37 protein-coding genes (2 of these 37 cut by a window edge) are annotated in these 57,671 nt (G+C 45.1%); 21 read left to right on the top strand and 16 right to left on the bottom strand.

The window, feature by feature from the left end; translation table 11 throughout:
• The 3 genes from B7P33_RS00160 to rsgA all read left to right on the top strand — a co-directional run.
• Positions 1-134: the final stretch of a metallophosphoesterase family protein gene (locus B7P33_RS00160; RefSeq protein ID WP_097439951.1), read on the top strand. 769 nt of this gene lie to the left of the window's left edge; only the last 134 of its 903 coding nucleotides appear in the window; its start codon lies off the left edge, out of view; it ends in the stop codon at positions 132-134.
• Positions 135-226: 92 nt separating this feature from the next.
• Entirely contained in the window at positions 227-844 is a 618-nt protein-coding gene (locus B7P33_RS00165) for an FMN-binding negative transcriptional regulator (protein WP_097439952.1), read from the top strand.
• A gap of 262 nt (positions 845-1,106) precedes the next feature.
• Positions 1,107-2,174 carry a ribosome small subunit-dependent GTPase A gene (rsgA, locus tag B7P33_RS00170; protein WP_097439953.1) on the top strand — a complete coding sequence of 356 codons (1,068 nt, stop codon included), beginning with the start codon at positions 1,107-1,109 and terminating at the stop codon, positions 2,172-2,174.
• Between the two features lie 202 nt (positions 2,175-2,376).
• Here the strand turns inward: rsgA and B7P33_RS00175 are convergent, their stop codons facing one another.
• The 3 genes from B7P33_RS00175 to B7P33_RS00185 all read right to left on the bottom strand — a co-directional run bounded on the left by B7P33_RS00175 (position 2,377) and on the right by B7P33_RS00185 (position 5,692).
• On the bottom strand, positions 2,377-2,838 hold the full coding sequence (locus B7P33_RS00175; protein WP_097439954.1) for an RES family NAD+ phosphorylase: 462 nt from the start codon (positions 2,836-2,838) through the stop codon (positions 2,377-2,379).
• A complete protein-coding gene (locus tag B7P33_RS00180; protein ID WP_097439955.1) occupies positions 2,838-3,296 on the bottom strand; it encodes an antitoxin Xre/MbcA/ParS toxin-binding domain-containing protein in 459 nt (152 codons plus the stop codon). Before B7P33_RS00180 ends, B7P33_RS00175 begins: the two co-directional genes overlap by 1 nt.
• Positions 3,297-3,538: 242 nt before the next feature.
• Positions 3,539-5,692: a TonB-dependent receptor gene (locus B7P33_RS00185; protein ID WP_097440726.1), complete on the bottom strand. Its 2,154-nt coding sequence runs from the start codon at positions 5,690-5,692 to the stop codon at positions 3,539-3,541.
• 265 nt (positions 5,693-5,957) lie between these two features.
• Between B7P33_RS00185 and B7P33_RS00190 the strand changes: the two genes are divergently transcribed.
• The 5 genes from B7P33_RS00190 to B7P33_RS00210 all read left to right on the top strand — a co-directional run bounded on the left by B7P33_RS00190 (position 5,958) and on the right by B7P33_RS00210 (position 12,161).
• Positions 5,958-7,895, top strand: coding sequence for a hypothetical protein (locus B7P33_RS00190; protein ID WP_141402354.1), 1,938 nt, complete (start codon positions 5,958-5,960; stop codon positions 7,893-7,895).
• An 8-nt stretch (positions 7,896-7,903) separates the two neighbouring features.
• Positions 7,904-8,731 (top strand): DUF2490 domain-containing protein, encoded by an 828-nt coding sequence (locus tag B7P33_RS00195; RefSeq protein ID WP_097439957.1) that lies wholly within the window; start codon positions 7,904-7,906, stop codon positions 8,729-8,731.
• Between the two features lie 31 nt (positions 8,732-8,762).
• On the top strand, positions 8,763-9,662 hold the full coding sequence (locus B7P33_RS00200) for an MORN repeat-containing protein (RefSeq protein ID WP_097439958.1): 900 nt from the start codon (positions 8,763-8,765) through the stop codon (positions 9,660-9,662).
• A 159-nt stretch (positions 9,663-9,821) separates the two neighbouring features.
• Positions 9,822-10,241, top strand: a complete 420-nt coding sequence (locus tag B7P33_RS00205; RefSeq protein WP_097439959.1) for a DUF2141 domain-containing protein — start codon at positions 9,822-9,824, stop codon at positions 10,239-10,241.
• 309 nt (positions 10,242-10,550) lie between these two features.
• Positions 10,551-12,161: a sulfatase gene (locus B7P33_RS00210; RefSeq protein ID WP_097439960.1), complete on the top strand. Its 1,611-nt coding sequence runs from the start codon at positions 10,551-10,553 to the stop codon at positions 12,159-12,161.
• A 260-nt stretch (positions 12,162-12,421) separates the two neighbouring features.
• Here the strand turns inward: B7P33_RS00210 and B7P33_RS00215 are convergent, their stop codons facing one another.
• Positions 12,422-12,901 carry a Dps family protein gene (locus B7P33_RS00215; RefSeq protein ID WP_097439961.1) on the bottom strand — a complete coding sequence of 160 codons (480 nt, stop codon included), beginning with the start codon at positions 12,899-12,901 and terminating at the stop codon, positions 12,422-12,424.
• Positions 12,902-13,063: 162 nt separating this feature from the next.
• Between B7P33_RS00215 and B7P33_RS00220 the strand changes: the two genes are divergently transcribed.
• Together B7P33_RS00220 and B7P33_RS00225 are read left to right on the top strand one after the other, a co-directional pair.
• Complete coding sequence (locus B7P33_RS00220) at positions 13,064-14,008, top strand: LysR substrate-binding domain-containing protein (protein ID WP_097439962.1); 945 nt, start codon at positions 13,064-13,066, stop codon at positions 14,006-14,008.
• Positions 14,009-14,143: 135 nt separating this feature from the next.
• The gene (locus B7P33_RS00225) at positions 14,144-14,827 is read left to right on the top strand and encodes an Abi family protein (protein WP_097439963.1); all 684 of its coding nucleotides are present in this window, start codon (positions 14,144-14,146) and stop codon (positions 14,825-14,827) included.
• Between the two features lie 79 nt (positions 14,828-14,906).
• Here the strand turns inward: B7P33_RS00225 and B7P33_RS00230 are convergent, their stop codons facing one another.
• Positions 14,907-15,104, bottom strand: a complete 198-nt coding sequence (locus tag B7P33_RS00230) for a hypothetical protein (RefSeq protein ID WP_097439964.1) — start codon at positions 15,102-15,104, stop codon at positions 14,907-14,909.
• Positions 15,105-15,200: 96 nt separating this feature from the next.
• On the opposite strand from B7P33_RS00230, the gene B7P33_RS00235 reads away from it, so the two are divergent.
• Entirely contained in the window at positions 15,201-16,508 is a 1,308-nt protein-coding gene (locus B7P33_RS00235) for a D-alanyl-D-alanine carboxypeptidase/D-alanyl-D-alanine-endopeptidase (RefSeq protein ID WP_097439965.1), read from the top strand.
• 77 nt (positions 16,509-16,585) lie between these two features.
• Here the strand turns inward: B7P33_RS00235 and B7P33_RS00240 are convergent, their stop codons facing one another.
• From B7P33_RS00240 to B7P33_RS00265, 5 genes are all read right to left on the bottom strand, one after another.
• Positions 16,586-17,260, bottom strand: coding sequence for a head GIN domain-containing protein (locus B7P33_RS00240; protein ID WP_097439966.1), 675 nt, complete (start codon positions 17,258-17,260; stop codon positions 16,586-16,588).
• 732 nt (positions 17,261-17,992) lie between these two features.
• Entirely contained in the window at positions 17,993-18,451 is a 459-nt protein-coding gene (locus tag B7P33_RS00250) for a GNAT family N-acetyltransferase (protein ID WP_097439968.1), read from the bottom strand.
• A gap of 398 nt (positions 18,452-18,849) precedes the next feature.
• Positions 18,850-19,431 carry an NUDIX domain-containing protein gene (locus B7P33_RS00255; protein ID WP_097439969.1) on the bottom strand — a complete coding sequence of 194 codons (582 nt, stop codon included), beginning with the start codon at positions 19,429-19,431 and terminating at the stop codon, positions 18,850-18,852.
• Positions 19,432-20,085: a DUF2461 domain-containing protein gene (locus B7P33_RS00260; RefSeq protein WP_097440727.1), complete on the bottom strand. Its 654-nt coding sequence runs from the start codon at positions 20,083-20,085 to the stop codon at positions 19,432-19,434.
• A gap of 1,155 nt (positions 20,086-21,240) precedes the next feature.
• Complete coding sequence (locus B7P33_RS00265; protein ID WP_097439970.1) at positions 21,241-22,047, bottom strand: TIGR00266 family protein; 807 nt, start codon at positions 22,045-22,047, stop codon at positions 21,241-21,243.
• A 1,484-nt stretch (positions 22,048-23,531) separates the two neighbouring features.
• Between B7P33_RS00265 and B7P33_RS00270 the strand changes: the two genes are divergently transcribed.
• A complete protein-coding gene (locus B7P33_RS00270; protein WP_172435810.1) occupies positions 23,532-42,932 on the top strand; it encodes an Ig-like domain-containing protein in 19,401 nt (6,466 codons plus the stop codon).
• A gap of 481 nt (positions 42,933-43,413) precedes the next feature.
• Here the strand turns inward: B7P33_RS00270 and B7P33_RS00275 are convergent, their stop codons facing one another.
• Positions 43,414-43,860 carry a DUF4442 domain-containing protein gene (locus tag B7P33_RS00275; protein ID WP_097439972.1) on the bottom strand — a complete coding sequence of 149 codons (447 nt, stop codon included), beginning with the start codon at positions 43,858-43,860 and terminating at the stop codon, positions 43,414-43,416.
• A 133-nt stretch (positions 43,861-43,993) separates the two neighbouring features.
• Between B7P33_RS00275 and B7P33_RS00280 the strand changes: the two genes are divergently transcribed.
• From B7P33_RS00280 to B7P33_RS00320, 9 genes are all read left to right on the top strand, one after another.
• Positions 43,994-44,464, top strand: a complete 471-nt coding sequence (locus B7P33_RS00280; protein WP_097439973.1) for a DUF4870 domain-containing protein — start codon at positions 43,994-43,996, stop codon at positions 44,462-44,464.
• Between the two features lie 266 nt (positions 44,465-44,730).
• Entirely contained in the window at positions 44,731-45,063 is a 333-nt protein-coding gene (locus B7P33_RS00285) for a PadR family transcriptional regulator (protein ID WP_097439974.1), read from the top strand.
• A gap of 2 nt (positions 45,064-45,065) precedes the next feature.
• Positions 45,066-46,793 (top strand): PspC domain-containing protein, encoded by a 1,728-nt coding sequence (locus B7P33_RS00290; RefSeq protein WP_097439975.1) that lies wholly within the window; start codon positions 45,066-45,068, stop codon positions 46,791-46,793.
• Positions 46,794-46,824: 31 nt separating this feature from the next.
• Positions 46,825-47,547, top strand: a complete 723-nt coding sequence (locus B7P33_RS00295; RefSeq protein ID WP_097439976.1) for a head GIN domain-containing protein — start codon at positions 46,825-46,827, stop codon at positions 47,545-47,547.
• Positions 47,548-47,786: 239 nt separating this feature from the next.
• On the top strand, positions 47,787-48,392 hold the full coding sequence (locus B7P33_RS00300) for a transcriptional regulator (RefSeq protein WP_097439977.1): 606 nt from the start codon (positions 47,787-47,789) through the stop codon (positions 48,390-48,392).
• Positions 48,389-49,105: a DUF3307 domain-containing protein gene (locus tag B7P33_RS00305; protein ID WP_097439978.1), complete on the top strand. Its 717-nt coding sequence runs from the start codon at positions 48,389-48,391 to the stop codon at positions 49,103-49,105. Before B7P33_RS00300 ends, B7P33_RS00305 begins: the two co-directional genes overlap by 4 nt.
• A gap of 98 nt (positions 49,106-49,203) precedes the next feature.
• Positions 49,204-50,214, top strand: coding sequence for a dipeptide epimerase (locus tag B7P33_RS00310; protein WP_097439979.1), 1,011 nt, complete (start codon positions 49,204-49,206; stop codon positions 50,212-50,214).
• A gap of 1 nt (position 50,215) precedes the next feature.
• Positions 50,216-51,265, top strand: a complete 1,050-nt coding sequence (locus B7P33_RS00315) for a PLP-dependent aminotransferase family protein (protein ID WP_097439980.1) — start codon at positions 50,216-50,218, stop codon at positions 51,263-51,265.
• Between the two features lie 101 nt (positions 51,266-51,366).
• On the top strand, positions 51,367-51,813 hold the full coding sequence (locus B7P33_RS00320; protein WP_097439981.1) for a hypothetical protein: 447 nt from the start codon (positions 51,367-51,369) through the stop codon (positions 51,811-51,813).
• A 57-nt stretch (positions 51,814-51,870) separates the two neighbouring features.
• Here B7P33_RS00320 and trxB read toward each other — a convergent pair whose 3' ends face one another.
• From trxB to B7P33_RS00345, 5 genes are all read right to left on the bottom strand, one after another.
• Entirely contained in the window at positions 51,871-52,833 is a 963-nt protein-coding gene (trxB, locus tag B7P33_RS00325) for a thioredoxin-disulfide reductase (protein WP_097439982.1), read from the bottom strand.
• Positions 52,834-52,927: 94 nt separating this feature from the next.
• A complete protein-coding gene (gene galK / locus B7P33_RS00330) occupies positions 52,928-54,076 on the bottom strand; it encodes a galactokinase (protein WP_097439983.1) in 1,149 nt (382 codons plus the stop codon).
• An 85-nt stretch (positions 54,077-54,161) separates the two neighbouring features.
• Positions 54,162-54,374 (bottom strand): YgaP family membrane protein, encoded by a 213-nt coding sequence (locus B7P33_RS00335; protein WP_097440728.1) that lies wholly within the window; start codon positions 54,372-54,374, stop codon positions 54,162-54,164.
• 60 nt (positions 54,375-54,434) lie between these two features.
• Entirely contained in the window at positions 54,435-54,743 is a 309-nt protein-coding gene (locus B7P33_RS00340) for a hypothetical protein (protein ID WP_097439984.1), read from the bottom strand.
• A protein-coding gene (locus B7P33_RS00345; RefSeq protein WP_097439985.1) for an efflux RND transporter permease subunit crosses the window boundary here: on the bottom strand, positions 54,743-57,671 show its 3' portion. It continues 266 nt past the right edge of the window; 2,929 of the gene's 3,195 nt are visible here — the last part of the coding sequence; its start codon lies beyond the right edge, outside the window; the stop codon is at positions 54,743-54,745. The genes B7P33_RS00340 and B7P33_RS00345 overlap by 1 nt, the downstream gene beginning before the upstream one ends.

Below are 57,671 nucleotides of genomic sequence, written 5' to 3' on the forward strand. Positions count from 1 at the left end.
GTATCCATTACCTTACGCAATTGGCCATGGTCGATTATTCGGGAATGGAGAACAACAGTTTCTCTATCGTTACGGCCCATGACCATAAAATTGAAGTCTTGGGTTACAAACGGGTAGGAACCGTAAAATTATAGTCGATTCCTAAGCTGTAATCAGATCATTTGTTAAGGTACTTTTGAAACGATGACCTAACGAACCATCTCACTAACCCACTAACCCACTATCAATGTACATTCCACCTGCCTATCAAGAAACCGACCCCGCACGAATTCGGGCTTTCGTACAGGGCCATAGTTTTGGCATTTTGGTCAGTAAGGGCAATCGTTTTCCTATGGCCACACACATACCGCTGGAATGGTACACCGAAAACGGGATCGATTATTTGGTAGGGCATATCGCCAAAGCCAATGCCCAATGGCAAGATTTTAAAAAGCAACCCGAGGTCTTGGCTATTTTCCAAGGACCGCACAGCTATGTTTCCTCTTCGTGGTACGAAAGCGAAGAAGTGCCCACCTGGAACTATATCGCCGCCCATATACAAGGGCAGCTTATACTTATGGACGAAACGGAACTCATGGAACATATGGTGACCATGGTAAACAAATACGAAGCCATAGCCCAGCATCCGGTCGATCTTGAGAAAATGTCGCCCAAAACCTTAAAACAAATTCGAGGTGTAGTGGGTTTTAAGATTAAAATTGAAAAATGTTACGGGGCCACCAAGCTCTCCCAAACCCGTTCTACATCGGAACAAGAAACCATTGTTGATGAACTAAGAAAACTTGATGATTCCGGTAGCCAAGGCATAGCGGATGCGATGGATTCTCGGGTAAAAATTGATTAATTAACCAAAGGTCATTATGTTGGCTTATGCCCTGCTAAGAATTGGCACCATTACGAATAACACGGGAATTACCAATTAATTAGCTACCTTTGTTTCTTATGCAACAAAACGCTATTTACTGCAACAGCTTAGCGCTGGTATAAAGGGTAAATCCAATATTCCGATTTACCGCCTTCCCGTTTGCCCCCTTTTGGGGTTCCCTTCATATTTTCTATTATCTGATCAAAAATAGGGTCGGATATCATTCATTTATACCAGAAAAATGCATACTTCCATCCATTATAAAACACTAGGATTACCGCATAACCATAATTATAATCATCCGTTACTTGAACAAGTTGGTTTTAAGTTGGCCCGTATTAGCATTCAACACCGCGAACGCTACCAATGTTTATCTCCCCAAGGGGAAGAAAGCGCTGAACTATTAGGTAATTTGAGGTTTAGCGCCACCTCAAAATTGGCATTACCACAAGTGGGCGATTGGGTAATCGTTCAAGAATTTGAGCCTGGCCAAGTACTCATTCATTTTGTTTTACCGAGAAAGCAACTTTTAAAACGGAAAGCATCCGGAAGCCTGAACGAACAACAACCCATTGCCGCCAATGTTGATAACGGTATTATCGTTCAGTCATGTAACCGTGACTTGAATCATAATCGAATCGAGCGTTATTTGGCGCTTTGCCATAATGCCCAGGTTAGCCCTATGATACTTTTGAACAAAACCGACCTTTGGGAAACGGAACACTTACATGTCCAGTTAGACCTTTTAAAGCATAGATTCCCAAAAACCCCAATTTTTGCCTTAAGCTGTAAAACCAATGCGGGTCTAAGGGATTTTAAACAACATTTGGAAAAAGGAAAAACTTATTGTCTGTTAGGTTCTTCAGGGGTAGGTAAGTCTAGTTTGACCAATCTGTTATTGGGTAGTAAGAAAATGGAAACCCAAGAAATTGGCTCTGCCAGTGATCGTGGGAAACATAAGACTACCCATAGGCAATTACATATTTTGGACCAAGGGGCCATACTAATCGACAACCCCGGTAAACGCGAGTTAGGCATGAGTAATGAAATCGCAGGATTGGATAACACTTTTGATGACATCCAAGATTTTGCCAAACAGTGTCGGTTTTCCAATTGTACCCATATTCATGAAGTGGATTGTGGGGTTCTAACGGCCTTAGCCAATGGGAATCTTTCCCAAGAGCGTTATTCGAATTATCTGAAACTATTTAAAGAAGTAGATTTCTATGCCGCGACAACCTTAGAACGAAAGCGTAAGGAAAAAGATTTATCGCGATTAATTCGTGTTAACAAAAGGAAAAAACAGTAGCTTTTCCTATGAATACTAAAGGGAGAAACCCGCACACATCCGCGGGTTTCCTTCTTTAGTATAGTTAAATATCACTTTTATCAAAACTATTTTTAATAGATGAAAGAGCATGGGAATTTTGGCCAACATATAATTACCGACCCCATAGATTTGACAATGGAACAATCAATTGGGTTATGTTTGTCAACTTTTTAGTTTACACTTATTTTTCCCGTGGCCTTGGATCAATGGGCAGGTTGTGAAATGCTTTGACCGAGACTTTTCCAAAGTCTTTATGCAATGGATTCAATATGATATTGGATTCAAGCCCAACTATGGCCGAGGGCACCTGCAGCCCCAAAATAGCATCATGGACTACCATTTCCGTAAAAACCCTTGCACTGTTCGGGGAATACGGATAAGTGTTCCATTGTTTGGGCAATACTTGCAGCTTGTGAATGTTCAAATTATCAGGAATAACAATTTCGGCTACCAATATCTCTTTCGGAAGAAGTGCGATATTCTCCGCATGGATATAATACTCCAACAAGGCCAGGGAAACATGTTGGGAACAATACACCGCTCGTGTACCGGTCATATTCCACCGGCCACCATATAACTCCGCACCAACTCCTGAAAGAATGGCTTCCTTATATTTTGCATTCGTAATCCGGTAAACGACCATTATCCGTACACATTGTACTTTATCCTACCAATTTCGTTTTGCACCATTTCAAACCCTAGACTGCTATCGAGTAGATCAAAGGGCGGGTTACCACCAAGTGTACGTAGCGGTGTTTTAAGCCAATTCTTAAAATCGGCTTTGCTGTCAAAAACTTCATATCCCATACCAAAAAGTCGTGCTAATTCATAAATACGCTCAGAGGTCTCCTTACCATACACCTCCTTTTTATGCATACTACTGATCGAGGCTGGTAATATGTGTTCAAATTCTTTTTCGGTAGATTCGGTATATTGGATAAGTGCTTTCCATTCAGACTTACGAACACCTGATCTTATGCGACCAAGCAACTCCATGGTAGCGCCTGAAGCATTCGCATGGTTACTCACTACCCAAGAAGGCGAATATTTACCATACTGCTTACGAGACCTACTTCTTTTTTGTTCTTCAGCAATATCCATAAACGTAAAATTACAATTATCTTATTGTAAATATACAATTTAACTATGAATTAAACGGTCTTACCTTCTTTTAACCAAATACTTACAAAACCGTCTATATGAACAAACATATCAATTTAGCTGCCCTCACCCCTAGCCCCTCTCCCCGAGGGAGAGGGGAAATCTGAAAGAAGCCTAAGTATTTAACAGCTAATTTTATCAATACACATGCTACAGGGATACGCTATCGGATAAGCTGTTTTCTACAAATTATCCAACTGATTCGAGCTTTTGTCCTTACTAATCGTCCAGAAGAAGCCTACGAAAAAGAAGGTATCGGCCGCAGGGCGAATAGCCAAACGGTCGAAAGTTCCCATCATATTGGGTTCATTGGCATATTGGTAGCCATTAACGTTGTTAAACCCAGCCACATTACTGATAGAGAAATACAAGATTTTCTGCTGCGATAACAGATAGGCCCAATTCACACTCAGATTGTTATAGGCCTTGGTCTTATCTACCATAAATCCATCCGAATTCGGATTGTCATAGGTACGGCCGGAAGCAAAGGAATACGATAGTCCGATCTGCGAACGCCATTTGCTAACAAAGTACTTACCCACCAAAGAGAGGTTATGTTTCGGCGCGAAAGAAGGTACGGCCTCGCTCTCAAAATTTCGGTAATCGCGTTTGGTATCCAAGTAGGAATAGGAGGCCCAATAATCTAGGTTTTTAATGCCGTTATTATCGCGCCAGAATAGATCCAGTCCGGTGGCATAGCCATCCCCGGAATTCGAAAAATCCGAATTAAACATGGGTAGGTCGGTATCGTATTTTACCAAATCCCTATAGGCTTTATAATAGGTTTCGGCCCGAAAAGTCTTGCCTTTGTTCAGGTATTGGTAGTTCAAGATAAAATGTCGCGTTTTTTCGGTCGTCAACCCGGAATCATACTTCAGATAATCGCGCAAAGGAGCTTGCCAGTAGCCACCATAGGCCAGGGATACCTGCCCGTGTCCGCCAATAGTGTGTGCTAACGATAGTCGTGGTGAGAACTGTGTTTCTTTGAGCAAAGAGGAATACCCTACCCTTGCCCCTGCCTTTAGGGCAAAATCGTTGTTAAAAAAGATATCGGTTTCCGCAAAAAAAGCGCCGATATTATCGGTATATCCCGATTCGAAACGATTGTTTTCGGTGTCTGTAAATCGATCTTGGTAGTCCGTGATAAAATATTCTACACCAGAACTAATACTGAAGCGGTTCGAAAATGACTTCTTTATACGAGATTTTACATGTAACCCCTTTTCTTCGGCATTGACTTTGCCGGTATCCAAACCAATTCGGTTACGGTCATAAGAGATACTCCCCCCCGTAAATAAAGACCAATCGTTTTCAAAAAAATGCCGGTAATTGGTATTGAGATACATATTATTGTTCTTCAAGGCAAAGTTTACGTATTCGTCAAAATTGATGTCTTCTTGGGCAATATCAAGATCCGAAAAACTATAGCCTCCATAGACTTTCAACATGCCTTTATCAGTTTTATTACGGTATACGGCTTCACCCGAAAGCGCTTGTACGGGATCGTTCCAACGTACCCCTTGATCCGAGGGTATCAAAGATTCATAAGGAGCCAAATTAATGTAAGAGGCATTTACACTCAGTGAATTTTCGCCCCAGATTTCGGTATGCCCGATACCACCACCCACGGACATGATCGAAATATCGGTTTTTTCCTGTTCCGGAAAATCGGTGGTATTCAAGAGTAATACCGAAGAAAGGGCTTGGCCGTATTCAGCCGCATACCCCCCCGTACTAAAAGTAATCCCCTTGAATAGAAAGGGTGAGAACCTACCTCGGGTAGGTATGTTGTTCGGTGTTGCCCCAAAGGGTTGGAAAACCCGGAGGCCATCTATAAATACTTGGGTTTCCCCAGCCTCTCCACCACGTACGAACAAACGTCCGTCTTCGTTTACGGTCGATGTGCCCGGTAGTGTTTGTAAAGCCCCCACAAAGTCTCCAGCTGCCCCAGCCGTAGTTACGATATCCAAGGGTTTTAGAACAGACACCTTAGAATTATCACCCGCTTCAAAAGTACCGGCCGTTAGGGTCACTCCCGTTAATGTGTTTAGTGCTTCTACCAGTTTTACATCAACTTCTTTAAAATAACCAACATCGCCAGCCATCACATACTCGTCAAAAGAAAGCATGGAAACTACTAGGGTTTGGGTGCCGGTTTCCTCGGTTTCAAAATGGAATTTCCCATTTTCATCGGTAGAAGCACCATCATAGGTGCCCTGTAGGTACACATTGGCCCCAAGAACAGGTACCCCTTTGGTATCGGTAACAGTGCCGGATATTTCGGATTGGGCTTGGGTAAAAAAGGGAAGTAGTAATAAGAAATACAGAAATCTCATGATCGGTTCGTTTTTTGTTGGTACAAAGGTGATACGGAGCCTTTCTTTTTTATAAAGTTGCTTACCGAACCGTAGCATTTGGCGACTGAATCGTATCTCCATTAAGAACGATCTAAAATGGAGTTACCTCGCTTCATTAATCCAGTTTCCAATCCGTCTAGATTTTATGAGTCCAAAAAATTACCCTTACAACATCTTTTTCAGGATTTGTAACGTATAAGAGGGTAAAGCTTGAATGCATTTATTCAGGTGCAAGTAGAACACTATGATCAAAAACTACAGTTTCCGCTTTTGGAGCTTTATCCCATGGGTGCTCTGTATGGGCATACCCATTCTTAGCTTCGGTCAGCTGAAATCCCAACAGGATGCGGCGTACACTCTGGGCGAATATACCGGCAAAGCCCAATACCAATATATTATCACCGGAATCGACACCTTAAAGCAGGGAGCCTTCAAACTAGAAAGCACCGATTTAGAGGCGCTATTGGAAAAGGGTGATACTTCCTTTAGTATACAAGGGCAATTTGAGAACGATCAGCCCCAAGGGGCGTGGCATTTTCAGTTGGGAGAATACCAAACCGATAACATGACCAGTTTTTCCGGGGCCCAATACCAAATCAATGTAAGTGGTGTGCTACAAGAGGCTAAAGGGGGTATACAAAATGGAAAAGCCTCGGGTAAATGGATGTTTTCGAACCAAAGCATCGAAAACTCCAAAGCCGTAGATACGCTGTTTTTTAGCACTTTTACTTTTGAAGAAGGCCTGCCCATACAGCAAATGCGAATGGAAGACGGCTCCCATACTCTATTGGGTCGTTTTTTAAGAAACGGTGATACACACGATACCTGGACTTTGTATTCCAACAACGGTAATGCTTTGGAAAACTGGCATTTCTCTAACGGACTATTAACCCAATGGGAAGTAAAACAAAACAACCATCTGGAACCCGTTTCGATATTTGACGGCAATTACGATCAAATGGAAGCTATTCCTTTAGACGTCGGCTTTTTAAACTTGATCAAATTTTATGCCGGACAAGGTATGGCCGCCCCAGACACTCAAACAATTACCCTGTGGAAAAACTATCTTACCTACAGTGATACCATAGAGGGGTTATTTGCAGCCATGGGAGCTAACGATTTTTCATTAACACCCCAAGTTAAGGCACCCCATTTTCAACTGGAAGCCCAGCAACAGGCCTATCTAGATTCGATAGTGGGTAGTATTGAAATAAGCTCGCAGCTGGCCCAAAACTATTTGGATGACAACCATTTAAACTTGTTAAAACGAACCGATAGTTCGGCCCAATACCACTATGATGTTTTAGGGGCTTTACAGCAACAGTTTATACAACCTTTAGCCGAATTGGTTAGTTATAAGAAGCAGGGTATCGTAGATAATTTGGAAGCCTCCCGATGGCATAGTGTGCTTTTCCCTCAAGGTAAACCATCCAGCGCAATTAGCATACCGACAAATACTGGTGATACTAGAATATACCAAGGCCCCAACGCCGCTGATTATGACTTTAACGAGAAATCTTTTCTAGCGCTATTGCAAATGGCCCAATATACCCAAGGGGCCGTAAAAGATGTGGCTACTGCATTGGATGTGATATTGGCCCAGGAAAAGCAACAGCAATCCATTGTGGCGTTAGAAGATGAAATGATGGCCCGATCCAATCGATTGAACACTGCTTTGGATTCACTCGGCATGGTGCTTCCGGAATACCAAAATATGTTTGACCAAATTAAGCGTACAGGGGAACAAAGTTTGGCTTCGTATGCCCAAATTTCCAACGCACAAAACAAATCTTCCGAAGCGGAAAATACGGTCAATTGTTTACATAGTCTGACCGAGCTGAGTATGGAAGTAGGCCAATTACCCGAAAAGCAACAGCAAATCAGCGCACAGTATACCGATGCGGTCTATAACCCGTTTACGGCCACTATCATGGATGAAACCGTAAAAAAGCGGATAGTTTCAGCTTATAAAGACAAAATCATACCGTACCTATTAGGTCAAATAGAAGATGGGCTTAGTTGTGAAGAAGCCGCTACTATGCCGTCCTTATTTAAGGCACTGCACCAACGTATGGCAGATCTTCGGGAAACCGATACCGCAAAAATGGAACGTAAACTCCGAAAGGAAAAAGATCCACGGGCCGTACTTCATATGTTCAACCTTAAGCCTGTAGGCCAATAGTTTCAGCTATGCGACGATTTAAACATTTTTTACGCAGCTTCGTATTCGTGCTTTTTCTATGTGGTTTTGCCCAAGTACTGGCGCAGGATGATAATGAACTACCAAAAGAGTCGAAGTTTAAGGAACCAACTACCAAATTATGGTTCAACACTTATGGCAACATCCGCATATCGAAGCGTTTGTTTTGGGATGCCCAAACCCATTTTCGGTTTCAAGAAACAGCCGCTACCCCATTCATCGGTCAAGTGGCCCAAGTATATAACCGCCACGCTATTGGGTATATCTATTCTAAATATGTCAACTTCAGCTTAGGTGGGGTGCTTCGGGTCAATTTCAACACCAATGAACTTTCCGAAGATAAAAACGTGGTGCCCGAGTGGCGTATTTGGCATCAGTACCAATTTGCCCAGCCGGTTTATAATGCTATGATTTATCACAGAATCCGAATTGAACACCGCTGGACCAAAGGTTTTACCGAAGACAGCGACTATATCTATCGAAATCGCTGGCGTTATATGTTCCGGGCCAAAATTCCTTTGAACAACCACAAACTGGAAACCGGAACCCTTTATGTTTCCCCAGAGGCCGAGTTGATCATGCAAAGTGGCAAGGCCGTTGTCGGTAGCGTAATGGAAGACCTGCGGGTAACCACAACTCTGGGGTATATTTTAAACCCAAGATTAAAGGTTGCGGCCGGACTCATGTACTCCCAAGGACAAACCTTGTACAACCCTGGGGTGTTTAAACAAAGCTGGACCATGCGCTTTCATGTGTACTTCTCCCCAGATTTCCGTAAGGTTAAAAATAAGTTGCCCGAAATCCATTTTACCGATTAGTGCGTATATACCTATGTAAGAAACCTAACTTATGAAGTTTTTCCAAAAATTTTTATCCGTCGGTATTATCGCAATCATGGCCGCATCCCTTGTCTTTATGGGACTCTCCCAAAACAAGACTCGAACGGAATTGGCCCGAAAAACCGAACGCATCAATCAATTGGAAAATCGTTTACAGACTGAAAAACAGTTATGGGAGGCCGATTCGCTATTATTACAAGGTCAATATTCCGATGCCATGGCTCATTATAAAGGTCAAAAGGAAAACCCGATTTCCGATGGCCCAAGCGGGGTTAACCTCCGTTTGGCTTTGGCCGCAAAATTCTTGGCCTATGAAAAGGCAGCATACCAAAAGAATCAAGATGAATTGGAAAACGGGGAAGAACCGGATACGGAAACCCAAATTGTTGGTTCAAATATAAATAACGCCCAGTTAGACTCATTAAGTTTCGCGCTGTCTAAGGCCCAAGTACAAATGGCCAAGCTGCGAAAGCAATTGCACGAAAAATCATTTGGTGAATATGTTACGTTTACCAATGCCAAAGGTAGCCAAGTACACTATGTAGGCAAGGTAAAAGATGGTAAGGCCCATGGGTACGGTGTGGCTATTTTTAACACTGGAAGCCGTTATGTGGGGTATTGGAAAAACAACCAGCGCCATGGTCAAGGCACCTACTATTGGAAAGATGGTGAGTATTATGAAGGGCAGTACCAAAATGACCAAAGAAACGGGCAAGGTACCTACTACTGGCCCAAAGGTGAAAAATATGTAGGCCAATGGCAAAACGACCAACGCTCGGGCAAAGGGGCCTTTTACGATAAAAAGGGCAAGATTATGACCCAAGGGGTTTGGGAAAAAGATGAGTTGATTTCCCATAATTCCAAGGCCAACAAGAAAACGGCCAAAAAGAATTCGGTTGCCGCTTTGTAAACGCCCACCACTTCCTTCCTTTATTTTACCAAACCTTCGAACCCATAGGTTTTTGCTTCAACGATCCATCCTCTAAAATCTACAACTGGGTAGTCCGGAATTGAATATGCTGTAAAGCGAACGCATCTTTGTTGTGTAATCAATTCAAAACCACCTCTAATGAAAAATGTATTCGTAGTTCTCGCCCTTATTTTCTCATCTGCCGTAATCCAAGCCCAAGCAGAAAAGACCAACACCATAACGGTAACCATCGACAATATCGTAAATGATAATGGCACCGTGCTATTTAGCTTACATACCCAAGACACCTTTATGAAAGGCCCTGGCATTAAAAACGAGGGTAGCACCATAGAAAACGGTTCCGTAACCATCACTTTTACCGATGTGGCCCCAGGCGAGTACGCCATTATGGCCCTACACGACGAAAACGACAACAGGCGTATGGATTTCGAAGCTAACGGTATGCCCAAAGAAAGTTATGGTATGTCGGGCAACGATATGAGCTTTGGCCCACCTAGCTATCAAGCAGCCAAATTCACCTACGAAGGCGGCACAAAAAAATTGACGCTAATGTTCTAAGGCAATGCGTACCGAACAAGTTTATTCATCAATCAATCAAAACACAGCCGGGACTTCTCCCAGCTGTGTTTTTTTTGTGGCCTATGGCAGTACCAATGGCCGTCAAAACTGTTTTTCATCCTATCCGGAACCAACACAACGATTTCATGATTCTAGTTAATTTTACGATTCACTAGTATCTATAGCAATCTTCACCAACTAACTTCTTTGCCCTTAGCCATTTTGTTTCAAATAATACAATTCCTTTAGAAATAGGTATGGATAGCTGTGCCGGAATGGTTAATTTCAACACTTTAAAAATTCCAGACCATGCCATACCGTGTACCCAAGACCGTTTTACCTATTTCCATAGTCTTCCTATCACTATTGGTCAATTTTAGCTGCAAGGAAAAGCAAACCCAAAACGCGAAACCGGCCCAACCTAATTTCCTGGTTATTTTAGTCGACGACCTGGGGTATTCAGACTTGGGGTGTTTGGGTAGCACCTATTACGAAACCCCGAACATAGATGGTTTGGCAGCCAAAGGCGTAACCTTTACCAATGGTTATGCCGCCTGCCAGGTATGCAGTCCGTCTAGGGCCAGTATTATGAGCGGTAAACTACCCGCCCGCCATGGTATTACCGATTATATTGGAGCCAAAACCGGAACCGAATGGCGCAAGGCCAAACGGGAGACCCAATTATTACCCCCTGAATATGTGACCCATTTACCCCATGAATATACCACCCTACCCGAAGCTTTAAAAGAAGGAGGCTATCGTACTTTCTTTGCCGGTAAATGGCATTTGGGTAGTGAAGGCTCCTATCCGGAAGATCATGGTTTTGATGTGAACCAAGGCGGTTATGAAAAAGGTGGTCCCTATAGTGGTGGATATTTTTCCCCATTTAATAACCCCAAAATGACGGACTATCCTGAGGAAAAAGGCATGTCCCTTTCTATGAAACTGGCCAAGGAAACCTCCAAATTCATAGCTGAGCACAAAGAAAGCCCGTTTTTGGCCTTTTTGTCTTTTTATGCCGTACACGGGCCCATTCAAACCACACAACAAAAATGGAAGAAATATAGGGATAAGGCCGAAGCCATGGGTATTGCCGAAACCGGATTCGAAATGGAGCGTAGACTGCCCATTCGCAAACAACAAGACAATCCAGTATATGGCGGACTAATCGAACAAATGGACGAGGCCGTCGGCCATGTATTGGAAACCCTGAAAGCCCAAGGCTTGGCAGACAATACGGTCGTTATTTTCACTTCGGACAATGGCGGGGTGGCCTCGGGCGATAATTATTCTTCGAATATGCTCGACCTTCGCGGAGGTAAAGGCTACCAGTGGGAAGGTGGGATCAAAGTCCCTTTTATCGTTTATACACCTTGGCTAACGACCAAAGGAACCGTGAACGAAACCCCGGTAATCGGTACAGACCTCTATCCTACCCTATTGGATCTGGCTGGGTTACCTGCTAGGCCACAAGAGCACCAAGACGGGTTGAGTTTGGTTAATGCTTTAGACGGTAAGGGGCTATCCAAAAGGCCTTTGTATTGGCATTATCCGCACTATGGCAACCAAGGTGGCGACCCCAGTTCGGTAATTCGTCAAGGGGATTGGAAATTGATCCATTATTGGGAAGATGATACCGATGAACTTTACCGACTTAAAGAAGACCCAAGTGAACAAAACGACCTGGCCCAACAACATCCCAAAACGACCCAAAAATTAAGAACTCAATTGCTGGAATGGTTAGATTCGGTTGGGGCCAATAAAGCGGTGCAGGACCCTGAATATAGCGAAGCCCGTTTTAAACAAAAAGAAGCCTGGTTTCGCGATACCCTAATGCCCCGCTTGGAAAATGGCCGTAAAAAAATGCTGGAAACCGATTGGCAACCCAATGCCGATTGGTGGGGAAGTAAAACGGATTGATTATTGAATATTGATTATTGACACATATCAGTGGTTCGTATTGATTGCTGAAAACCGAATAGGATTTCTCTGTAATACGCTGCGTTATTTAGTCTTTAAAAATTATTAGAATGAATTTCACAAGTAGCACAGCAAACTCTAGTTTTTATCAATATAGATTAGCATTCTACAAGAATGGAATACTATCAAATAAAAAACCGCCCAAGGCAAAACCCAAGGCGGTATGGTACATCTAAATCAAGTAATCTCCCTTAAAGGGTTTATATTTCCTCGTCTAACCAAGCTTTCATCATCCAGACGGTTTTCTCTTGCTCGGTTATAAAATCGCTCATCATCGAATTGGTGCCTTCGTCATTGGCATCGTCGGAACTGTCCAGTAATTCCCTTTCCAAAATCAATAACTCAGTCAAAGAATCAACGATCAAGCGAATGGCTTGTTCATCTTGGGTTATATCTTTTCCGACGGGTACCCTGGTGTTTGCACTATAATCGGCGAAGGTATGGTAGGGTACGCCCCCAAGGGTAAGGATTCGCTCAGCGATTTCATCTACCTTGGTATTGGCGTCGTCGTACAATTCTTCGAACTTTACATGAAGATCGAAAAAGCGTTTTCCCTTGATATTCCAGTGAATACCACGTAAGCTTTGGTAATATTGCTGAAAGTTGGCCAAAAGCACATTAAGTTCCCCGCTTAACTTCAATGATTTTTCTTTGTCTAATCCTATACTATTGCGTTTCATTTGGTAAAGTTTTTATGTGTTTTATATGTTGGTAATCTATTCGAAAGCAAACCGTTAACTGCTTCCCTTTTTTGTTATCACAAAGATACCCTTATAAAAACGGTTATTAAGTATAGATTATATTGATAGTTTTTATATTTTTATCATTCAAAACTATCGCAAATGACCATTACCCAACTGTATTACGTATTAGCCGTAGCCGAGCATCGCAACTTTACCCAAGCCGCAGAAAAAAGTTTTGTAACCCAACCTACCTTAAGTATGCAAGTGCAAAAATTGGAAGACGAATTGGGGGTACAATTGTTCGACCGAAGCAAAAAGCCCATAAAAATTACTGAAGTCGGTAAAAAAATCGTGGAGCAGGCTAAAAATATTGTAATCGAGGCCGAACGTATCAAAGATATCGTGGATCAAGAAAAAGGATTCGTTGGGGGCGAATATACGTTGGGCATTATACCCACCATAATGCCCACCTTATTACCTATGTTCCTAAAGACCTTTATCAAAAAATACCCTAAGGTGAATTTGATCATCAAGGAACAAAATACCGAGACTTTAATCAAAAACCTGAACGAAGGCCATATCGATGCCGCCATTGCGGCCACACCATTGGATAATGAATCGCTTATAGAGCGGCCGTTATACTATGAACCTTTTGTGGCCTACGTACCCAAAGCCCACCGTTTGGGTGAGAAAAAGGAATTACTTCCCGACGATTTGGATATAAACGATGTACTGTTGTTACGCGATGGACATTGTTTTCGAGATGGTATCATCAATATCTGTAACGCCAACCGAAATTACGGGGAAGAGCATTTCCGTTTGCAAAGTGGGAGTTTTGAGACCCTAATCAATCTGGTAGATGAAGGTTTGGGTATGACCCTACTACCCTATCTGAATACCATGGAATTGGATGGTGAAAGAAAAAAGAACCTTAAACATTTCGAAGCCCCCTCCCCTGCCCGTGAGGTAAGCTTAATCTACCACAAAAGCGAACTGAAAATACAAATAACCAATGCCCTAAAAGATGTTATCAGTGGCTTAGTAAAAGGAGCCATTGCCTTTCACGATGTACAGATTATTAGTCCGTTGAATAAGGTGGGGTAAAATCCGAAGGACTCTCTCTAAAAAAGTAACTTAGGTATAAAAAACGAAACCCGATAGTTTGACGAATCAGGGACTATCGGGAATAAGATAGTACAAATATATTAAATCTAATCGAATATAACAAGATGACACTTAATGAGATACTCTAAATTTGCCGCTATTTTATTACCTGCAAGAATGAGCCGTTACCATAAGGCTGCGCATGGTGATACCAGAAAGGCAATGACATTGTATCGTTTGAATCTAAAACTTTCTCAAGAGTTTTTTACGGTAATCAGCTGCTTTGAAATCGCATTAAGAAATAAAATTGACCAACATGGTATTACTAGATTCGGAAATCACTGGTTAAGGGAAGGAGCACGAACAAATGGTTTGTTTGACACAAATAACACCAAGCTGACCCAAAAAAACATTAACGCTGCCGTTACGAAATTAGGCCCGCATTATTCACATAATAAATTGGTGGCTGAATTAGGGTTCGGTTTTTGGAGGTATTTGTTCGCACAAAAGCAATTTAGAGCCACTGGTAATACCCTACTTCATATTTTTCCATGCAAACCAAAAAGCTCAACTTCTTTTCAATATAACCAGAACTATGTTTTTAATCAATTAGCAACCATAAATAACTTTAGGAATAGGATTGCCCATCACGAACCAATATGCTTTCTGAAAAAACAATCTATTAAAGATTTGACCAGTGCCAGGAACCACTATAACACAATTTTAAATATGTTTCATTGGATGGACATTGACGCCTCTGAATATTTATACGGTATAGACCATATTGAACAGTATTGTGACCAAATTGAAAGGCTTTAACACAATCTTAAATTAATTTTATGTTTCTTAAAAAACTTTCGAGGCAAACTAAAAAAGGGCTCCCGTGGGAACCCTTTTTCTATGCTTTTAAATACATTAAACTTGGTCTCAACTCTGGCTTGTCGGTCGTGAATTGGTTGAGCCAGAATCTTAATTCTTCAATTTCATAAGGTAACAACCTAGAAACTGCTTTTTCCACCTCTTTGCTAAACAATTTGGCATCGAAGCTTACCTTTCGGAGCACGGTTTTGGTGTACTCCAACATAGCTCTTGGCATACTCTTGGCTTTAATTACATTGTTTTCCCTAAATTAACCAAAAATCGAGTTGGTTAGTATTCTAGAACCGTTAAAAATAAGATAATAATCTGTTAAATGCAATTTTCATTCACGCAACACCCTCTTTTTAAAACGATTACAAAACACCTTCTTTGGGTTGTCGCCATTACGATTGTGTTGGCTTCTTGTGCCCCGGCCCAAAAGCTGGGTTATGGAAAGAACGGTCACGAATATTTTGACCATAAGCTTTTCGAAAATCAATTTACCGGGGTTTTGGTAATCGATGCCCAAACCAAAGACACCCTGATAAACCATAACGCACACAAGTATTTCACCCCGGCAAGTAATACTAAAATCGCTACCTTGGCCACCGCCATTTCGGTATTGGGTAAGCAAACCCCTGCCCTAATCTACACGGTACAAAATGATTCTTTATATTTTAAAGGTACTGGCGACCCTTCCCAATTACATCCGTATTATCAAGACAGTACGGTAACCCAATTTTTATCAAAACAGAAAAACTTGGTGTATTGTCCTGAGAATTTTCAGGATAATGCCTATGGCCCCGGATGGGCTTGGGAAGATTATGATACCTATTATTCCCCCGAGCGCAGTCCGTTGCCTCTGTATGGCAATGTGGCTATCATTTTTCTAAAGGATAGTTTGTACATTATTCCCGAATATTTTAAGGATTCACTTTATAACGGGGGCGAACGAAATCGGAAGCCATTTCAAAACCGCTTCAATAGGAACCAAATGCCGGGTGACTCTTTGGAAATACCCTTTATCACCTCTACGAAAAACACCCAAAAACTATTGACTTCCCTTTTGGATAAAAACATTGAAATCGGGACTTTTCCCAAGGGTGATAGCCAAACCTTGTATTCGGTACCGACCGATTCCCTTTTGAAGCGTTTAATGCACCAGAGTGACAATTTTATTGCCGAACAACTCATGCAGCTCTCCGCCGGAACATTGACCGATACCTTAAACTTTAATATCGCCCGTAAACATGCGTTGGATGTTCTATTCCCCGAAATGCCCCAAGAACCACGTTGGGTAGATGGTTCCGGACTGTCGCGGTATAATTTGTTCACGCCTGCCTCACTGGTGTATTTATTAGACCGGCTATACGCCGAAATACCCCAAGAACGTTTGTTCCATCTGTTCCCTACTGGAGGTAAAGTAGGTACATTAAAGAATTATTATGCCGGAAACCCGAGACCTTATCTACATGCCAAATCGGGTAGTTTAGGAAACAATTATAACCTTAGTGGGTATTTGGTTACCGATTCGGGCCGGGTATTGATCTTTAGTTTTATGAACAATCATTACCGCCAACCTACCCAGAAATTAAAAACCCGAATGACCATCTTTTTTGAAGCCATTCGGGATAATCTGTAGTAAATGGTTTGGGGCCATTAAAGTGTTTTTTTATAAGTCCAACTTTAGACTTTAGACTTTAGACTTTAGACTTAAACCTACTGCATAATCTTAATGCGCCCCCCTGCCAATTGCTTTCTATTGACTTCTTTGGGGTCGCCATAAATATAGATGTCGCCCCCGGCGGTAATACTGGCATCCACCAAATCTTCGGCATTTACCTCGGCCTCACCGGCTGCGGTAATGGCTATTTTAGTGGTCTGGGTCTCTAACTCGCGACCTTCGAAAATTCCGCCCGTATTCAGTTTTATTTCCTGATACTTGGCCAAACCGGATGCTTGTACAATACCACCGGTAACCGCCTTCACTTTTACATCGTCTACTTTGAGTCCGACTTTGATTTTACCACCTTCTTGCGAGCGCAGTTCAATGCGGTCTTGCTCTATAAGTTCGTTGGCCACGATTACGGCCCCTTCGTTGGCATCGATCAGTTTGATATTGGTAAAGTATACTTCAATAAAGGTTTGGGCCCCATCGAAACGATTGTCGAGCTCCATACGAAGTTTCAGTTTACCATTTTGGTTAATGATCTTTACATAATGGGTATCCTTGCCTTTGATTACTACCTTGTTTTCATCGGATTGGATAAGGTTTACCTCCATAAGATCGAAAACCTTTAGGGTATGGAAGTTACCTAAATCTTTTTCTATGGTTTTTTGGGCAAACAAGCCCATACTTAGGAAGAGTGTCAGTAAGGTAATTTTTATTTTCATGATCTTTCGTCTTTTGGTTTCTATAAAGATACAACTGATCGGGGATCGTTACAGTTTGGCTTTATTTTGTTTCGATTTTTTACCTTCATATTACCCTTGTACAGTCTAACCTTCTATTACATTTTCAAATCTTCAAATTACCATATTGACACATTGTATATTGATACATCGTTACCTTATCACATTGGGACTGGCTGACACGAATTTCACTAATTCCACGAAGGCTCATGTTTATTCCGAGGCAAGATTTTCAGCTGAAAACCGGGTTGTTACACAGAGTTTCACGGAGAAGGCCCAGCGTTTCACGGAGTTTGTCTCCCAACTCATCAACTCAACGATTCAACAAACCAGTTTGGAGTTATGGGGTATATTGGTTTACGAAGATTTAAACATCTTACTGGAAAGCCCTCACCCCGACCTTCTCCTCCCGCCATTCCGCGGGACAGGCGCCAGAGAGGGAGTTCTCAATGATTTCGTCTATTTTGGAACTTTGGAATTCCGATGAAACAATTTCCAACTCCATTTTCAAATTGGTACATTGACCTAGGCCGATACAATTACCCCCCTAAATCCCCACGAGGGGATGTTTTGTCGTTCGATATTGACTCAAAAAAGTACATCGAACTTCGTACTTTCTGGCCTATTTTCAAATTATCAAATTATCAAATTGTTACATCGTTACATTGTATATTGGTACATTGGCATATTGGCCAAACTGACAGCCAGAGCCTCTCAATCTTCTATGCGCATACGCATATTTAAAAGATGGGGTTTAAAGCCTGCCTTTACATAGGCTCGTATCGCGGCTTCGTTCACGGAATAGACATCTAGACGGAGCTCGGTAAGTTTATTCGCCGAACACCATTTTTTTAAGGCTTCCATGATTTTACCATTGATACCCTTACCCCTATGATTAGGGTCTACAAACATAAAGCCCAAATAGGCATACTGCTTATGATCTAAATATGGCCGGGGTTGGCGTTTGTTGGCATATGCAGAAGCCACCAATTCCCCATCGAGTTCGGCTACGCAAACATAATGTTCCGGTGAATCGATCATGGCGGCAATGTCGTAATAATTAATCTGTCCGTTTCGGATGGTGGGATCCATGGGCCGTTCCGCTTCAATGATGCCTTGTTCGAATCGCAACAGCGTAGGCAAATCGTTTAGGGTGGCTTCTCGAATAATCATAATCAGAACTATTTTCTAGGTATCGAAACGGAAAATTACCGAATACCGTAATGGCAAGCAATGATTTATTAAATGAGTTATGGGTTAAGGGTTATGATGGGTAATTTTGTGTTGTTCGTTGTTTGTTGTTTAAAAAAAAGAGGGTCAAGAATGACATTAATCCTTATATCAACTTTCAATAAAAACGCATGGTCACCTCAATCTTCTATCCCCATTTTCAAATTACCAAATTTCCAAATTGACACATTGGAATATCGATACATTGTTACATTATCACATTGCCACTGGCTGACACGAATTTCACGAATTGCACTAATTTTTCCACTTTGCACCTATAATTTTCCACTCATATTCAAATTTTCAAATCGTTACATTATCAAATTATTCCTTCGGACTTGCTAAATAATCCCTTGGATCATGGCATGTTGTATCAGCATCATGGTTTTAGCGTCTTTTATCTCGCCTTGGGTTAGGGCTTCCTTTACCCGGTCATAACTCCACTCCAGTACTTCGATATCTTCACTTTCATAATCGGCACCACCACCCTCGGTTTGGCGTTGGTTTTCATTGTATTCGGCCAAATAGAAATGAATAATCTCAGTTACCGATCCCGGACTCATATAGGCCTCAAAGCATTTTTCGATTTGGGTTATGGCATAACCGGTCTCTTCTAAAATCTCCCGTTTTATACTTTCTTCGGGGCCGTCGGGTTCCATGACCCCGGCAGCTACCTCTACCATAAGTCCGTTGCTGTTGCCATTTAAATAGGTGGGTAGGCGAAATTGGCGGGTCAATAGTACCTTTTGTCGTTCTGGGTTATATAGATACACAGCCACCCCATTACCTCGGTCATAGGATTCGCGGACTTGGGTTTCCCAGGCCCCGGCAAAATTCTGGTAATCGTAGGTATATTTTTCCAGTTTGGCCCAGTTATCGGACAATAATTCGGCCTTTAGGTTTTTGATTCGATCAGATTCCATTTATACGGTAACGGTTTTGTTCAGGTATTTACGAAAGGGCAACATGGCGCTATAGACTTCGGTAACGTAGTCGAGATAATCGGGCTCGAATACCATTTGCCGCTCCATGGTATGGTAGGCCTCAAAGCTCTTTCGTCTTAGTAATTGGATATGTGGATGGTCTTTCGGATAGCCTTTTGGTGCCGTTTTCAGATTATCAGTGGTATCTAATTGTCCAAAATATTTGACAAAACTTGGGGCTTCGATTAGGGCCTGTAGTGCTTCCCCATTGTAATCGATGCCCTCACGAATACTTCGTAATACCTTGGCCTCCGGCCTAAAAAAGCCGCCAGCGATAAAACATTCCCCCGCCCCTAGATGCACATAAAAATCACCGGTGCCCGGTCGCCGGTCTACTGCAGCCCCTATATAGTCTTTATAAGTGGGCTTGTTTGGGTGGAACATAAGGTTGTTGTTTATCCGTGTAATCGCCCGCTTCCCTGGGGTGGGATAATAATCGGAATCCAATTGTTCAAGCCGAACATCCAAATGGTCTACCCATTCTTGATATTCGGCCTTAATCTCTAAATAACGTTTTCTATGCCGATCTAACCATTCCTTGTGGTTGTTATCGCGAAGTTCTTCCAAAAAGCGGAACATTGCTTTAAAATCCATAAGCATGCAAGCTACGGAAATAATCAAAATAAGTATGTCCTATATTTAGATGATAGACTATAGAATAAAGACCAAAGACCATGGGCCAATCAACGAATCCTTAAACCAGTTATGAGTTAAGGTTTAGGAGTTATGACATGTAGTTCCCACTTCGTAATTCGAACTTCGGCTCCCCTTTTCAAACCTTCAAATCGGCACATTATCAAATCAACTCATTCCCTCAGGCCGACACGAATTGCACGAATTAACACGAATAGTACGGTTGTTCCACGGAGATTCACGGAGAAGACGCATAGTTTCACAGAGGTTTCCCTTAACTGATTCAACAATTTGGGCAACCCGGTTATGATATTTTCAAATTAGCACATTTTCAAATTGGCACATTCACCAAGGCCGACACGAATTGCACTAATTAACACGAGTACTTGTGCTGATTTACAGGTGCATTTTCAAATTTACTTTGTCGTTACACAGAGTTCACAGGGAAGACACAGAGTTTCACAGAGATGGTTTCCACCAATAAATACTCCAGTTATGAGTTAAGGGATATGAGTTATGACAACTTCGTACCTCCCACTTCGTAACTCGTACTTAAAACTTCCGTCACATTTTCAAATCTTCAAATTACCACATTGGCACATTGGTACATTGGTACATTGCCGCAGGCCGACACGAATTTCACGAATTGCACTAATTTTATTGGGCTTTCATTATAAAGTGTGATGTCTCCTATCGTCGACACGATTCTTTAAATAAGTTAAGGGTTATGACAACTTCGTACCTCCCACTTCGTAATTCGAACTTTCTACCCCATGTTCAAATCATCAAATTTTCACATTGATTCATTGGTATATTGCTAGATTGGCACATGGCCACAGGCCGACACGAATTTCTCGAATTGCACTAATTTTATTGGGCTTTCATTATATAGTGTGATGTCTCCTGTCGTCGACATGACCATTCTTTAAATTAGTAATGAGTTATGACAACTTCGTACCTCCCACTTCGTAATTCGAACTTTCTACCCCATTTTCAAATCGTCAAATTTTCAAATTGCTACATTGTACATTGCTATATAATACAATGGATTCCAAACCGTAGTCGCTAAGCACTAGTTCACCATCTACTAGTCCACTAACCCACTAGCCCACTAAATCAAAACCTATTATCGCCATCCAACAAGTCGCCAATGCCACCTAAAATACTGCCCTCACCTTTGTCTTTCCCCCCACCTCTGGGTGCTGCGGCCCAAACACGACCGGCCAATCGGCTAAAGGGAAGTGATTGTACATAAACGGTACCGGGTCCACGTAGGGTAGCAAAAAAGAGACCTTCACCCCCGAAAACCGTGTTTTTGATTCCGCCTACGAATTCGATATCATAGTCCACATCTTTGGTAAAGCCCACAATACAACCGGTATCTACTTTTAACACCTCGCCAGCGGCCAGTTCTTTGCGCGCTAAGGTTCCACCGGCATGTACAAAGGCCATACCATCGCCTTCCAGTTTTTGCATAATGAACCCTTCGCCACCAAAAAGGCCACGGCCGAGTTTTTTAGAGAATTCGATACCAACCGAAACCCCTTTGGCCGCACAGAGAAAGGCATCTTTTTGGCAAATAAATCGTCCGCCGTATTTCATAAGGTCAATAGGTACGATCTTACCTGGGTAAGGCGCAGCGAAGCTGACTTGTTTTTTGCCTTGTCCGGCATTCATAAAGGCGGTCATAAACAGACTCTCGCCCGTTAACAGGCGTTTTCCGGCTGAGAACAATTTACCCAATACCCCTTTGTCTTGGTTAGATCCATCGCCAAAAATGGTGTTCATTTGTATGCCCTGATCCATCATCATAAAACTGCCCGCCTCGGCCACTACGGCCTCTTGGGGATCAAGTTCTATATCTACATATTGCATTTCCTCGCCGTGGATCTCAAAGTCTATTTCGTGGTTTCCGTATTTCATAATGTGTATTGTATAATGAAGTCGTTTAAACTTTTATGATTGATTCAAGTTATTGGTATTGAATAGGCAAAAATTGTTACAGTGTTCCTATGGTTTGTTGTTCATGGTTTGTTTAATGGGTAATCGATTATAGCTATCATCATATTTGCAAATCTTCAAATTACCACATTGACAAATTGGTACATTGCCGCAGGCGAACACGAATACCCCCCTAAATCCCCCCAAGGGGACGTATTATCATTCGATTTTGACTCAACATGGTAATTGGAAAACTTCGTAACTCCCACTTCGAAACTCGAACTTTGCTAACCATTTTCAATTCTTCAAATCTTCAAATTACCACATTGACAAATTGGCACATTGCCGCATGCGAACACGAATACCCCCTAAATCCCCCCAAGGGGACGTTTTATCATTCGATTTTGACTCAACATGGTAATTGGAAAACTTCGTACCTCCCACTTCGTAACTCGAACTTAAAACTTCCGTCCCATTTTCAAATCTTCAAATTACCACATTGACACATTGGTATATTGCCGCAAGCGGACACGAATTTCACGAATTGCACTAATTTTTATAGTGTCTGTAAGGCATAATACTGCTAGAAAACAAGGTATAACACAGCGTTTCACGGAGAAAGCTTCCACAATACTTCCATCAAACGGATTCGCAGCTAAAAAATAAACCATAAACGATTCAACAACAACTTTGTACTTCCCACCTCGTAGCTCGAACTTCCCGTGGCATTTTCAAATCTTCAAATTACCACATTGACACATTGGTATATTGCAACATCGGTACATTGATGAATTGTTACATTGCCGCAGGCGGACACGAATACCCCCCTAAATCCCCCCAAGGGGACGTTTTATCATTCGATATTGACTCAACATGGTAATTGGAAAACTTCGTACCTCCCACTTCGTAACTCGAACTTTGCTATCCATCTTCAAATTGCCACATTTTCAAATTAACCCATTGCTACATCCACACATGGCTTTTACACATACCCGAAAGTTCTTTTAGGGTCTTTCTTACATCCATTTTTTTTTGAATCCTAAAGCATCGCATGAAAACACTTTGTCAGTAGGGCAATTGGCCATTTCTAGACGAAACCAAACCACCATAATAATTCGATTAACAAGTAAGAAAATACGTTATAATGCATTATCGCATCAACATTTGTAGGGTTCACATCATATTTTTAAAAAGTAGTCTTTTTCCTACTATCTATGTAACGTTTTACATTTCCATAAACTATTCTTTGTGTCATGCATAACCTTGCTAATTCTTTTGCAAATCGATTCAATACACCAACCCGATTTGCCATAAACAGGGATAAAAACCAACCCGTTACCGCGAAATATACGGATCAAATCCCACAGCAATCTGGCTTTCCGAATACTGGAGAATGCCAGAAAACAAAGGTTAGCCAGGGCATAAGCACAAAAACCACCAACGAAAAAACACCCATATACTTTACCATGAAAAGTCAAAAACCCTGGAAAGGCCTGAACTCGTTTTGGTTCGCTTTCATCCTATTCTTTTGCTTAGGCATGGGCAGTTCTTTTGCCCAAACCGAGTTTATTATTGAGGTAGATCTTAGTATACCCAGTACCAAGACCAATGGCCATGCCGCAGATACCATAACCATTCCTGTTCGTGACTATAATTTTGATATTGACTGGGACTACGATGGTACTTTTGAGGCTGCCAATTCTACAACGGCCAATTTAGACGTAACTCCCCTTTCGGCCCAGGCCACCCATATCTATCCGGCCGGGACAACCACAAAACAAATTGCCATTAGACCCCATAGTGGTACGGCCCTTAGGTTTGCCTTTGACAATAATTACGATGCCGAAAAAGTGACCGGAATCGTTAACTGGGGTACCACCGTTTGGGATGGTACCTATCGTATGTTCAGGGGCTGTGAAAATCTGGCTACCATGCCTAATAGTGCCGGTATACCCAATCTAAGCAATACCACGGCCATGGACTATATGTTCGCGGGTTGTAATGTATTTCAGCCGGGTACCGATATTGGTAACTGGAATGTAAGTAATGTCATCAATTTTAGAAACATGTTTTACAATTGCCAGGCCTTCAACAGGAATTTGAATAATTGGGATGTAGACCGAGGCATCAATTTCTATGGCATGTTCAGGGGGTGTACCGTATTTAATTCTCCTTTAAATAATTGGAATATTAATCCCAGTGGCGCCGCTGTTAACCTAGGTTATATGTTCGCCAGTGCCCGTGCCTTTGTAGGGGCCGGTTTGGACCAATGGGAAGATTTCCCTAATTCCACAATTGGCAATGTAACCCATCTAGATGCCATGTTTCGCGATTGCGATCAATTCAATACCGACATCGGCAATTGGAAAGTGGGCCAAGTGCGGCACTTTCAAAGTATGTTCCAATTTGCCGACATTTTTAACCAAGACCTCAGTAGTTGGACCATTGGTTATATAGATGGTACCACCCTTAACCCTGTATTACCCGGCAACAATTGGCGTATTAATATGAGCGCCATGTTCGATGGCACTGCCTTTAACCAAGACCTCTCGGCCTGGGAGCGAGATAACGGCCCCGGTGATCGTTCTACCATGGCTTGGGTAGACAATATGTCGGTGATGTTTAAAAATGCCGACTTTAACCATGCCAATGGTATCGGTAATTGGGATGTGGGCCGGGTAGCCAACTTCAGATACATGTTCGAGAACAATAGTAAATACAACAACCCCGACATTGCTAATTGGAATATTGGGCAGAATACGGGTACGGCTACCATAAATATGCAAGGTATGTTTCTTCGAAACAGTCTTTTTAACCATCCGTTAAACAGCTGGGAACGTTCGGGCACCCCCGGTGTGGTAGGTGCCACTGGCCCTTCTACCCTGGCCTATGTAAATGATATGCGCGATATGTTCGAGAGTAACACTGCTTATAACCAACCCATTGGCGATTGGCAGGTAGGTAGGGTACGCTATTTTGATGAAATGTTCCGAAATAATACAGCATTTAACAATAGTTCATTAATGCACTGGAATATTGGCGTGTTACCCGACGGCAATACCCAATATGGGCAACCCATAACCATGTCGGGTATGTTCCGAAATGCGGCATTTAACCAAGCCCTTACCAATTGGGAACGAACTAGCAGTGGTAACCAATCTACCCTAGAACATGTGACCAGTTTGGCCTATATGTTCCATGACAACTCCAATTTTGACCAAACCCTATCGAATTGGAATGTAAGTTCGGTCACCAATTTTACATCCATGTTCCAAAACGCCTCGGCCTTTGACCAGAATCTGGCAGACTGGACACCCATTAGCGGAACCAATTTTACCGACTTTTTAGATGGATCGGGTTTAACGATAGATCAATACGACGCCCTTCTTATATCTTGGGCCAATCAATCCCTTCAAAACAATGCGGTTTTCGGTGCCCAAGGTTTGGAATACTGTAATGGTATTGATGCACGCCAAAGATTGATAGATACCTTTAGCTGGGATTTGTCATCATCTGGAGATATTTTGACCGCCAACTGTAGCCTGCCAGGATTAGTTGGAGGTATTAACGTGTGGCTTAACGCAGACAATATCACCGGAGCAAGCGATAATACTGCCTTTGCCACTTGGGATAACCTTATCACTTCTACGGGATCGGCAAGCTCGCCCACCCAAGGTACCTTGGCCAACCAACCTATTTATCACGATGGGGAAGCTGGGTTATACAATTTTAATGCCTATGTAGATTTTGATGGTACCGACGACCTATTACCCTTTTCAGATTTATCCCTAACCGATTATGCCGCTTATATAGTGGGAAACATCGATGTAGATAACTCCGGTTTGTTTAATCCGCCCGGGAATGGGGCCCATCAGTTTTATGTTACCAGTTTAGATAATAGTATACGTTTTGCCAACGCTGGGGTTGTCAATTATATGGTTACGCCTGCCAATTCGGTACAGACCGATACTGATCATATTTTTTCGGTATACTATAACCCTGCCGCCAGTGTTGGTAATGAAAACTCCATTAGTTTAGATGGCAATATTTTGGTATCTAACACCAATACTGGTTCTACCCTAGCCCAAAACACGGGTCTAGGGGCTGGTTTAGACGGTCAGTTGAGTGAAATTATTTTTATAGATAATGCCAGCTACAAGTCGCCAACGGAACGTACCAAAATAGAAAGTTATTTAGCCCTAAAATACGGCATCACCCTTGCCAATGGTTCCAAGAATTATCTGGCTTCAGATGCCACTTCGTATTGGAGCAACAGCACCGCCACAACTGGTACCGATAGTTATATAAACGATATTATAGGTTTGGGCCGCGACGAGGCTTCTGCCCTACACCAAAAGGTGTCGCATTCGGTAAATACTTCCGCCATCCTTAGCGTGGCTACCAATGACGACTTTACCAACGCCAATAGCAACGGTACACGTACCGATATTAGCCCAGAGGCCACGGTGGCCGATACCCGAAAATACATCACCTTCGCTCATAATGGGGGCGCCGAAACCACTAATGCGGGCAATACCGAATTGGGTACAGGCATGTTGGCCCCGCGTATAGACCGCGAATGGCAAGTACAAAAACTGAACTGGACTAACGATATTACCCTAAACTTTGGGGCCGCCCATGCCGGTATGGCCTTGTATATGAGCAACCTGGAAACCTTTAATACGGGTACCGTAGAAGAATTAGGGGTTTTAGACACCAATGGTACCATCTCGGTGGCCAATGCCGATCTTGACGCCAATAGCTACTTAACCTTGGCTACGCCTATTAGCCCCGGTGGGGTGGTGGGTGCCAATCTTTGGGTAAAGGCCAATGTTGGTGTCTCCAGTACAGGTTCAACGGTTACTGATTGGATAGACCAAACAGCCTATAATAGCTTTACCATTAATGGTGCTCCACAAACAGGTATTACCCTTTTTAACTTTAACAACAGTATAGATTTTGATGGTAGTGATTACTTTGAAGGAAACTCTGAAATTTCGTATCAAGAACTATTCGGGGTGTTTAGATTAGCTGATGCCACCACCATAAATGGTGTTGTTTTAGGTACTAACAATACTACCCCCGGATCAGAAGGTTATTTCTGGGGCAATGTAGAAACCAATGATCGCTTGACAACCGGTGATTATAATCCGGTTGGTAGCGATGATTTCTTCTATTCTCATGTGTTGGGCGAAGAGATTCTTTTGTATAACGATAATCTCGATGCCAACATGGCTAATGTATTTAGACGATTAAACGGGGCAGATCAAACCTTGACCAATCAGTTCTTTGGCGGTGGTCCTAGTGTTGACCCCGTTACAAATCTACGCCCTTATATTGGTCGTAGGGATGGCGGCTCCTTTCTTAATGGTTCCATAGGTGAAATACTGGTGTACCCAAGTACCGTTGGCCCTACCCAACGTCAAAAGATACAATCGTATCTCGCTATAAAGTATGGTATAAGTATAGACCAAGGTGGGGCCGGCCAAGATTATTTGGCCAGTAACGGTACCACCGAAATGTGGGATTATAGTGAGGCCACCACCGGGTTTACCAACAATATTTTCGGAATCGGTAAAGACAGTGCGTCAGACCTAGAACAAAATATCTCTAAGTCAGTGAATGCCGATGCCATCATTACCTTGGCCCATGGCGATGTGGCCGATTTTGATGCCGCCAATACCCATGGTAGTCGAACCCCGACCGCCGATATGAGCTTTCAGACCATTGCCCATAATGGGGTTGGTTCCGGCACGTGGGAAGCCTTTAACGCGGCCACTACCCCAACCGATTACCAGATACTGGATCGCCAATGGCAGGTACAAGAACACGATGCCAGCGATAACGATGCCGTGGCCGGGGTTACCCTCGCCTTCAATGTGGCCGATACCGGGGCTAGCTTCGACGTAGCCGATCTTATTCAAGGTACCGAATATTACCTATTGATAGATACCAATAACAATGGCAACTATACCGACGACGGACAAAGCCCCGTGGCCCTAACCCAACAGGGCAATATTTGGTATACCGAAACGCCAATAAACTTGGTACACCAAAGCCGTTTTACCTTGGCTACGTCTACCCTGTGTACCGGAAATTTGAGCTATACGGCACCGAATTACGATCTTTCCAGTTTTTCTGGTTCTTATACCCTGCCATCAGCGGCATCCAACCCTTTGGGCACTGCTATGTTTAATGCAAAAGCCATAACCTTTAATAAAGAGGGTACACGGGCCTTTATTTTAGATAGGGATATCGACATCGTGGCCTTTGACCTCGCCACCCCTTTCGATCTACAGACCGCAGTATTGAATGCCTCGGCCAGTTCGCCTAACCAAACTTGGATAAACAGCCATTTGGGCATTGCCTTTAATTTTGATGGTAGTAAGGTTTTTATAAACCATGACAATGTGTTGGAACAGTACAATATAACCGATTACGATGTTTCGGGGGTTAATGCCAACCTAACCCCAGATGCCTCCTATACCATGGTCACCAATGCGGGCCGCTTTGTATTCTCCCCAGATGGCATGTCGTTTTTCTCCTTAACAGGAGGGGCTAGCTCTAGTATTGCCCGATATACCCTAACGGCTCCCTTCGATATCTCAGCACCAACCCAAGACCAGACATGGACCATTGGCCCGGGCTTTGCCTCTGGCGCTGCCTCGTTTATGTTCAACTATGGGGGTACTAAACTATATATCAAAAACAATGGCGACCGCGATGTGTATGAATTCGATTTGGCCACCCCTTTCGACCTTACCCAAATTACGGAAGAAGGGATTAGCTATGACTTCTTTAGCACACCCGGGGCCGCTATTTCGGTTAGCCCTACCGGAGAGTATTTCTATGAGGTTTCGGGTGCCATAGATGCAGTAAAACAATCGGCCATTTCCAACCCGGCCACCTATACCGAGTCTAAACTTACTTATGACGGGGCCATTAACAATGTAGAAAAGACCGTAATCTATTTACAAGGCGATCAATTCAATGATCTAGGTAGCGGCGTGTTGACCCCGGCCCAAGTGACCGTAGGTAACGTGTCGGCCGGCCTAACAGCGGTCTTGACCATAACCGACATTTATGGCGAAACCGATAATGCCCTAGAACTTACCTTTACAGGTACGGCAACCGATCACGACCCTGCCGATAGTATCACCGACTTAACCTTTACGTTTACCAATACGGCTTTTTCTTGTGCCAGTGCCAGCAATATTACCAACTCCGGTTCTGGTGCGGCTTATAGCCCCAATATTGGTATTTCCTTTTTAGATAAACCCATTAGTCCCGGTGGGGTTGTGGGCGCCAACATTTGGTTAAAAGCTGACGCAGATGTATATGAAGATTTAGGAACCGATGTGGCAGAAGACGGCGATGCGGTAGAACAATGGAACAGTTCTTCCAATAGTGAGGTTCTCACAGGTACGGGACATACACCACAGTTCAATACTTCGGATATAAACTTTAACCCTTCGGTGTTGTTCGCTGCCGGGCAAATGTTAGATATGCCAGCAGGTTATTCAAATGCCGATGCGATTGTGTATCTTGTTTCCCATCCAGATCCAGCATCACCCGCCAAAGTGCTTTTTTCAGCTAACCCGAATACGGCACACGCATTTTTTAATACGGGTAATCAATTCGTGTCCTTTTTGAATGGCTCTGTAACAAATTCATTAGTTACCGTACCCAATGCACCGCATTTATTTTTTATGGATAACGATGGTGGCACCTCACAGGATCTGTCCGTAAATAGCCGGACTTTATCAACTTATGGTTTGGTATTGGATGATGACATTGAGGGTTTTGGAAACAATATTACGATGGCTCCAGGCCTTACGCATCAATATGGTACTATTTCAGAGTTTGTATATTTTAAGGTGAATGACCATACGCCTTTACAACGACAACAAGTTGAAAGTTATCTTGCCCTAAAATACGGTATCACCCTAGACCAAAGTACAGGGCAAGACTATTTGGCCAGTGATGGCACCACTGAAATGTGGGATTATAGTGAAGCCACTACCGGATTTACCAACAATATTTTCGGTATCGGAAAGGACAGTGGTTCAGATTTGGAGCAAAACATCTCTAAGTCGGTTAACGCCGATGCCATCATTACCTTGGCCCATGGCGATGTAGACGATTTCGATGCCGCCAACACCGATGGTACGCGTACCCCAACGGCCGATATGAGCTTTCAGACCATAGCCCATAATGGCCTAGGTAACGGTTCTTGGGAAGCCTTTAATGCGGCCACTACCCCTACCGATTACCAGATTTTGGATCGCCAATGGCAAGTACAGGAACACGATGCCACGGATAACGATGCCGTGGCCGGGGTAACCCTCGCCTTCGATGTAGCCGATACCGGGGCCGGTTTTAATGTTGCCGATCCCCTGGCAGGTAATACCACCTATTATATGGCTTACGACGCCAATGGCGATGGCGATTTTTTAGATACCGGAAGCGGCGATACCCTTATTGAATTAACCCAGCAAGGCGATATTTGGTATACCGAAACGCCAATAGATTTGGTACATCAAAGCCGTTTTACCTTGGCTACCTATTCGGTACCACCACCAAGCCCAGGAGGGGTTTTAGGGGCAAGTCTTTGGTTGAAAGCGGACGACGGAGTAAGCCATACCGGAGATGGAACCAATACCACCGCTTGGTTAGATCGATCAGGTGCTGACTATGATTTTAGTGATGTAGGAACTCTACCCTATTTGTATCGCGAATCTGGTATTAACTATAACCCAAGCATAGACAATCCAGATAAAGGAGATAGACGTTTGCAAAACACCAATAGTATTACTTTACAAACAGTTCATTTAGTGCTTTTTCCTACAGATTTGGCTAGTTTAGGTTGTGGAAATCCTTTTAGCGAATCAGGAATAGATGATTCAGGCATTAGGCCTTGTGGTGTTGGTCCGGCTTGGCATATACCCGGCAATAGCAGTGATTTCACAGATGGTAACCCGTTAAGTAAAGGTTGGCTCAATGGGCAAATAGTAAATGATCCACTTGTGCCCGCAGAACCCCAAATTTTAACTTTAGAAAGTGCTGTGGCCGATATTATTGCCAATGGTATAGAAATTGGAGATTCAAATCATGGAAGAAGATGGTTAGGTCACATTTCCGAAATAATTGGCTATAACGGGACTCATTCCGTCAACCAATTAAAAAATGTAGAAAGCTATTTGGCGCTAAAATATGGTATTACCCTAAACCAAAGTGCTGAGCAAGATTATTTTGCCAGTGATTGGAACGGTACTACCGGTACCAAAATGTGGGATGCCACAGGCACCAATACTTCCGGCTTTAATAACGACATTTTTGGTATAGGCCGCGACGATGCCTCTGCCTTGGAACAACGTATCTCTAAATCGGTTAACCAAGATGCTATTATAACCCTGGCCACCGACGATGCCGATTTTACGGCAGCCAATACCACCCACGCTGCTTTAGGTAGTGACCTTATGTTCCAAACCATTGCCAATAACGGTAATACCAATCTATGTTGGACAAGTAACAATAGCCCTACCATTAGTGCACAAGACTATGCAATTACGCCTAGACAATGGCAAGTGCAAGAAAAAGGAACGGCCGTAGGTAATGTATATATAGCCGTAGATGTAGACGATGCCGAATTTGACCTGCCTGCCTTACTTAGTGGTACGCACTATTATTTGATCATTGATTCCGATGGCGATTTTAGCGATGCTACCATTGCCCACCAACTGACCCAAGTGGGCGCTACCAGTACCTGGACCAGTCCGGCCATAGATTTTAATGATGGCGATTATTTTGCCATTGCCACCCAAGGCGATGTAAGTATAGTAGCCACTACCAACGATGCCGTTGTGGTTTTGGGTACAACTACTGAAGCCATTAGCCCCACCGTGACCCAGGGTACCCCTACCCTATATACCATAGATTACGATGCCGCTGCCGAAGCCGAAGGTTTTGCAGATATAACAACACCTACCGCTTTAGCAGGGGCCAATTATACGATTCCGGCCAACCCTACCCTGGGCTCCTATAACGGTACCATGATTTTTTACGATGCTACCCAATGTAATACGGTTAGCGATACCTTTACCATTACTGTCAATTCTCCCTTTAACCCCGGTGGGGTTCTAGGAGCCAGCCTTTGGTTAAAGGCTAATGATGGGGTTACCGCCTCGCCCACACTTACACAATGGGAAGATAAGTCAGGAAATAACAATAGCCCGAACAACTATACCAAAGCCCCGGATTGGATAGATTCAGGTACCGGTTTGGCAAATTTCAATCCATTGGTAAGATTTGATGGTGCCAATACAGAATATTTAGAATGGGGTACCTCTATAGTAGATGGCTTTACCAATGCTGAACTATTTGTCGTTCCCAAACGAATACATCCAAACAACGGGGCTCTGTTCGACTTTGAAGCATCTACTGGAGGGGGTAATGCCCACTATGGTTTATCGTCTCATCGTGATTTATATGAATCATTCGGTAGAACCAATAGAGGTTACCTTAGAACGGAAAATCACATCGTTGGTGCTGACTTTTCAGGGCTTACCGTAAATCCACAGGCCCCAGATTTAAGCTTGGATGTTTATAATGTTTACCAAATCAGTGTGGCTCCGGCCGACTATAATCTATATTTCAATGGTACTAGGTTCATAACAGATGACACCTTTACGATTGACTTTCAAAATAGTAGTGGCACCAACAGTTTTGGGCAAAAGAACAGTCGTTACTTTAATGGTGAGATTCCTGAACTTATTTTATTTGATAAAATACTATTGGGGGATGAGAAATTAAGGGTAAACTCATACTTATCCCTTAAATATGGGATTACACTAGACCAAAACTCCTTAGAACAAAGTTATGTAGCAAGCGACTGGAATGGTACTACAGGTACCAAAATATGGGATGCTACGGGTACCAATGCCTCAGGCTTTAATAACGATATCTTCGGTATAGGCCGCGACGATGCCTCAGCTTTGGAACAGCGTATTTCCAAATCGGTTAATACAGATGCGATTATTACCTTGTCTACCGACGACACCGATTTTACGGCAGCCAATACCACCCATACTGCTTTGGGTAGCGACCTAATGTTCCAGACGATTGCGAACAATGGCAATACGAACACCTGCTGGACCAGTACCAACGCGCCTACCATTAGTGCGCAACCTTATGCCATTTCGCAACGTCTATGGCAGGTACAGGAAAAAGGAACGGCCGTAGGTAATGTGTATATAGCCGTAGATGTAGACGATGCCGAATTTGACCTACCCGTTATAATTAGTGGTACGCACTATTATTTGATCATTGATAACGATGGCGATTTTAGCGATGCTACCATTGCCCACCAACTAACCCAAGTGGGCGCCACTAGTACTTGGACCAGTCCGGCTATAGATTTTAACGATGGTGATTATTTTGCCATTGCCACACAAGGTGACTTAAACCTAGTGGCAACCGCAAACGATGCAACCGTAATCCTGGGCACTACTACCGAAGCCATTACTCCAACTATCACCCAGGGATCGGTTAGCTTATATACCATAGACTACGATGCCGCTGCCCAAGCCCAAGGTTTTACAGATATTACGACACCTACCGCTTTAGCTGGGGCCAATTATACCATTCCAGCCAACCCTGCCGTAGGCACCTATAACGGTACCATCACCTTTTACGATGCTGCCGAGTGTAACTCGGTAACAGATACCTTTACCATTACCATTTTAGGCGTTAGCGTAGCCAGTACGGGAACCGAAATAACAGCCAGCCCTACCATTATTACCGCCGATGGTAGTAGTACCTCTACCATTACCTTGCAGTTAAAGGATGTTAGTGGCAATGATCTAGCCTTGGCCGGGGTCGAAGTCCAGTTTGCCATGGCCTCGGGTACAGGTACCCTTTCCAATACCGGAATTATACAAACCAATGCTAGCGGACAAGCTACGGTAACCCTAACCAGCCCTAACTTAGTAGGTTCTGGAGTGGTTACCGCCCAGGTAGATACTAACGATGACGATACCGTAGACGGTGAAGTACATACCGATAATAGACCTACGGTTACTTATGTGGCCGGACCTATTGCCGTAAATGGTACAGGTACCGAAATAAGTGCCGCCGATGGTGCCGCCACCGCAGATGGCACGGAGACCGAGACCATAACCGTACTATTACGCGATGCCTCGGGCAATGTGATCAACCAGGCCGGGGTGGGCGTAACCTTTAACGTGACCGGAAGCGCCGTACTATCCAGCGCCACCGCTACCACCGATGCCTCCGGTGTGGCCACCATTACCCTGACCAATACCATAGAAGAGACCGTGGACGTGACCGCCACCGTCGACCATGATGCCAACGGCGCTACAGCCGAACTGGCCATCGTCAACGGGTCACCGGCACAAGTGGCGTTCTCCAATGCCCCGATAGATGTGACCGGAAGCGGTACCGAAATAAGTGCTACTGATGGAGCCGCCACAGCGGATGGCACCGAGACCGAGACCATAACCGTACAATTGCGCGATGCCTCGGGCAATGTGATCAACCAGGCCGGGGTCGGCGTAACCTTTAACGTGACCGGTAGCGCCGTACTATCGAGCGCCACCGCTACCACCAACGCCTCGGGTGTGGCTACCGTGACCGTGACCAATACCATAGAAGAGACCGTGGACGTGACAGCCACCGTGGACCATGATGCCAATGGCGCCACTGCAGAACTGGCCATCGTCAACGGATCACCCGCACAGGTAGCGTTCTCCAATGCCCCTATCGACGTGACCGGAAGCGGTACGGAAATCAGTGCTGCCGATGGAGCAGCCACCGCAGATGGCACGGAGACCGAGACCATTACCGTTCAGTTGCGCGATGCCTCGGGCAATGTGATCAACCAGGCCGGGGTGGGCGTATCCTTTAACGTGACCGGTAGCGCCGTACTATCCAGCGCCACCGCTACCACCGATGCCTCAGGTGTGGCCACCATTACCGTGACCAATACCATAGAAGAGACCGTGGACGTGACAGCCACCGTCGACCATGATGCCAACGGGGCCACCGCCGAACTGGCCATCGTCAACGGATCACCCGCACAGATCGTATTCTCCAATGCCCCTATAGACGTAACAGGAAGCGGTACCGAAATAAGTGCCGCCGATGGAGCCGCCACCGCCGATGGCACAGAGACCGAGACCATAACCGTACAATTACGTGATGCCTCGGGCAATGTGATCAACCAGGCCGGGGTGGGCGTAACCTTTAACGTGACCGGTAGCGCCGTACTATCCAGCGCCACCGCTACCACCAACGCCTCGGGTGTGGCCACCATTACCGTGACCAATACCATAGAAGAGACCGTGGACGTGACCGCCACCGTGGACCATGACACCAACGGCGCCACTGCCGAACTGGCCATCGTCAACGGATCACCGGCTCAGGTAGCGTTCTCCAATGCACCGATAGACGTGACCGGAAGCGGTACCGAAATAAGTGCCGCCGATGGAGCCGCCACCGCCGATGGCACAGAGACCGAGACCATAACCGTACAATTACGTGATGCCTCGGGCAATGTGATCAACCAGGCCGGGGTGGGCGTAACCTTTAACGTGACCGGTAGCGCCGTACTATCCAGCGCCACCGCTACCACCAACGCCTCGGGTGTGGCCACCATTACCGTGACCAATACCATAGAAGAGACCGTGGACGTGACCGCCACCGTGGACCATGATGCCAACGGCGCCACTGCCGAACTGGCCATCGTCAACGGATCACCGGCACAAGTGGCATTCTCCAATGCCCCGATAGACGTGACCGGAAGCGGTACCGAAATAAGTGCTGCCGATGGTGCCGCTACAGCCGATGGCAACGAGACCGAGACCATAACCGTACAATTACGCGATGCCTCCGGCAATGTGATCAACCAGGCCGGGGTGGGCGTAACCTTTAACGTGACCGGTAGCGCCGTACTATCCAGCGCCACCGCTACCACCGATACCTCGGGCGTGGCCACCATTACCGTGACCAATACCATTGAGGAGACCGTGGACGTGACCGCCACCGTGGACCATGACGCCAACGGCGCCACCGCCGAACTGGCCATTGTCAATGGATCACCCGCGCAGGTAGCGTTCTCCAATGCCCCGATAGACGTGACCGGAAGTGGTACGGAGATTTCCGCCGCCGATGGAGCAGCCACAGCAGATGGCACAGAGACCGAGACCATAACCGTACAATTACGTGATGCCTCGGGCAATGTAATCAACCAGGCCGGGGTGGACGTAACCTTTAACGTGACCGGTAGCGCCGTACTATCCAGCGCCACCGCTACCACCGATGCCTCGGGTGTGGCCACCATTACCGTGACCAATACCATAGAAGAGACCGTGGACGTGACCGCCACCGTGGACCATGATGCCAACGGCGCCACTGCCGAACTGGCCATCGTCAACGGATCACCCGGGCAAGTAGCGTTCTCCAATGCACCGATAGATGTAACAGGAAGCGGTACCGAAATAAGTGCCGCCGATGGTGCCGCCACCGCAGATGGCAGCGAGACCGAGACCATAACCGTTCAGTTGCGCGATGCCTCGGGCAACGTGATCAACCAGGCCGGTGTGGGCGTATCCTTTAACGTGACCGGTAGCGCCGTACTATCGAGCGCCACCACTACCACCGATGCCTCAGGTGTGGCCACCATTACCGTGACCAATACCGTAGCAGAGACCGTGGACATGACCGCCACCGTGGACCATGACAACAATGGTGCTACTGCCGAGCTTGCAATTGTCAATGGCTCGCCAGCTAGTATCAATTTTGTACCAGGGAGTCTAAATGCTTCAGCTTCAACTATCGTTACTACCGCTAACAACGCCATTGCCGATGGCACGGCAACCAATACGGTAACCGTAACTATAAGGGATGTGAACGCTAATCCTATTCCCAACATAGCGGTAATCGTAGCATTAACAGGAACGGGATCGGCCGTGGTAGGAACGATTGCACCCAATACAGATATGAATGGAGAAATTTCCATTGATATGACCAACATCCTGCCGGAGAATCTAACAGTAGGCTTTACCGTAAATGCCGTGGCAAGTGTAGATAATACTTCTGTACTATTTGACCCACATCCCATCTTGGTAGCTATTGGAGTTGATGGAAACAATGGTAATAATGCCAATACAAGTACATTAACCGCAGCTCAGCTAAACAGTTTACCAACTACAAACGGGGCTATACCTGCAAACGAGGCTGCTTACCTAGAGGCCATAGCCGCCAACGAAGGGCCGTTCTCCAGTCCGGCTACGGAGGCCGAGGTACAGGCCATGATCGACCGTGTAAACGCTGCCGAGTCATTATTGGCCAACATCGGAATCGATGCCACAAATGGTAACAACGCCAATACCTCCACGGTGACCGCTGCCGAACTCAACGCTCTCACCGGGGTATCCGGTGCCATATCAGGCAACGAGGCTGCCTATCGTGAGGCCATAGCCGCTAACGAAGGACCGTTCTCCAGTCCGGCTACGGAGGCCGAGGTACAGGCCATGATCGACCGTGTAAACGCTGCCGAGTCATTATTGGCCAACATCGGAATCGATGCCACAAATGGTAACAACGCCAATACCTCCACGGTGACCGCTGCCGAACTCAACGCTCTCACCGGGGTATCCGGTGCCATACCAGGCAACGAGGCTGCCTATCGTGAGGCCATAGCCGCTAACGAAGGACCGTTCTCCAGTCCGGCTACGGAAGCCGAGGTACAGGCCATGATCGACCGTGTGAACGCTGCCGAGTCATTATTGGCCAACATCGGAATCGATGCCACAAATGGTAACAATGCCAATACCTCTTCAGTGACCGCTGCCGAACTCAACGCTCTCACCGGGGTATCCGGTGCCATACCAGGCAACGAGGCTGCCTATCGTGAGGCCATAGCCGCTAACGAAGGGCCGTTCTCCAGTCCGGCTACGGAAACCGAGGTACAGGCCATGATCGACCGTGTGAACGCTGCCGAGTCATTATTGGCCAACATCGGAATCGATGCCACAAATGGTAACAATGCCAATACCTCTTCAGTGACCGCTGCCGAACTCAACGCTCTCACCGGGGTATCCGGTGCCATACCAGGCAACGAGGCTGCCTATCGTGAGGCCATAGCCGCTAACGAAGGGCCGTTCTCCAGTCCGGCTACGGAAACCGAGGTACAGGCCATGATCGACCGTGTGAACGCTGCCGAGTCATTATTGGCCAACATCGGAATCGATGCCACAAATGGTAACAATGCCAATACCTCTTCAGTGACCGCTGCCGAACTCAACGCTCTCACCGGGGTATCCGGTGCCATACCAGGCAACGAGGCTGCCTATCGTGAGGCCATAGCCGCTAACGAAGGACCGTTCTCCAGTCCGGCTACGGAAGCCGAGGTACAGGCCATGATCGACCGTGTGAACGCTGCAGAGTCGTTACTCGCCAACATCGGAATCGATGCCAGTAATGGTAACAACGCCAATACCTCCACGGTGACCGCTGCCGAACTTAACGCTCTCACCGGGGTATCCAGTGCCATCGCAGGCAATGAGGCCGCTTACCTAGAGGCCATTGCCGCCAACGAAGGGCCGTTCTCTAGTCCGGCTACCGAAGCCGAGGTACAAGCCATGATCGACCGTGTGAACGCTGCCGAGTCGTTACTAGCCAACATCGGTATCGATGCCAGTAATGGTAACAATGCCAATACCTCCACGGTGACCGCTGCGGAACTTAACGGACTCACCGGGGTATCCGGTGCCATTGCCGCTAACGAGGCCGCTTACCTAGAGGCCATCGCAGCCAACGAAGGGCCGTTCTCCAGTCCGGCTACCGAAGCCGAGGTACAGGCTATTATCGACCGTGTAAACGCTGCCGAGTCCTTATTGGCCAACATCGGAATCGATGCCAGCAACGGTAACAACGCCAATACCTCTTCAGTGACCGCTGCCGAGCTTAACGGACTCACCGGGGTATCCGGTGCCATTGCCGCTAACGAGGCCGCTTACCTAGAGGCCATTGCCGCCAACGAAGGGCCGTTCTCCAGTCCGGCCACCGAAGCCGAAGTTCAGGCCATGATCGACCGGGTGAACGCTGCCGAGTCGTTGCTTGCCAACATCGGAATAGATGCCAACAACGGTAACAATGCCAATACCTCCGCAGTGACCGCTGCCGAGCTTAACGGACTTACCGGGGTATCCGGTGCCATTGCCGCTAACGAGGCCGCTTACCTAGAGGCCATCGCAGCCAACGAAGGGCCGTTCTCTAGTCCGGCTACCGAAGCCGAGGTACAGGCCATGATCGACCGTGTGAACGCTGCCGAGTCGTTATTGGCCAACATCGGAATCGATGCCAGCAACGGTAACAATGCCAATACCTCCACAGTGACCGCTGCCGAACTTAACGGACTCACCGGGGTATCCGGTGCCATTGCCGGAAACGAGGCTGCCTATCGTGAGGCCATAGCTGCCAACGAAGGACCGTTCTCCAGCCCGGCCACCGAAGCCGAGGTACAGGCCATGATCGACCGTGTAAACGCTGCCGAGTCGTTACTCGCCAACATTGGTATCGATGCCAGCAATGGTAACAACGCCAATACTTCCGCCGTGACAGCTGCCGAACTTAACGGACTCACCGGGGTATCCGGTGCCATTGCCGCCAACGAGGCCGCTTACCTAGAAGCCATCGCAGCCAACGAAGGGCCGTTCTCCAGCCCGGCCACCGAAGCCGAGGTACAGGCCATGATCGACCGTGTAAACGCTGCCGAGTCGTTATTAGTGAATATCGGTATCGATGCCACAAATGGTAACAACGCCAATACATCGGCCGTGACCGCTGCCGAACTTAACGGACTTACTGGGGTTTCCGGTGCCATCGCAGGCAATGAGGCCGCTTACCTAGAGGCCATAGCTGCCAACGAAGGACCGTTCTCCAGCCCGGCCACCGAAGCCGAGGTACAGGATATGATCGACCGTGTAAACGCTGCCGAGTCGTTACTCGCCAACATCGGTATCGATGCCAGTAATGGTAACAACGCCAATACCTCCACGGTGACCGCTGCCGAACTTAACGGACTCACCGGGGTATCCGGTGCCATTGCCGCTAACGAGGCCGCTTACCTAGAGGCCATCGCAGCCAACGAAGGGCCGTTCTCCAGTCCGGCCACCGAAGCCGAGGTTCAGGCTATGATCGACCGTGTGAACGCTGCCGAGTCGTTGCTTGCCAACATCGGAATCGATGCCAGTAACGGTAACAATGCCAATACCTCCGCAGTGACCGCTGCCGAACTTAATGGACTTACCGGGGTTTCCGGTGCCATCGCAGGCAATGAGGCCGCTTATCTAGAGGCCATTGCCGCCAACGAAGGACCGTTCTCCAGCCCGGCCACCGAAGCCGAGGTTCAGGCCATGATCGACCTTGTGAATGCTGCCGAGTCGTTGCTTGCCAACATCGGAATCGATGCCAGTAATGGTAACAATGCCAATACCTCCGCAGTGACAGCTGCCGAACTTAACGGACTTACCGGGGTATCAGGTGCCATCGCAGGCAATGAGGCCGCTTACCTAGAGGCCATTGCCGCTAACGAAGGACCGTTCTCCAGCCCGGCCACCGAAGCCGAGGTACAAGCCATGATCGACCGTGTAAATGCTGCCGAGTCGTTACTCGCCAACATCGGTATCGATGCCAGCAACGGTAACAACGCCAATACCTCCGCAGTGACAGCTGCCGAACTCAACGGACTTACCGGGGTTTCCGGTGCCATTGCCGCCAACGAGGCCGCTTATCTAGAGGCCATTGCCGCCAACGAAGGACCGTTCTCCAGTCCGGCCACGGAAGCCGAGGTTCAGGCTATGATCGACCGTGTAAACGCTGCCGAGTCGTTACTCGCCAACATTGGTATCGATGCCAGTAATGGTAACAACGCCAATACCTCCGCAGTGACCGCTGCCGAACTTAACGGACTTACCGGGGTATCAGGTGCCATTGCCGCTAACGAGGCCGCTTACCTAGAGGCCATCGCCGCTAACGAAGGGCCGTTCTCTAGTCCGGCCACGGAAGCCGAAGTACAGGCCATGATCGACCGTGTAAACGCTGCCGAGTCGTTACTAGCCAACATCGGTATCGATGCCAGCAACGGTAACAACGCCAATACCTCCGCAGTGACCGCTGCCGAACTTAACGGACTCACCGGGGTTTCCGGTGCCATCGCAGGCAATGAGGCCGCTTACCTAGAGGCCATTGCTGCCAACGAAGGGCCGTTCTCCAGTCCGGCCACGGAAGCCGAGGTACAGGATATGATCGACCGTGTGAACGCTGCCGAGTCGTTGCTTGCCAACATCGGAATCGATGCCAGTAACGGTAACAACGCCAATACCTCCGCAGTGACCGCTGCCGAACTTAACGGACTTACCGGGGTATCCGGTGCCATCGCAGGCAATGAGGCCGCTTACCTAGAGGCCATTGCAGCCAACGAAGGGCCGTTCTCTAGTCCGGCTACCGAGGCCGAGGTACAGAACATGGTCGATATGGTAAACCAAATAGCCGAAATCGTAGCCAACTCGAATGATCCTGCCGATGGTAATCCGTCCATAACCGATTTAGGTAATGCCGGGGCAACCAACTTGGTACCAAGTAATGAAGGGGCCTACGAAGAGGCGATAGCTAGCGCCTCCCCTGCCCCATCGACCTTGTCCCAATTGCAGGAAATCATTGATAGTGTAAATGCGAGCCAGGCGGCCATAGCCGAGGTATTGGAAGATTCCAATTCTACCGGAGGTGCACAAAACGCCAATGGTACCGCCGTAACCGTGGAACAGTTGCAACGTATTGATGGATTGACCGGTGTGATGCCTCAGCACGAGGCCGCATACCAGACCTTGATCCAATTAGAAACCGGATTCAGTAATCCGCCGACCGTTTCGGAAATCCAAACTATAATCGATGCTGTGAATGCACATGCCAATGATTATGATGGGGATGGTATCGCCAATGCCGAAGACCCAGATGAGCTGGATCCATGTAACCCCATGCCGGCTTATGACAATATCGCTTTCGATGTCACCAATCCGATTTGGCAACAAGCCGATTGTGACGGCGATGGTATCACTAACGCCCAAGAGATCATTGACGGTAGGAACCCATTCTGTAACGAAAACGACCTAACGGCCGATTGTGACGGAGACGGACTTACCAATGCGGAAGAAGATGCCAATGGTGATGGAGACCTGACCAATGACGATCTAAATGGAAACGGCATACCTGATTATGTTGATGCCTTGGATACCAACGCTGATGCAGATGGTGATGGTGTTTCCAATGAATTTGAAGATCTAAATGGCGATGGTAACCCAGACAATGACGATACTGATGGTGATGGGATTCCGAACTATCTCGATAGTGACGATGATGGCGACGGACACCCCACCCAAGATGAGTTTGCCGATCCCAATGGTGATGGTAATCCGGATGACGCTTTTGATGCCGATGGTGATGGCACCCCAGATTATCTGGAGTTCAACAATGCCGATGCAGAGGCCGAAGATAATATTGAAGTCTACAACGGATTAACACCAGATGGCAATAGTGAGAACGATGTATTCGTAATTCGAGGCATTGAACAATACGAAAATACCGTTCAGATCTACAACCGTTGGGGACAAAAAGTATTCGAGACCCAGAACTATGGTAGCCAAGGTAACTTCTTCGAAGGGATTGCCACCCAAGGTTCGACCCTAGGAAGCGACCCACTACCAGAAGGCACCTATTTCTATGCCATAAACTATGTGGTTGATGGTATCAATAGACTTAGGACCGGGTACTTGTTCATACAACGATAATACGAACCCGTCACTAACCTAAATAGCTTTAAAGCAACACTAAAAAAGCGAACAGTGATTTGTAAAACCGATGTCCCTTAGGGGATGTCGGTTTTTTTTCTATAAATAGTGGTTGGCGTTCAATCGTCTAGTATTCCAATGGTTAGTGTCCAGACAAAGTTCAGTTTACATCCTCAGTAAAAACGGTCAACACTAATCATGGAACTACAAAACTCGTACTTCCAAGTTCGTAACTCCAACTTCCCATCCCATTTTCAAATCTTCAAATTAAACCATGGTCAAATGGGCCAGTTGACACGAATCAATACTAATTTTTACCTAGCCTATTATAGATTCATTCAGCTAAAAATCGATTATTTCACTGAGTTACGCAGAGATGACGCGGAGTTTCACAGAGAATTTTTCCGATTCAACGATAAACTAGAAAAGAATAAAGTCAACCCACCATCAATAAACAATAATCCATATAGAATTTTACGGATTACTTCATCTTTACCGTCCATTCGAATTTAAAGGTAGAGACCACATCACCTTGGGCATCGGTACCCACGGCGGTCATCCAACAAGTTTGCCCTTCTCCAGTTGCAACTGCCTTTGCGATGGCTTGGGCCATGGCTTCGCCATCATTACAAGTAAAATTAATACGGCCCTTGGCTTTTTTAGAAAAATTGGCCGAGTTGTTCAAAACCAACATGGAAATAGACTTTCCGCTTTTTTTAATGGCAGCCATAACCAAAACCCCCGTACTCAATTCGGCCGCCATACCCTGAACGGCCCAAAAAATGGATTTAAACGGATTCTTACTCCAATAGCTAAGTTTAACACTAGCCGTTGCCGAAACAGACGACTGTTCGGTTAAACGTACACCCGCCCACCAGGCCGCAGGTAACACAAAAAATAAAGAACGGTTAAAGTTCGATGGTGACATACAATTCTAATTTGCCCTAAAACTAGTCATAATATTTTTAGTTCATACTTGTTAATTTTATGTTAATTATAGGTACTATGTTTTGCATACTACCTTTTTTTGGACATATATTTGCATAAGAAAATAATATGCCATGACAGAATCTATATCAAAACACCATCGAAATTTGTCGGCGATCATACATGCCTCGACCTTTTCCCGTTACTTTATTCCCTTTGGTCAGTTCTTGGCCCCATTGCTTTTATGGAGCATAAACAAGAAAGACAGTGACTTTGTGGATTACAACGGAAAGCAGGCCTTGAACTTTCAGATAAGTATGCTATTATATTCCATCGTACTTGGGGCCATAAGCGTACCTTTTTTTATAGGGCTTTTCCCCGAGTTCTTGGATAATTTCAGTTTTTGGGACTGGGGATGGCATGGCGATATCAATTGGCATTGGGACAGTCGTCAGTGGTGGCGTAACGCTTGGCCATTAGGCGCTACCGGATTCTTTCAGTTCGTGTTAACGGCCATTAATATTATCTATACTATTTTGGCCACCATCCGTACCTCGGAGGGCCAAACATTCAAATACCCTATGACTATCAAATTCATCAAATAAAAAGGAGTTTATCAACAATCAGAAAACAGCAATACCCAAATAGAATATCGGATTACATAAACAGGGCTTCATCACCCCTAAGACACGGACTCATCACCCCATTCAACTTTAATCTGAATACTATTTGAAAAAAAAAGGTCTCATCAGCCTTAACTAGGTCAGCGGAGCAATCCCAATCCCTGAATTCCCAACCCGAATTCGAAAGCCGGTTACCGAGTTTATTCGGAGGTCAAAAAACGAACAGTTAATCACATAACAATGACAGTATGAACATTGAAAACACAAAAGCCCAAATGCGTAAAGGGGTCTTGGAGTACTGCATTCTCTCTATCTTGGATGGGGAGGACAAATACGCTTCCGAGATCTTAAAGGCATTGAAAGATGCCAAGATGCTGGTGGTGGAGGGTACCATTTACCCTTTACTGACCCGTCTTAAGAACGCAGGCTTGTTAAACTATAGATGGGAGGAGTCTACATCTGGCCCGCCCCGTAAGTATTATGCCCTTACCGAAATCGGAAAGGAGTTCCTCAAGGAGTTGAACACCACTTGGGATGAGTTGAGAAATGCCGTGAATCTGGTAACCGACACAAAACAATAGCAATGAACAAGACAGTAAATATAAATTTGGCCAATACCTTCTTCCATATAGATGAAGTGGCCTATAATAAACTAAGGCAATACATTGAGGCCGTTAGGCGCTCTTTTGCCAACACTTCGGGTAGCGACGAGATTATCTCGGACATCGAGACCCGGATCGCCGAGCTTTTCTCCGAAAAAATGGAGCACGACCGTCAGGTAATTACCTTAAAGGAGGTTGAGGCCGTAATTGACGTTATGGGTCAGCCAGAGGATTATATGGTTGACGAAGATATATTTGAAGACGAACCCCAACCCAAAAGACAACGTACACAAGGGCCCGTTAAAAAACTATATCGCGATACCGAAACCAAATATATTGGCGGGGTTTGTGCCGGTATGGAACACTATTTCGGGTTCGATGTACTTTGGATACGTATCATTTTTATTTTATTGGCCGTATTTACCGGCTTTGGGTTCATCGCCTATATCTTACTTTGGATCTTGGTACCCGAAGCGGTAACCACTTCGCAAAAACTGCATATGAGTGGCGAGGCCGTGAACATTTCCAATATTGAAAAGAAGGTTCGCGAGGGTTTTGATGACGTGGCAGACAAGGTAAAGAACGTCGACTATGATAAAATGGGCAACAAGATAAAAAGTGGGTCTGCCAGCTTTTTTGATACACTTGGCTCTATAATCATGTTCTTTTTAAAGGTGTTCGGTAAGTTCATCGGAATACTATTGATCATTATCGGGGCATCTACCCTAATCGGCTTGGCCGTAGGTTTGATTTCTGCCGGTTTATTAGACCTCTCCGGTTTTCCGGGCGAAGAAGTCTTTGACTTGGTCAATTCTACCGGCGCCCCCATTTGGTTGGTAAGTATCTTGGCTTTCTTCGCCATAGGTATCCCCTTTTTCTTTGTACTCTACTTAGGTATGAAGATTTTGGTCAGCAACTTAAAATCTATCGGTAATATCGCCAAGTTTTCTTTATTGGGACTATGGCTGATCGCCGTAATTACCTTGGCGGCCTTAAGTTTTAAACAGGCTACCAGTTTTATGCACCATGGTACCACCATTGTTCGCGAAACATTACCGGAGATTACCGCCACCGACACCTTATTGATCCAAATTAACGATGAAGGCTACCATACCGATAATATCGACTTTAATGTGGCCGATATGCGTTTGGCCTATGATAACGATGGTAAAGCCTATTTGTATTCTGAAGACGTACGTTTCGATATTGAGCCATCTAAAGATGACCAGGCACATATAAAAATCAGCAAAGAGGCTTTAGGTAGTCATTACAACGATGCCAAAAACCGTTCTTCGAATATCGATTATAACTATCGAATGGATGGTAATACCCTTTGGCTAGATGGTTTCTTGTCTACCGATAAGAAAAACCTGGCCCGTGATCAAGAAGTGCGAATAAAGGTAGAAGTACCCACTGGAACCCTGTTGACCGTGCATGAAGATGCGGATAGCCATATGGGCTGGGGCACCCAAAACGATCAAAACTTTTCGAAGTATGATATGGGCGGACATCTATGGAAAATGGATGCCTCTGGGGAATTAATTTGCCAAGATTGCCCTGAAACTGTAACAAAAGAAGAAGACAGTCGTCATTCCAATAGCATCAAGATGGATGCTGATGGAATTGACATAGACCTTAAAGGGGAAAAAGATTCCCTTAGACTAAAAATAGATGCCGATGGCATAGAGTTAAAAGCCTCGGATAATTAAAAAATCAACAATCAACTAAAAAACAACAATCATGACAGCAATCGTAAGAGTATTGATCGCCATAGCTTTGGCTCTCGCCGCTTCTTCCTGCGCCTTTGACATGAACTTTGGCAATGGCGAAAGGGGTAATGGTAATGTAGTTTCCGAGACCCGTTCGGTTTATGAAGACTTTACCGTGGTTTCTGCTGCCGAAGGACTTGACGTTTTTGTAAGTCAGGGCAAAGAAAGTAGTATTAAAGTAGAGGCCGATGACAATATCATTGACCTGATCCGTACCGATATCAGCAATGGTAAACTACGGGTACATGCCGAACGGAATATTGGTAGGGCCACCAAAAAAATCTACGTGACCCTTCCGGAAATCACCGGTTTGGAAAGTTCTAGCGGGGCCGACCTAGTTAGCGAGAACACCTTAGAGGTAGATAAGGTAAACCTTAGTGCCAGTAGTGGTTCTGACCTGAGGGTAGATGTAATGGCCGACGAGATCCATGCCGACTCAAGCAGTGGGGCCGATATTCGTATCAGTGGTAAAACCCAATTGTTGGATGCCGAATCGAGCAGTGGATCGGATATCAAGGCCATGGGCTTAGAAGCCAAAGTGTGCCATGCCGATGCCAGTAGCGGTGCCGATATCTCGGTTAACGTAAGCGATGAGCTTATTGCCGAAGCCACCTCTGGGGCCGACATACGCTATTCAGGCGAACCTTCGGTACAAAAGAACAAGTCCGCATCGGGCAGTGTTCGCAAAAATTAACTATCGGATTTTCTTCAAGTTGATTATTTATAAGTGGAAGCCCCCATGCTATTAGCGTGGGGGTTTTGTTTTTATACTGCCTTTTATGTCATTTCAGTAGCCTAAAGAATACCCTTTAAACGACGACCTTCATTGTATTACCGTATTTGGTAATAATATGAAATATTACCGATAATGGTAATATTTTGAAATATAACCTTATTTGGTTATATTCGAACATTTGATACTAAATCAATTCCATGAAATCTATTGCGGTAATAACCGGTGATGTTATTAAATCTAGGGATGGCGAACCCAAGGAATGGCTAAACATACTAAAAGACACTTTACAACAGTATGGTAGTTCGCCAAAAGATTGGGATGTTTACCGAGGTGATAGTTTTCAACTGGCCATTGCCCCACAGAAAGCCCTAACCGCCGCCCTGCACATTAAAGCCAGTATTAAACAAAACAAACTCCATGATGCACGTATGGGAATTGGCATAGGAACATTTCAATTTGAAGCCCAAAAAATCACTGAATCCAACGGCCAAGCATTTGTGAATTCAGGTGCATGTTTCGAATCTTTAAAAACACAGACCCTAGCCATTAAAACCGATCAGCCCCAATTAAACGATAGCTTGAACACCATGTTCGGTTTAGCACTTTTAACCATAGATCATTGGAGTAGTCCGGTATCAAAAACAATAAAGGTAGCCCTGGAAAACCCCGATAAAAATCAAAGCCAATTGGCCCAACTACTAAACCATACCCAAAGTAATACCAGTAAAGCACTTAAACGCGGTGGTTTTGACGAGATCATGGCCATGAATGCCTATTATGTAAAAAACATTTCCAAATTATGATGCTTTTGGCCCTAAAACTGCTCATTGCCCACATGTTGGGCGATTTTGTACTACAACCCAGCAAATGGGTTGCGGCTAAAAAGAAACATGGCCTAAGAACCAAGTTTTTCTATTTCCATGGCCTGGTACACCTACTCGCCTTATTGCTACTTCTCCAATTCCAAGGGGCGTTATGGTTTATCATCCTTACTATAGTGATTAGCCATTTGGGTATCGACTATATCAAAATCAAACTTGATGGGAAGCTAAATGACCGTCTTTTGTTTGTTGGTGACCAAATCGCACATCTTTTGGTAATTGCTTTGATGGTACATTTTCAGTACCCTTTCCAACTTTCGTTTGAACAGCTATATTCCAGTGAGGCTTTACTCTTACTGCTTTCTCTATTGGGTATCACCTATGTCTCCGCCATTCTTATGAAGACCATAATGGGCAAATGGGATTTGGCCGAAGACAAATCGGAGGACTCCCTGGCCGATGCCGGGAAATACATTGGCATACTCGAACGCATTTTCGTTTTCACCTTCATTCTCTTGAACCAATGGGGCGCCATAGGACTACTAATTGCGGCCAAATCGGTTTTTAGGTTCGGTGACCTTTCCCGGGCCAAAGACCGAAAACTGACCGAATACATCCTTATCGGTACCTTGCTCAGTTTTGCCTTAGCTATTTTTATTGGGTTGGGATACTTGTACCTCTCGAAAATCATTTAAGGGAAACACACTTTTCTTTTTTACCCGTATCATTTTAGCCCGATTCCGTTCCCCTACCCTAAAAGCGAATCGTTATATTAGCCTTTAAATCGAACACCATGGACTTAGGCTTAAAGGGCTACACCATTCCCCTGAAACATGTATTTACCATTTCTCGAGAATCTTATACCAATCAAGACACTATAATCGTTTCCTTGGCCCAAAACGGCAAGATCGGATATGGCGAAGCCACCGATAACCCCTATTACGGTATCACGGTGGCCAGTATGCAAGAGGAAATCAATGCCATACGACCCAAAATCGAAGCATTCGACATGGACAGCCCAGAGCGGTTCCATGCTTTTTTGGTCAATGAAGGACTGAGCAATTTTGCCATTTGTGCCTTGGATCTTGCAGCCAATGACCTCTACGGAAAATTACAAGACAAACCCCTTTATGAAATTTGGGGTACCGATACCAGTCGTTACCCTATCTCCAACTATACCATTGGCATAGATACCATAGAAAAAATGGTGGCCAAAATGAAAGAAGTGCCCTGGCCTATTTATAAGATTAAACTAGGTACGGACGAAGATGTACGTATTGTAACGGAATTACGTCAACATACCGATGCCATTTTTCGTGTAGATGCCAATTGTGCCTGGAGCCCGGAAGAAACTATAAAAAACGCCCCAGCCCTTAAGGAATTAGGGGTCGAATTCATTGAGCAACCCTTAAAGGCCGATAATTGGGAAGGCATGGAGCTCGTTGCCCATAATACCGTACTCCCCATTATTGCCGATGAAAGCTGTATTCTGGAATCCGATGTAGAAAAATGTGGTATGCACTTTAACGGCATCAATATTAAACTTACCAAATGTGGGGGACTTACCCCGGCCAGACGGATGATAAAACAAGCCAAAGACCTCGGTCTACAGGTTATGGTAGGCTGTATGACCGAATCTACCGTAGGTATTTCGGCCATTGCCCAGCTCTTGCCCCAATTGGATTATGTAGATATGGATGGTGCCATGCTATTGGCCGAAGAAATTGCAACGGGGGTTTCTATGAACCCCGACGGTTCCGTCGTTTTTCCGACCAAGCCAGGAAGTGGCATAAGTTTGTTGTAAGATGAACATTCCGTTAGATCAATTTCCCGGAAGGTCTATCGTTCACCAGGGCAAAGAATACCTTTATTTTGGGGGTACGGCCTACCTTGGGCTTCAAACCCACAAAGCTTTTAAAGATATACACATTAAGCAAATTGAGCGATTTGGAACCAATTATGGGGCCTCGCGTAATGCGAATGTACGTTTTAACGTGTATGAACAAGCCGAAAACCTTTTGGCTCAATGGGTAGGTAGCCCGTCCTGTGCCACCGTTTCATCTGGTTATTTGGCCGGACAATGGGTTTTACAACACTTTAGTGGCAGTGGATTTCAGCTTTTTCATGCCCCGGGATCACATCCAGCCCTAACAGCTCCGAACATAAAGAGTTTTGACACCCATAAAAGTTTGGTAGCCGCCTTAACCGATTTTCACAACCAAGACGAAACAAAACAAGCTGTTTTGTTTTTGGACAGTGTCGATTTTAAAGGTCACCACTTCCCACATTTTTCATGGCTAAAGGCTATTGATGTAAGTCGTGTAATTATCGTAGCAGACGATTCACATGCGCTCGGGGTTTTAGGACATAAAGGCTCGGGAAGTTATTCGATATTAGAAGGTTTTACACCTAAAGAATTAGTAGTCTGCAGTTCTTTGGGTAAAGGTTATGGCATTCAGGCGGGTGCCGTTTTTGGGACCCAGTATCGCATAGACCAACTAAAACAAATGCCTTTCTTTGCCGGAGCGAGTCCGGCCACCCCGGCCGCCATGGCCACCCTAACCGCTTCCGAAACTATTTATAGTATCCAAAGGCAAATTACTTTTAATAGGGTAAAGCAATTTGAATCGGAATGCAGGCATACCGACAAAATAGGGCAAATACCCGAACTAACCTCCTATAATTACATTAACGAAGACCTCAGTTACCATCTCAAGGAAAATGGCATAATAGTTACCCATTTCCCCTACCCCGCCAATGAAAGACCTATTTCTAGCAGGATTGTTATATCGGGCTATCATTTACCTTCTGACATCACCTACTTAGCAAAAAGCATAAATCAATATTTCGATTAAAAAAATAACAACTATGTAGTTTTCAAGCGTTTTTATTGTTAATATGTTAATTTTTTACTATCTTATTTGAAAAGTCGACCGTTTAACATAAAAACACTGGAATGAGAAAATTAATTGGAATATCCATTCTGGCGGTACTTTTAATTTCCGCCACCAGTAGCCGCCCCACCAGCCTAAAAACCGATTCCTTTATGGATGGGAATTGGGAGTTGGTCAGTTTTTACTCCTATGATGGGGTAAACATAACGGATACCATTTTACCGGTAGACGGATATAGACAAGTCAAAATGTATGCCCATGGTAGGGTGATGTGGACCAGACATGCCCCAAAAGATTCTGTGGAGTGGTTTGGATATGGGACCTTTTCCGCAGACGAAAGTACACTGACTGAAACCCTGGAATACGCCTCGTCCAAAATGATGGATATTATGAAAAACCATCGCACCTTCACCTTTGAATTGGACTATCACGACGATACGTATAGCCAAATCACCCTAGATGAAGATGGAAACAGGACGACCTCTGAAAATTACAAACGGATTCGTTGAAAAACACAAAAGCCCGAATCATTCAGATCCGGGCTTTTTTATGACATATTGTTGCTATTAAACTTCAGCTTCCGTGGCCACACTAACTAAATAGCGTTCAGCATCTAAAGCCGCCATACAACCTGTACCTGCAGCCGTAATGGCTTGGCGGTATTCCTTATCCTGTACATCGCCACTGGCAAATACCCCAGGTTTATTGGTTTTGGTAGTACCCGCCTCGGTAATCAAGTATCCGGCATCATCCATTTCCAATTGCCCTTTAAAAATGTCGGTATTGGGCTTATGTCCGATAGCGATAAAAATACCGGTAATATCGATTTCTTCGGTTTCCCCGGTTTGGTTGTTCTTCATTCGAAGCCCTTCTACCACCTGCTCACCCAAAACCTCATCTACCTCGGTATTATAACGTACCTCAATATTTTCCATAGAGTTAACACGGTGCTGCATGGCTTTAGAGGCACGCATATGATCTTTACGCACCAACATGGTTACTTTATTACAGATCTTGGCCAAATAAGTAGCTTCCTCGGCCGCAGTATCACCCGCTCCTACTATGGCTACATCTTGTCCTTTATAAAAGAAACCGTCGCATACGGCACAGGCCGAGACTCCACCACCACGTAAGCGTTGCTCGCTTTCCAAACCAAGGTATTTAGCCGTGGCCCCAGTGGCGATAACGATACTTTCGGCCTCGATAACACTACCATTATCGACCGTAACTTTATGAATACCCCCAGGTACATCACTCAAACTTACCTCGGTAACCATACCTATCCGTACTTCAGTTCCGAAACGTTCGGCCTGTTGCTGAAGTTGTACCATCATAGTTGGTCCATCGATACCCTCTGGGTAACCAGGAAAGTTATCGACCTCTGTAGTGGTGGTCAATTGCCCTCCGGGCTCCATACCGGTATACATAACGGGTTTAAGATCGGCCCGAGCGGCATAAATGGCAGCCGTATATCCGGCAGGCCCAGAACCTATAATCAAGACTTTTAATCGTTCTATCGTATCTGACATAGTATGTAAATCAAATTATTGTACGCAAATGTAATGGATCTAGGATATAAATATCAGTCCACCCCATAGTAAGTACGTATAGCACTATAACAAATTACAAATGATCTGTGGTAAGGCAATGTACACCTTGTTCCGCTTTTGTGGTATAGGCCGACAATTCTATTTGAAACGCTGCCTTGTAGGCCTTGGTGACTCTAGCTATATAAGCGGCTATTTCTGCATTGGGAAGTAAGTGGAGCACACAGCCACCAAAACCACCCCCCATTTGCCTGGCCCCGAGAACCACAGGGTCGTTTTGCGCAAATTCGACCAAAAAATCGGATTCAGGACAACTTACCTCATAGGCTTTAGAGAGATCCCAATGTGCTTGGAACAACAAATCGCCCGCTTTTTGAATGGCACCTTGGGAAAGGCAGTTCACCATAGCATGTACCCTCTGGTTTTCTCGTAGTACATAACTAGCTCGTGTAAATGCCAATTCTGAGATTTCTTCACGGGCCGCTTCTAACTGTTCCATTGAAATATCCCGAAGGGAAGCGATATGGGTGTCTTTTTGGGCAAAATAGGCCACCACCGACTCGCATTGAGCCCGGCGTTCGTTATACGCACTTTCGGCCAAATTATGTGAGACATGGGTGTTTAGCAATAAAAAACTATGATTAGTTTGATCCAGAGGCACATAGTTATAGGCCAAGTTTTGACAATCCAACAGCATGGCATGATCTTTTTTGCCCATTATAGAGGCAAACTGATCCATAATGCCACATTGGGTTCCCACAAAATGGTGTTCGGCCTTTTGGGCTATCTTCATCAATTGGGAATTGTCCAAACCTATATCGAACAACTCATTAACCCCATACGCCATTCCACATTCCAAGGCAGCCGACGAACTCATTCCGGCACCCATGGGTAGATTACTTTCAAATACACAATCGAACCCAGAGCATGTACCCCCTTTATCCCGTATGCCTTTAAGAACCCCCAAGATATAGTTCTCCCATTGAATTGGGGATGGCTCTAGGTGTTCTAGATCTACTTCCAGCACGTTTTCTTGATCACGGCTATAAATGCGGCAAACGGATTGGGAACCATTTTTCGAAAACCCGAACCGGATGCCTTTATCTATGGCCATGGGCAATGCATACCCTAAATTATAATCGGTATGCTCTCCTATTAAGTTTATACGTCCGGGGGCCCAGATGACAAGGTTTGGCTGAAAATGTAAGGGTACGAACGGGGACATAATTATACTTTACAAAATACGATGGCGAAAATACAACTTAGACCCGTCTGACCCTACCACACCCTACCAGTGAAACATGGATAATTTAATCTTTTACACCCAACTTTTTAAGTATGTCTTCCATTAGACACCACTTCGTAAAGGAAGACTGCAATAAATTTGCCCCTACGAAAAGGGTAAACCAAAGCCAATTTTCATTGACAAACATAGCCAAAAGCACACTGATTATGATAAATGTACCTGCTATGGCTTTAATGGCCCTGTTTAAAGGCGTTGTCGTACTACAAGCTTGTGACATGGTATTCTTTTTTATTTTTTTTATTCTTTTTGAAACTTTTCGACACGTTTTAAACCCCAATTAGACATATTCCTCAATTGGTACTACCGCCGCATGTAAAGGGTTATGACCAGCCTTTTCTGCATTGAATTGCCTTACGGCCCCCAAAAGTTTACCCACTTTCTCTTTTTGGGCAAATGAAAAATAGAGCATGGAATCCATCCCTGCTTGGGTGCCTCCGCTAAACCAATTTGAACTAAGTAAAACTTCGGGTAGGTCTTTATGCCCATCTATATCCGAACTACTGTAGGCATCTATACCTGCTTCCTTGAACAAATCACAGACGGATTCTTTATACTCGGCAACTGCCGTTATCAAAACCAACTTCATTAGCGATGTTTTTTACGTTCGATTAAGTAGTACACCAAGGGTACTACCAATAGGGTTAAAATGGTAGAAGCGATCGTACCTCCCATAAGTGAAATGGCCAAACCTTGGAAAATAGGATCGAATAGAATAACAAATGCCCCAATTACCACAGTACCCGCCGTTAGCAATATTGGCGTGGTACGAACGGCACCTGCCTCGATTACGGCTTGTTTTAAAGGCACCCCATCGGCCACCCTTAAATTGACAAAATCGATTAACAAGACCGAGTTTCTTACCATGATCCCGGCCAAAGCGATCATACCAATAAAAGAAGTCGCGGTAAAGAAAGCCCCCATTAACCAGTGCCCTAATACAATACCAACCATAGAAAGCGGTATGGCCACCATCATTACCACTGGTGCCTTAAAGTTTTGGAACCAGCCCACGATAAGCATATAAATAATAACGATCACCCCTAGGAACGCAATACCCAAATCGCGGAAAACCTCTAGGGTTATCTGCCATTCCCCATCCCATTTTACGGTATAGTTATCTTCGAAATCGGGTTGTTTTATATACAGCTCATCCAAGGTATAACCTTTAGGCAGGGGAATTTGTGCCAATTTATCCGACATCCCTAAAATAGCATAGACCGGGCTTTCGAGTGCCCCTGCCATATCGGCCATAACATAAACTACGCGTTTCTGGTTTTTTCTATAAATACTCTTTGCCTTGGTACCCTTTTGAATATCGACCAAATCGCCTATGGCCACCATTTGGCCCTGTTGCGATTTTAGTTGGATCCTCGAAATATCGGCTAGGGTCGCTTTTTCAGACTCATCCAGGGTTAAGAACAAGCCTATTTGTTCTGTGGCTTCCTCTTTATAGACATGGGTTACCGCCCTGTGCGCCATGGCCATATTTATGGCGTGACTAATTTGCTGGGGTGCTACACCATACAACATGGCCTTTTCCCTATCGATATCAAAAAGATATTCTTGCTGGTCATCTTCAACCATCCAATCTATATCCACTACATCGTCGGTGTTGTGCAATATGTCCTTTACTTGTTCGGCCACCCTCATTTGTCCGTCATAATCGGGACCATAGATCTCGGCTACGATGGTAGACAATACTGGAGGACCGGGTGGTACCTCAACTATTTTTACATTGGCGCCGAACTTTTGGGCAATTTCTTGGATAGGCCCTCGAAAAGAACTGGCAATACCATGACTTTGGGCAGAACGGTCGTGTTTATCGGTAAGGTTCACCTGAATATCGGCCATATTGCTCCCCCCCCTAAGATCATAATGCCTTACCAAACCGTTAAAGGTAATGGGTGCCGATGCCCCAACATAACTTTGATAATCGATAACTTCTGGCCTATTAGAAACATAGCTGGAAATCTCTTGGGCCACGGCCGCCGTACGCTCTAAGGTAGTACCTTCGGGCATATCAATTACCACTTGGAATTCGTTTTTATTATCGAAGGGTAACATTTTAACGGCCACACTTTTGGTAAAGAACATGGCCAACGACCCCATTAGCAACACTACGGTAACCCCAATGAACATCCAACGTTTTTTGGGCTCTTCGATCAAGGGTCTTTCGAAGCGTTCGTACAATCTGTATATGATACCTTTTTCAATTTCGGCTTCCGGTTTGTTTTCTTTGCCATGCTTCTCTTTTTCCCTAAGGAAGATAAAACCCAAATACGGGGTTATGGTCAAGGCGACGAACAAGGATAACAACATAGCTATAGAGGCGCCAATGGGCATGGGCGACATATAAGGTCCCATTAGTCCGGATACGAAGGCCATGGGCAATACGGAAGCAATTACCGTAAAGGTGGCCAAAATGGTGGGGTTACCTACCTCATTTATGGCATAAAGGGCGGCATCTTTAAAGGGCAAACGCTTCATTTTAAAATGCCTGTGCATATTCTCGGCAATGATTATGGAATCGTCTACCACAATACCGGTTACGAATACCAAAGCGAACAAAGTAATTCGATTCAAGGTATAATCGAGCATATAATAACTCAACAAAGTAAGGGCAAAGGTGATGGGTACCGATAAAAAAACCACCAAACCACCACGCCAACCCATGGCCAACATAACCACAAAGGTCACCGCTATAATGGCCCCGATCAAGTGCATTAACAATTCTGATACTTTCTGCGAGGCCGTTTCACCATAATTTCGGGTAACCTCTACATGTACATCATCGGGAATGAGATCTAGCTTTAGATGTTCGATCTTATCTAAGATAACATCGGAAATCTTCATGGCATCGGCCCCTTTGCGTTTGGCCACCGAAATGGTAACGGCCGGGTATTCTGACGTATAGGTTTGGGCCTTTGGACTGGCCTGACCAAATCCGAGGCTTACATAATTCTGAGGCAGTTCGGGCCCGTCTACGATCTCGGCAATCTGCTTTAAATACACCGGCTGGTTGTTAAAGGTACCAACTACTAGATTACCTACGTCTTCGGCACTGGTCAGAAAACTACCCGTACTTAACGAAAACTCGGTATCGTTATTAATAAAATTACCGGCACCCAATTGGGCATTATTGGCCTTAATGGCTTGGGCAACAGTTAGGAAATCTTGTTGGCTTCCGGCCATCTTATCCTTGTCCAATACCACACGTATCTGACGGTCACGCCCCCCTATCTTTTGGGTTATGGACACATCGTTGACCTTTTCGATCTCGTTGGTAAGTTCCCCAGCGATCTGCTTTAACTGATAGTCGTCATAGTTTTCGCTCCATAGGGTAAGTCCCAACATAGGTACATCGTCAATGGCACGGGTTTTTACCAAAGGAGGGGTAACCCCTTTGGGCATTTGATCCATATGCTTGTTCAGCTCGTTGTACAACTTCACAAAGGAACGTTCTATATCTTCGCCAACATAAAACTGAACAATAACCATCCCCTGTTCTTTCATT

The organism is Sediminicola luteus (genome assembly GCF_002514735.1).
Lineage (GTDB): Bacteria > Bacteroidota > Bacteroidia > Flavobacteriales > Flavobacteriaceae > HQA918.

What these genes read in the sequence shown, in the direction of transcription:
- B7P33_RS00190 (WP_141402354.1), top strand. Translation starts at nt 5,958, where the DNA reads ATGATCAAAAACTACAGTTTCCGCTTTTGGAGCTTTATCCCATGGGTG.
- B7P33_RS00340 (WP_097439984.1), bottom strand. Translation starts at nt 54,743, where the DNA reads ATGAAGTTGGTTTTGATAACGGCAGTTGCCGAGTATAAAGAATCCGTC.
- B7P33_RS00230 (WP_097439964.1), bottom strand. Translation starts at nt 15,104, where the DNA reads ATGCCAAGAGCTATGTTGGAGTACACCAAAACCGTGCTCCGAAAGGTA.
- B7P33_RS00305 (WP_097439978.1), top strand. Translation starts at nt 48,389, where the DNA reads ATGATGCTTTTGGCCCTAAAACTGCTCATTGCCCACATGTTGGGCGAT.
- trxB (WP_097439982.1), bottom strand. Translation starts at nt 52,833, where the DNA reads ATGTCAGATACGATAGAACGATTAAAAGTCTTGATTATAGGTTCTGGG.
- B7P33_RS00220 (WP_097439962.1), top strand. Translation starts at nt 13,064, where the DNA reads ATGACCATTACCCAACTGTATTACGTATTAGCCGTAGCCGAGCATCGC.
- B7P33_RS00320 (WP_097439981.1), top strand. Translation starts at nt 51,367, where the DNA reads ATGAGAAAATTAATTGGAATATCCATTCTGGCGGTACTTTTAATTTCC.
- B7P33_RS00275 (WP_097439972.1), bottom strand. Translation starts at nt 43,860, where the DNA reads ATGTCACCATCGAACTTTAACCGTTCTTTATTTTTTGTGTTACCTGCG.
- B7P33_RS00255 (WP_097439969.1), bottom strand. Translation starts at nt 19,431, where the DNA reads ATGGAATCTGATCGAATCAAAAACCTAAAGGCCGAATTATTGTCCGAT.
- B7P33_RS00300 (WP_097439977.1), top strand. Translation starts at nt 47,787, where the DNA reads ATGAAATCTATTGCGGTAATAACCGGTGATGTTATTAAATCTAGGGAT.
- B7P33_RS00270 (WP_172435810.1), top strand. Translation starts at nt 23,532, where the DNA reads ATGAAAAGTCAAAAACCCTGGAAAGGCCTGAACTCGTTTTGGTTCGCT.
- B7P33_RS00165 (WP_097439952.1), top strand. Translation starts at nt 227, where the DNA reads ATGTACATTCCACCTGCCTATCAAGAAACCGACCCCGCACGAATTCGG.
- B7P33_RS00265 (WP_097439970.1), bottom strand. Translation starts at nt 22,047, where the DNA reads ATGAAATACGGAAACCACGAAATAGACTTTGAGATCCACGGCGAGGAA.
- B7P33_RS00250 (WP_097439968.1), bottom strand. Translation starts at nt 18,451, where the DNA reads ATGATTATTCGAGAAGCCACCCTAAACGATTTGCCTACGCTGTTGCGA.
- galK (WP_097439983.1), bottom strand. Translation starts at nt 54,076, where the DNA reads ATGTCCCCGTTCGTACCCTTACATTTTCAGCCAAACCTTGTCATCTGG.
- B7P33_RS00335 (WP_097440728.1), bottom strand. Translation starts at nt 54,374, where the DNA reads ATGTCACAAGCTTGTAGTACGACAACGCCTTTAAACAGGGCCATTAAA.
- B7P33_RS00235 (WP_097439965.1), top strand. Translation starts at nt 15,201, where the DNA reads ATGCAATTTTCATTCACGCAACACCCTCTTTTTAAAACGATTACAAAA.
- B7P33_RS00175 (WP_097439954.1), bottom strand. Translation starts at nt 2,838, where the DNA reads ATGGTCGTTTACCGGATTACGAATGCAAAATATAAGGAAGCCATTCTT.
- rsgA (WP_097439953.1), top strand. Translation starts at nt 1,107, where the DNA reads ATGCATACTTCCATCCATTATAAAACACTAGGATTACCGCATAACCAT.
- B7P33_RS00285 (WP_097439974.1), top strand. Translation starts at nt 44,731, where the DNA reads ATGAACATTGAAAACACAAAAGCCCAAATGCGTAAAGGGGTCTTGGAG.
- B7P33_RS00290 (WP_097439975.1), top strand. Translation starts at nt 45,066, where the DNA reads ATGAACAAGACAGTAAATATAAATTTGGCCAATACCTTCTTCCATATA.
- B7P33_RS00295 (WP_097439976.1), top strand. Translation starts at nt 46,825, where the DNA reads ATGACAGCAATCGTAAGAGTATTGATCGCCATAGCTTTGGCTCTCGCC.
- B7P33_RS00205 (WP_097439959.1), top strand. Translation starts at nt 9,822, where the DNA reads ATGAAAAATGTATTCGTAGTTCTCGCCCTTATTTTCTCATCTGCCGTA.
- B7P33_RS00280 (WP_097439973.1), top strand. Translation starts at nt 43,994, where the DNA reads ATGACAGAATCTATATCAAAACACCATCGAAATTTGTCGGCGATCATA.
- B7P33_RS00180 (WP_097439955.1), bottom strand. Translation starts at nt 3,296, where the DNA reads ATGGATATTGCTGAAGAACAAAAAAGAAGTAGGTCTCGTAAGCAGTAT.
- B7P33_RS00185 (WP_097440726.1), bottom strand. Translation starts at nt 5,692, where the DNA reads ATGAGATTTCTGTATTTCTTATTACTACTTCCCTTTTTTACCCAAGCC.
- B7P33_RS00240 (WP_097439966.1), bottom strand. Translation starts at nt 17,260, where the DNA reads ATGAAAATAAAAATTACCTTACTGACACTCTTCCTAAGTATGGGCTTG.
- B7P33_RS00210 (WP_097439960.1), top strand. Translation starts at nt 10,551, where the DNA reads ATGCCATACCGTGTACCCAAGACCGTTTTACCTATTTCCATAGTCTTC.
- B7P33_RS00260 (WP_097440727.1), bottom strand. Translation starts at nt 20,085, where the DNA reads ATGGATTTTAAAGCAATGTTCCGCTTTTTGGAAGAACTTCGCGATAAC.
- B7P33_RS00225 (WP_097439963.1), top strand. Translation starts at nt 14,144, where the DNA reads ATGAGATACTCTAAATTTGCCGCTATTTTATTACCTGCAAGAATGAGC.
- B7P33_RS00310 (WP_097439979.1), top strand. Translation starts at nt 49,204, where the DNA reads ATGGACTTAGGCTTAAAGGGCTACACCATTCCCCTGAAACATGTATTT.
- B7P33_RS00195 (WP_097439957.1), top strand. Translation starts at nt 7,904, where the DNA reads ATGCGACGATTTAAACATTTTTTACGCAGCTTCGTATTCGTGCTTTTT.
- B7P33_RS00315 (WP_097439980.1), top strand. Translation starts at nt 50,216, where the DNA reads ATGAACATTCCGTTAGATCAATTTCCCGGAAGGTCTATCGTTCACCAG.
- B7P33_RS00215 (WP_097439961.1), bottom strand. Translation starts at nt 12,901, where the DNA reads ATGAAACGCAATAGTATAGGATTAGACAAAGAAAAATCATTGAAGTTA.
- B7P33_RS00200 (WP_097439958.1), top strand. Translation starts at nt 8,763, where the DNA reads ATGAAGTTTTTCCAAAAATTTTTATCCGTCGGTATTATCGCAATCATG.